Annotated in this window: 54 protein-coding genes and 2 riboswitches (2 of these 56 running past the window's edge); of the genes, 17 read left to right on the top strand and 37 right to left on the bottom strand. The window is 61.5% G+C overall.

Translation table 11 applies throughout. The annotated features are described in order from the left end of the window. Positions 1–1838 carry the 3' portion of a putative bifunctional diguanylate cyclase/phosphodiesterase gene (locus UB90_RS02060; RefSeq protein WP_065326532.1) on the top strand. It extends 517 nt beyond the left edge of the window, so 1838 of the gene's 2355 nt are visible here — the last part of the coding sequence; its start codon lies beyond the left edge, outside the window; the stop codon is at positions 1836–1838. Between the two features lie 42 nt (positions 1839–1880). Here the strand turns inward: UB90_RS02060 and UB90_RS02055 are convergent, their stop codons facing one another. Both UB90_RS02055 and UB90_RS02050 read right to left on the bottom strand, forming a co-directional pair. Then, the gene (locus UB90_RS02055; RefSeq protein WP_227512141.1) at positions 1881–2513 is read right to left on the bottom strand and encodes a hypothetical protein; all 633 of its coding nucleotides are present in this window, start codon (positions 2511–2513) and stop codon (positions 1881–1883) included. 437 nt (positions 2514–2950) lie between these two features. Further along, on the bottom strand, positions 2951–5425 hold the full coding sequence (locus UB90_RS02050) for a CheR family methyltransferase (RefSeq protein ID WP_065326410.1): 2475 nt from the start codon (positions 5423–5425) through the stop codon (positions 2951–2953). 285 nt (positions 5426–5710) lie between these two features. Here UB90_RS02050 and UB90_RS02045 point away from each other — a divergent pair, with 285 nt between their 5' ends. Together UB90_RS02045 and kynU are read left to right on the top strand one after the other, a co-directional pair. Next, positions 5711–6550, top strand: coding sequence for a tryptophan 2,3-dioxygenase (locus tag UB90_RS02045; RefSeq protein ID WP_065326411.1), 840 nt, complete (start codon positions 5711–5713; stop codon positions 6548–6550). 1 nt (position 6551) lies between these two features. Next, positions 6552–7742 carry a kynureninase gene (gene kynU / locus UB90_RS02040; protein WP_065326412.1) on the top strand — a complete coding sequence of 397 codons (1191 nt, stop codon included), beginning with the start codon at positions 6552–6554 and terminating at the stop codon, positions 7740–7742. Between the two features lie 48 nt (positions 7743–7790). On the opposite strand, the gene UB90_RS02035 is transcribed toward kynU, so the two are convergent. After that, entirely contained in the window at positions 7791–8663 is an 873-nt protein-coding gene (locus tag UB90_RS02035; RefSeq protein ID WP_065326413.1) for a DMT family transporter, read from the bottom strand. A 149-nt stretch (positions 8664–8812) separates the two neighbouring features. On the opposite strand from UB90_RS02035, the gene UB90_RS02030 reads away from it, so the two are divergent. Further along, complete coding sequence (locus UB90_RS02030; protein WP_211267728.1) at positions 8813–9100, top strand: winged helix-turn-helix transcriptional regulator; 288 nt, start codon at positions 8813–8815, stop codon at positions 9098–9100. Positions 9101–9273: 173 nt separating this feature from the next. On the opposite strand, the gene cobF is transcribed toward UB90_RS02030, so the two are convergent. The 10 genes from cobF to UB90_RS01985 all read right to left on the bottom strand — a co-directional run bounded on the left by cobF (position 9274) and on the right by UB90_RS01985 (position 16752). Beyond that, positions 9274–10038, bottom strand: coding sequence for a precorrin-6A synthase (deacetylating) (gene cobF, locus UB90_RS02025; RefSeq protein ID WP_065326414.1), 765 nt, complete (start codon positions 10036–10038; stop codon positions 9274–9276). 71 nt (positions 10039–10109) lie between these two features. After that, positions 10110–10601 carry a hypothetical protein gene (locus UB90_RS02020; RefSeq protein ID WP_065326415.1) on the bottom strand — a complete coding sequence of 164 codons (492 nt, stop codon included), beginning with the start codon at positions 10599–10601 and terminating at the stop codon, positions 10110–10112. Between the two features lie 110 nt (positions 10602–10711). Next, a complete protein-coding gene (locus UB90_RS02015) occupies positions 10712–11410 on the bottom strand; it encodes a CbtA family protein (RefSeq protein ID WP_065326416.1) in 699 nt (232 codons plus the stop codon). A 4-nt stretch (positions 11411–11414) separates the two neighbouring features. After that, positions 11415–11585: a CbtB domain-containing protein gene (locus tag UB90_RS22405; RefSeq protein WP_005625666.1), complete on the bottom strand. Its 171-nt coding sequence runs from the start codon at positions 11583–11585 to the stop codon at positions 11415–11417. A gap of 39 nt (positions 11586–11624) precedes the next feature. Further along, a riboswitch (cobalamin riboswitch) is annotated at positions 11625–11835 on the bottom strand. Between the two features lie 61 nt (positions 11836–11896). Further along, positions 11897–12265 (bottom strand): DUF1636 family protein, encoded by a 369-nt coding sequence (locus tag UB90_RS02010; protein ID WP_065326417.1) that lies wholly within the window; start codon positions 12263–12265, stop codon positions 11897–11899. Beyond that, positions 12262–12999 (bottom strand): uroporphyrinogen-III C-methyltransferase, encoded by a 738-nt coding sequence (cobA, locus tag UB90_RS02005; protein ID WP_065326418.1) that lies wholly within the window; start codon positions 12997–12999, stop codon positions 12262–12264. Before cobA ends, UB90_RS02010 begins: the two co-directional genes overlap by 4 nt. Then, positions 12996–14312, bottom strand: a complete 1317-nt coding sequence (locus UB90_RS02000; RefSeq protein WP_110613660.1) for a cobyrinate a,c-diamide synthase — start codon at positions 14310–14312, stop codon at positions 12996–12998. Before UB90_RS02000 ends, cobA begins: the two co-directional genes overlap by 4 nt. 81 nt (positions 14313–14393) lie before the next feature. After that, positions 14394–15188, bottom strand: coding sequence for a precorrin-4 C(11)-methyltransferase (gene cobM / locus UB90_RS01995; protein ID WP_065326420.1), 795 nt, complete (start codon positions 15186–15188; stop codon positions 14394–14396). Then, complete coding sequence (locus UB90_RS01990) at positions 15185–15547, bottom strand: cobalamin biosynthesis protein (RefSeq protein WP_065326421.1); 363 nt, start codon at positions 15545–15547, stop codon at positions 15185–15187. Before UB90_RS01990 ends, cobM begins: the two co-directional genes overlap by 4 nt. Further along, entirely contained in the window at positions 15544–16752 is a 1209-nt protein-coding gene (locus tag UB90_RS01985; RefSeq protein ID WP_065326422.1) for a bifunctional cobalt-precorrin-7 (C(5))-methyltransferase/cobalt-precorrin-6B (C(15))-methyltransferase, read from the bottom strand. Before UB90_RS01985 ends, UB90_RS01990 begins: the two co-directional genes overlap by 4 nt. Between UB90_RS01985 and UB90_RS01980 the strand changes: the two genes are divergently transcribed. Next, positions 16751–17512: a cobalt-precorrin-6A reductase gene (locus UB90_RS01980; protein WP_065326423.1), complete on the top strand. Its 762-nt coding sequence runs from the start codon at positions 16751–16753 to the stop codon at positions 17510–17512. The two genes, UB90_RS01985 and UB90_RS01980, sit on opposite strands and share 2 nt — an antisense overlap. Here the strand turns inward: UB90_RS01980 and cobJ are convergent. The 7 genes from cobJ to UB90_RS01945 all read right to left on the bottom strand — a co-directional run bounded on the left by cobJ (position 17509) and on the right by UB90_RS01945 (position 25739). Next, positions 17509–18318, bottom strand: coding sequence for a precorrin-3B C(17)-methyltransferase (cobJ, locus tag UB90_RS01975; RefSeq protein ID WP_065326424.1), 810 nt, complete (start codon positions 18316–18318; stop codon positions 17509–17511). The genes UB90_RS01980 and cobJ overlap by 4 nt on opposite strands. Next, a complete protein-coding gene (locus UB90_RS01970) occupies positions 18315–19046 on the bottom strand; it encodes a precorrin-2 C(20)-methyltransferase (protein WP_406707416.1) in 732 nt (243 codons plus the stop codon). The genes cobJ and UB90_RS01970 overlap by 4 nt, the downstream gene beginning before the upstream one ends. Before the next feature lie 2 nt (positions 19047–19048). Continuing rightward, positions 19049–19678 carry a precorrin-8X methylmutase gene (locus UB90_RS01965; RefSeq protein ID WP_065326426.1) on the bottom strand — a complete coding sequence of 210 codons (630 nt, stop codon included), beginning with the start codon at positions 19676–19678 and terminating at the stop codon, positions 19049–19051. 1 nt (position 19679) lies between these two features. Continuing rightward, a complete protein-coding gene (gene cobG / locus UB90_RS01960) occupies positions 19680–20837 on the bottom strand; it encodes a precorrin-3B synthase (RefSeq protein WP_065326427.1) in 1158 nt (385 codons plus the stop codon). Further along, positions 20834–24079, bottom strand: a complete 3246-nt coding sequence (gene cobN, locus UB90_RS01955; RefSeq protein ID WP_065326428.1) for a cobaltochelatase subunit CobN — start codon at positions 24077–24079, stop codon at positions 20834–20836. The genes cobG and cobN overlap by 4 nt, the downstream gene beginning before the upstream one ends. Positions 24080–24205: 126 nt before the next feature. Continuing rightward, entirely contained in the window at positions 24206–25240 is a 1035-nt protein-coding gene (gene cobW / locus UB90_RS01950) for a cobalamin biosynthesis protein CobW (protein ID WP_065326429.1), read from the bottom strand. 19 nt (positions 25241–25259) lie between these two features. Next, positions 25260–25739, bottom strand: a complete 480-nt coding sequence (locus tag UB90_RS01945; protein WP_065326430.1) for a DUF1636 family protein — start codon at positions 25737–25739, stop codon at positions 25260–25262. Positions 25740–25838: 99 nt separating this feature from the next. Then, positions 25839–26075: riboswitch (cobalamin riboswitch) on the bottom strand. Positions 26076–26099: 24 nt separating this feature from the next. Here UB90_RS01945 and cobO point away from each other — a divergent pair. Continuing rightward, the gene (gene cobO / locus UB90_RS01940; RefSeq protein WP_065326533.1) at positions 26100–26774 is read left to right on the top strand and encodes a cob(I)yrinic acid a,c-diamide adenosyltransferase; all 675 of its coding nucleotides are present in this window, start codon (positions 26100–26102) and stop codon (positions 26772–26774) included. A gap of 112 nt (positions 26775–26886) precedes the next feature. Here cobO and glpD read toward each other — a convergent pair whose 3' ends face one another. From glpD to UB90_RS01895, 10 genes are all read right to left on the bottom strand, one after another. Further along, on the bottom strand, positions 26887–28467 hold the full coding sequence (gene glpD, locus UB90_RS01935) for a glycerol-3-phosphate dehydrogenase (RefSeq protein WP_065326431.1): 1581 nt from the start codon (positions 28465–28467) through the stop codon (positions 26887–26889). Beyond that, positions 28460–29254: a DeoR/GlpR family DNA-binding transcription regulator gene (locus UB90_RS01930; protein ID WP_065326432.1), complete on the bottom strand. Its 795-nt coding sequence runs from the start codon at positions 29252–29254 to the stop codon at positions 28460–28462. Before UB90_RS01930 ends, glpD begins: the two co-directional genes overlap by 8 nt. A gap of 165 nt (positions 29255–29419) precedes the next feature. Then, positions 29420–30493, bottom strand: coding sequence for a DUF1513 domain-containing protein (locus UB90_RS01925; protein WP_065326433.1), 1074 nt, complete (start codon positions 30491–30493; stop codon positions 29420–29422). Positions 30494–30538: 45 nt separating this feature from the next. Continuing rightward, positions 30539–31555, bottom strand: coding sequence for an imelysin family protein (locus UB90_RS01920; RefSeq protein WP_065331870.1), 1017 nt, complete (start codon positions 31553–31555; stop codon positions 30539–30541). After that, entirely contained in the window at positions 31555–33063 is a 1509-nt protein-coding gene (locus UB90_RS01915; RefSeq protein WP_065326435.1) for a di-heme oxidoreductase family protein, read from the bottom strand. The genes UB90_RS01920 and UB90_RS01915 overlap by 1 nt, the downstream gene beginning before the upstream one ends. Positions 33064–33097: 34 nt before the next feature. Then, positions 33098–33583: a bacterioferritin gene (gene bfr / locus UB90_RS01910; RefSeq protein ID WP_005628455.1), complete on the bottom strand. Its 486-nt coding sequence runs from the start codon at positions 33581–33583 to the stop codon at positions 33098–33100. Beyond that, on the bottom strand, positions 33537–33824 hold the full coding sequence (locus UB90_RS22400) for a (2Fe-2S)-binding protein (RefSeq protein ID WP_074712556.1): 288 nt from the start codon (positions 33822–33824) through the stop codon (positions 33537–33539). Before UB90_RS22400 ends, bfr begins: the two co-directional genes overlap by 47 nt. A gap of 199 nt (positions 33825–34023) precedes the next feature. Continuing rightward, a complete protein-coding gene (locus tag UB90_RS01905) occupies positions 34024–35292 on the bottom strand; it encodes an imelysin family protein (RefSeq protein WP_065326436.1) in 1269 nt (422 codons plus the stop codon). Between the two features lie 56 nt (positions 35293–35348). Next, positions 35349–35528 (bottom strand): hemin uptake protein HemP, encoded by a 180-nt coding sequence (gene hemP / locus UB90_RS01900; RefSeq protein ID WP_065326437.1) that lies wholly within the window; start codon positions 35526–35528, stop codon positions 35349–35351. 366 nt (positions 35529–35894) lie between these two features. Then, positions 35895–36737: a LysR family transcriptional regulator gene (locus UB90_RS01895; RefSeq protein WP_065326438.1), complete on the bottom strand. Its 843-nt coding sequence runs from the start codon at positions 36735–36737 to the stop codon at positions 35895–35897. A gap of 94 nt (positions 36738–36831) precedes the next feature. Here UB90_RS01895 and UB90_RS01890 point away from each other — a divergent pair, with 94 nt between their 5' ends. Beyond that, on the top strand, positions 36832–37728 hold the full coding sequence (locus tag UB90_RS01890; RefSeq protein ID WP_065326439.1) for an MBL fold metallo-hydrolase: 897 nt from the start codon (positions 36832–36834) through the stop codon (positions 37726–37728). Between the two features lie 73 nt (positions 37729–37801). Here the strand turns inward: UB90_RS01890 and UB90_RS01885 are convergent, their stop codons facing one another. Further along, entirely contained in the window at positions 37802–39091 is a 1290-nt protein-coding gene (locus UB90_RS01885; RefSeq protein ID WP_065326440.1) for an MFS transporter, read from the bottom strand. A 150-nt stretch (positions 39092–39241) separates the two neighbouring features. Here UB90_RS01885 and UB90_RS01880 point away from each other — a divergent pair, with 150 nt between their 5' ends. Continuing rightward, complete coding sequence (locus tag UB90_RS01880) at positions 39242–39820, top strand: nucleotidyltransferase family protein (RefSeq protein ID WP_065326534.1); 579 nt, start codon at positions 39242–39244, stop codon at positions 39818–39820. 114 nt (positions 39821–39934) lie between these two features. On the opposite strand, the gene metG is transcribed toward UB90_RS01880, so the two are convergent. Then, positions 39935–41656 carry a methionine--tRNA ligase gene (gene metG / locus UB90_RS01875; protein WP_065326535.1) on the bottom strand — a complete coding sequence of 574 codons (1722 nt, stop codon included), beginning with the start codon at positions 41654–41656 and terminating at the stop codon, positions 39935–39937. A 246-nt stretch (positions 41657–41902) separates the two neighbouring features. Between metG and UB90_RS01870 the strand changes: the two genes are divergently transcribed. Beyond that, entirely contained in the window at positions 41903–42655 is a 753-nt protein-coding gene (locus UB90_RS01870; RefSeq protein WP_065331869.1) for an OB-fold-containig protein, read from the top strand. A 61-nt stretch (positions 42656–42716) separates the two neighbouring features. Next, on the top strand, positions 42717–44405 hold the full coding sequence (locus UB90_RS01865; RefSeq protein ID WP_065326442.1) for a flotillin family protein: 1689 nt from the start codon (positions 42717–42719) through the stop codon (positions 44403–44405). Positions 44406–44609: 204 nt separating this feature from the next. Here the strand turns inward: UB90_RS01865 and UB90_RS01860 are convergent, their stop codons facing one another. From UB90_RS01860 to UB90_RS01850, 3 genes are all read right to left on the bottom strand, one after another. After that, positions 44610–45371, bottom strand: a complete 762-nt coding sequence (locus tag UB90_RS01860; protein WP_065326443.1) for a hypothetical protein — start codon at positions 45369–45371, stop codon at positions 44610–44612. A 155-nt stretch (positions 45372–45526) separates the two neighbouring features. Then, on the bottom strand, positions 45527–46753 hold the full coding sequence (locus UB90_RS01855; RefSeq protein WP_065326536.1) for an MFS transporter: 1227 nt from the start codon (positions 46751–46753) through the stop codon (positions 45527–45529). 192 nt (positions 46754–46945) lie between these two features. Beyond that, positions 46946–47347 carry a rhodanese-like domain-containing protein gene (locus tag UB90_RS01850; protein WP_065326444.1) on the bottom strand — a complete coding sequence of 134 codons (402 nt, stop codon included), beginning with the start codon at positions 47345–47347 and terminating at the stop codon, positions 46946–46948. A gap of 175 nt (positions 47348–47522) precedes the next feature. Here UB90_RS01850 and UB90_RS01845 point away from each other — a divergent pair, with 175 nt between their 5' ends. Next, entirely contained in the window at positions 47523–48569 is a 1047-nt protein-coding gene (locus UB90_RS01845) for an aldo/keto reductase (protein WP_065326537.1), read from the top strand. Between the two features lie 77 nt (positions 48570–48646). On the opposite strand, the gene UB90_RS01840 is transcribed toward UB90_RS01845, so the two are convergent. Next, complete coding sequence (locus UB90_RS01840) at positions 48647–49678, bottom strand: GlxA family transcriptional regulator (protein ID WP_065326445.1); 1032 nt, start codon at positions 49676–49678, stop codon at positions 48647–48649. A gap of 134 nt (positions 49679–49812) precedes the next feature. Between UB90_RS01840 and UB90_RS01835 the strand changes: the two genes are divergently transcribed. The 3 genes from UB90_RS01835 to UB90_RS01825 all read left to right on the top strand — a co-directional run bounded on the left by UB90_RS01835 (position 49813) and on the right by UB90_RS01825 (position 52850). Beyond that, positions 49813–50730, top strand: a complete 918-nt coding sequence (locus UB90_RS01835) for a beta-keto acid cleavage family enzyme (protein WP_065326446.1) — start codon at positions 49813–49815, stop codon at positions 50728–50730. Positions 50731–50801: 71 nt separating this feature from the next. Beyond that, positions 50802–51362, top strand: coding sequence for a lipocalin family protein (locus tag UB90_RS01830; protein WP_065326538.1), 561 nt, complete (start codon positions 50802–50804; stop codon positions 51360–51362). A 12-nt stretch (positions 51363–51374) separates the two neighbouring features. Then, complete coding sequence (locus UB90_RS01825; protein ID WP_065326447.1) at positions 51375–52850, top strand: carnitine 3-dehydrogenase; 1476 nt, start codon at positions 51375–51377, stop codon at positions 52848–52850. Positions 52851–52966: 116 nt separating this feature from the next. On the opposite strand, the gene UB90_RS01820 is transcribed toward UB90_RS01825, so the two are convergent. After that, entirely contained in the window at positions 52967–53830 is an 864-nt protein-coding gene (locus tag UB90_RS01820) for a helix-turn-helix domain-containing protein (RefSeq protein ID WP_065326448.1), read from the bottom strand. Positions 53831–53934: 104 nt separating this feature from the next. Here UB90_RS01820 and UB90_RS01815 point away from each other — a divergent pair, with 104 nt between their 5' ends. The 3 genes in view from UB90_RS01815 to UB90_RS01805 are tightly spaced (at most 46 nt apart) and all read left to right on the top strand, a layout consistent with a single transcriptional unit that may run on beyond the window. Next, positions 53935–54141, top strand: coding sequence for a DUF2061 domain-containing protein (locus UB90_RS01815; RefSeq protein ID WP_005658022.1), 207 nt, complete (start codon positions 53935–53937; stop codon positions 54139–54141). Further along, positions 54134–55135: a fatty acid desaturase gene (locus UB90_RS01810; protein WP_065326449.1), complete on the top strand. Its 1002-nt coding sequence runs from the start codon at positions 54134–54136 to the stop codon at positions 55133–55135. Before UB90_RS01815 ends, UB90_RS01810 begins: the two co-directional genes overlap by 8 nt. 46 nt (positions 55136–55181) lie before the next feature. Continuing rightward, positions 55182–55644, top strand: partial view of a DMT family transporter gene (locus tag UB90_RS01805; RefSeq protein ID WP_065326450.1) — the 5' portion only. 440 nt of this gene lie beyond the right edge of the window; the window shows 463 of its 903 coding nt (coding positions 1–463); its start codon is at positions 55182–55184; its stop codon lies beyond the right edge, outside the window.

Here is a 55644-nt window from a genome sequence, read left to right as displayed (position 1 = left end):
GCGGCACCGCGCTGATCAGCCTCTGTCTGGTGATGTTCTTTGTGTTTCTCGCGCGTCAGATGGCGCGGGCGTGGCATCTGCACAGCGATCAGGCGCGCCAGTTGAACCGGATGTCACAGCGCGTGACGGCTGCGATGGGGGCGTCAAAGGATGGCTTTGCCATCTTTGACGAGGAAAACCGCCTGTTGACCTGTAACGATACGTACCGCGAACTTAGCCACAGCTGTCCTGAAAAGGTGATCCCCGGTATGACCTTGCCGGAAATCCTCGCAGATGCGGTGGCGGCTGGGCATTATGCGCTCAACGGGATGTCGCCGCAGGACTACGTCAATAATTATAATCAGCGCGTCCTGAGCCATGATTATCGCACGGAAACCCAGCTGGAGCTTTCTGGCGACCGTCACATTATTTCTCGTGTCAACGAGACCGATTTTGGCGACAAGGTTGTGACACGCACCTGCATCACGGAATTGGTGCGCAACGAGCGCGAGCAACGCTGTGCGGCCGAGGCCCTGCAAGAAGCAAAGGACCGGCTGGAGCAGCAATCCCTCAGCGACCCGCTCACGCAGTTGCCAAACCGTCGTCATCTGGACCGTGAGCTGGCACGCAGACTGGAAACCGAGTCCGTGGCGCTGGTGCGTATCGATCTGGATCGGTTCAAGAAAATCAATGATATCCTTGGGCATGAAGCCGGGGATTATGTGCTCTGCCATGTGGCTGATGTGCTCCGCGCGCATACCAAAGCGGGTGATGTTCCTGCGCGGGTGGGCGGCGATGAATTTGTCGTTCTATGCCGGTCTGGCACCACGCTGCGGCAGGCTGAAACCCTGGCGCAGCGGGTGCTGGAGGCCGTGCTGCAGCCGGTGGCATGGGGCAATAAACGCTGCAACTTCGGTGCCAGTTTTGGTGTAGCCCATGGGGAGCCGGGCACGATCAGCGCCAGTGAACTCCTGAGCAATGCCGATGCCGCGCTCTACCGCGCCAAAGCGTCGGGGCGTGCCGCGGTGGAGGTGTTCACCCCGGAAATGCGGGCGCAAGCGCTGGAAGAGCGCGCCCTGTCGGACCGTTTGCCCTATGCGATCGAGCAGGGTGAAATTACGCCATATTATCACACGCAACATGACGCCCGCAGTTGGCAATTGGCAGGGGTTGAGGTGCTGGCACGTTGGGAACATCCTGACCTTGGGGTGCTGACACCGGACAAATTCCTCGGCATCGCAAAGCAGCTGGGGCTTGAGGCGGAATTGGACGGCTGCATTTTCGACACCGCCGTGGCGCAGATGAACAGCCTGCGGGCAGAGGGCATCCTTGTGCCGCGCGTGGCCTTTAATGTCAGTGCGCCACGCATCATGCAGCCCAGTTTTATCGAGAGCGTTCGCGCCCGCATCCCCGATCATCGCGAGAATTTTGCATTTGAAATTCTGGAATCTATTTCCTGCGAAGATGAGGGCGAAGCGCTTATTTTCTGTATTGATGCGCTAAAAGATATGGGTTTTCAGATCGACGTGGATGATTTTGGCTCGGGACATGCCTCTATCAATGGTGTTTTGAATATCGAACCTGATGCCTTGAAAATAGACAGAAATATTATTTTCCCACTTGGTAAAAGTGAACGGGCGGAGCGTATGGTAGCCTCGGTTGTGGATCTGGCGCATACATTGGATGTGAAGATCATCGCCGAAGGGGTCGATACTATCGAAAAAGCAAAAACTCTTGGCGAAATTGGCTGCGATATTCTGCAAGGGTTTTATTTCTCAAAGCCGCGTAGTTTTGAAGCGCTAAAGCAAAACCTGATGCGTCTGGATAGAGATTGGGCACGCGTCGAGAGTGAAGGGTAGGGCTGTTCCACAGACCTCTGGCCACCAGATCTCGCCCTGTGACTAGGGTTCTATCGCTGCGGTTGGTCGCGCGGTGGAGGACGGGTTTTTGTCGTGCATCATGCGCTCCACCTCCTCGATCGCGGTGCTGAGCCGACCTTCTTCTGCGGTGAGCAGATGCTCGTCCTCATCACTGGCGCGGTCGCGGGCGCAATCATCCACGTAGCGGCGCAGCAACTCGGTGTAGAACTTCAATTCGACGGTTTCATCCTCGATCTTGCGCAGACGCGAGCGCACGGATTCAGTTGCACTGCGGTTTTCCAAGATGCGATCGAGATGCGTCGCGATATTTGCGAGTGGAGTGCAAATGCTGTCGAGCGCTTGCACAGCAGCGCGTTCGCGGTGTGGCAGCGGCATATGGTGACCAAACTCGTCCCGTTGAAACAGCCGTGACATCGCCCCGATGAAATAGGTGAAACGGACGGTGATGTGGCGTCCTCCATCCATCGCTTTGTTGACCAGCATGCGCATCCGCGCCACCACTGCGCCGCCAAAGGACTGGATGACATCGGGATCTGTCAGCACCATCGGTGCATCAATCGCGCGGGCGATAAGGTTTTGAAGGTAGTCAGCAAAATCCGGGTGAAAAACATCTGCAATACTGCGCCGTCCTGAAAAATGCAGTGTGTTTTTCAATTGGTCTGAATGTAGGGAAACCGCTGCAACGGTTTGATCTCTACCCCCTGCCGATTCACGAATTTCTACTGTCAGCATATTGCCGGCGTATTCACTTACCTCATACACGGGGATCACCATCAGATTTAAAAAGCGCGATATTAATACCCTAAAGGTTGCGTTTGTTAATACAAGACTAGACAGAATGGAATAATCGTGCCGCTATTCCCTGCCAGTGCTGGGTGTAATTAAATTAATGATGCTTTATTGACAGCTTGGCTTGAGCCAATTGCTTTTTGTGAAACGCCCCCTCGCCATTATGCGCGAGGGCACGAATTTTCAGCACAACGCGTGTTTTCTGCCGCGCATGGCTGAGTCGCAGCGCGTGCCATGCTGCGCAACGCTTGGAAGGGAGAGGTTGGCGATTCGACGAAAGAGCTAACGCCTCAACCCTGCGCCTAGAGAACGGTCACGATGACGCCGATGATGTCCTGCGTGATCCCTTTGAAAATCGGCGTAAACGTAAGGGTTTTGGTCCCATTGCCATCATCGAACTCCAGCGTTTCGCTTTCACGATGGCGGAAACACTCGGCCACTTTGGGCACCAGATGGGGCATCCCATTCGCGTCCACGCAGGCGCTGACATGGGTGCCACTCTGTGGCAATTCCGAAAGGCCAAAATAGCGGATCGCTGCGTCCGAGCCGTGCCGGATTTGCAAAGCGGGGTCGACCACCAATGTCGGGTAGGGGGTCGCCTCCAGGATGGCGGCCAACTCAATAGAGAGCTGCTGCAACTCGGTGGAGTTGATCTGCATCTCTTCATTGACGGTGATCAGTTCTTCGTTGGTGGCCTGCAACTCTTCGTTGGAGGTCTCCAATTCCTCATTGGTGGCCTGCAGTTCCTCGTTGGTGGCCTGCATTTCCTCGTTGACCGATTGCAGCTCCTCGTTCGAGGTCTGCAGCTCTTCGATCGTTTGTTGCAATGCTTCGCGGGTCGAGGCGATTTCATCCTCGATTTGGCGCACATAGACCATCCGGTCGCGGTTGGTCATGTCCTCAGAGGTTAGATTTCGCGGCTGTGCTTCGCGCTTTTCGACCGAGAACAGGACGTGGTCCTCTCCGTCACCATCCATCAACAGGGGGTAGCAGGTCAGCCGCAGTTGATCGAAATCGGGTCCCTTGATGTTGTACCAACGACCAGAACGCGCGGTTTGGCTGCGCAGGCACAGGGTGATGAGGCTGCCGGCTTCCGGGCGCAGATCGGATTTGAGGATCTTGGTCGAAAGCCTCAGTAAGGCGCTGTTTTCATTCAGTTCGGTGACGTCGGAAATATCACCGATGATGCGAATGATGACATTATCGCGGGTGGCGATAAATCCGTTTGGAGCCAAAATCCGGATCAGGGTTTCGAACATATCGAACGTCTGGGTATTCGATGAGTTGCGGGTTTGTGTCTGCGTGCCGCGATGCAGGGTCGTCAGCGGCAGGAAATTCGCCGTCGCCTGAACGCTTTGGCGCAGCCCGCGTTTGGAATAGATCTTGTCGGGTAGGGACTGGGTTTCAAAATGCCCATGCATGGCCCCCACGGTCTCGGACGACCCAAGAAACAGCTTGCCATTGGGCACCAAGGCATAGGCCATCCGCGACAGGACTTTTTCCTGCAGCGAGGAGCCAAAATAGATCAGCAGATTGCGCAGGCTGATCATATCCATGTTGATGAAGGGCGGGTCCTGAATGATGTTGTGCCGGGAAAACAGCACCACCGCGCGCAGGTGTTTGTCGACTTCCAGCGTGTCGCCACTGATGTGCAGATAGTCATCCACATAGTGGCGTGGCACGTCATTGGCAGCAGAGAGCGGGTAAACCCCGCGGCGTGCCACCTCCAGTGCTTGGGTGTCGATGTCGGTTGCAAATATCTGGATGCGCTCTTTGCGGATCGCTTCCAACCCGCCCATAGCCTCTGCAAAGAGAATGGCGAGGGAATAGGCTTCTTCGCCGGTGGCACTGCCTGCGACCCACACCCGGAGCTGACGATCCTGATTTTCGTTAACCATGGTCTGGATGACCTTGGTGAGCTGGTTGAACTGGGATTGATCGCGGAAAAAGCGCGTGACCGAGATCATCATGTCTTTATAGAGCGCATCCACCTCTGATGGTGTCTCACGACAGAATTCTACGTAATCGTCATAGACGTCGATATCCTGCGCAACCATTCTGCGGGCAATGCGCCGGTTGATGGTGGTTTCCTTATATTCACGAAAGTCCACCCCGGTCCGCGCCAGAAGAATATGATAGAGATCGAGCAGCTTGCTGGGATTGCCGGTAAAGCTCTTGAGTTCTGCAAAATCACGCGGGCTCGCCAAAATCCCGGTGAGCTGCTGCCCGATCATATCCGGTGACATGGTCAGATCGATGCAACCGGTGTGAATGGCCGAAGACGGCATGCCCTCGTATTTCGCGGTGCCGGCCTCTTGGGCAATGGTCACGCCGCCCGCTTCGCGAATGGCGCGGATGCCGTAGCTGCCATCGCTGCCAGTGCCAGACAGGACAATCCCCACGCAACGCTCGCCGCATTCATCCGCGAGGCTTTTGAACAGACGATCGGCCAGTGGTTTGGGCGTGCCGGGGTGGCCGCTGGGTTCTCGCAGGCCAATTTTTCCGTTGTCCATGATGACATCGAAATTGGGCGGCGCGATGTAGATGGTGTCGGGCTGTGGGGTGAGGTCTTCGTTCTTCAGTTCGATGACCGGCAGTTCGGTCTCGCGCCCGATCAGCGACCACAACAGGCTCTTGTGAGTGGGCGACATATGCTGCGCCACCACATAGCTGGCATTGGCCTTCGCGGGGAGATTCTTCACCAGCGACGTGGTTGCTTCCAAGCCACCTGCGGATGCCGCTATTCCAATGATCACTGGCAGCTCTGCCTTGGCCATACGCCTCTCTCCTGAACTTGGCATTGCGAAGTAACGATGCCACGGGCTGACAGTATGACGCTGTCATGGGAATTGCTATCCGCTTTGGGGTCTTCTCAGGGTTGTTTCAGATTATTTAACGATATTCCAGAGTTGAGGCGTCATCGCCTGCGGTCAGATGCAGGCGATGACGCGGCATCTTTTAAGCTTAAAGCTTTTCCCTTGCGTCACTGGCGATGGCGCAATACCGTCTGGCCCATGCAGCCCTCCGAGAGGGCCGCCCGCATATTGCACGAGAGGTCCATCATGAGCGATTCAGCCTATAATCCCGGACAAGAGGGGGCAAAGATGGGCTTTGCCGATGCGATGTCTTATGGCGATTACCTGCATCTGGATGCGCTTCTGGATCAGCAGCATTGCAAGAGCGATGCCCATGACGAGATGCTCTTTATCATCCAGCACCAGACCAGCGAATTGTGGATGAAGCTTGCGCTGCATGAATTGCAAGCCGCCCGCACCGCCCTGCAACAGGGCCAGACCGCCGAAATGTTCAAGATGCTCGCCCGTGTGAGCCGGATCTTTGAACAGTTGAACAGCGCCTGGGACGTTCTGCGCACCATGACCCCGGCGGATTACACCCGCTTTCGCGAGGCTTTGGGGCCATCCTCGGGCTTCCAGTCCCATCAATACCGGCTGATTGAATATGTGTTGGGCAATCGCAACCCGAACATGCTGCGCCCGCATGAACATGTGCCAGAGGTCCACGCGATGTTGAGCGCAGAACTGGCCCGCCCCAGTTTCTATGATGAGGTAAATCGCTACCTGTTCCAGACCGTGGATGGCCACACCAATCATCTGCCCGCGCCGGTGCTGGATGCGCCGCATGCCCTTGATGACGATATTCAGGCGCGCTGGCTCAAAGTGTATAATGACATCGACACCTATTGGACGCTCTACGAGCTGGCCGAAAAGCTAGTGGATCTTGAGGACTATTTCCGCCGCTGGCGTTTCAACCATGTGACCACGGTGGAACGTGTGATCGGTTTTAAACGCGGCACCGGCGGCACGTCCGGTGTGCAATATCTGCGCCGCATGCTGAGCGTTGAGCTCTTCCCCGAACTTTGGACCCTGAGAGGCGATCTCTGACATGACCAACCTGCCCAAAAAACACCTCTTCGACATCCCAGAGGGCATGATCTACCTCGACGGAAACTCACTCGGCCCCCTGCCCAAGGGCGCAGCGGAGCGGGCTGTCAAAACCCTCACGCAGGAATGGGGCACCCAGCTCATTAAGGCGTGGAATACAGCTGACTGGATGGCCCTGCCGCAAAAAGTGGGCGACCGGATTGCAGGCTTTATCGGGGCCGCACCGGGCAGCGTGGCCACAGGCGATACGCTCTCGATCAAAGTCTATCAGGCTCTTGCGGCGGCGCTGAAAATGCGTCCCGAACGCCCGGTGATCCTGTCGGACACTGGCAACTTTCCGACCGACCTCTATATGGCGCAGGGGCTGATTTCGACCATCGGCAAGGATTATGAGCTGCGCACCGTCGCCCCCGAAGAGGTCGCCGATGCGATCACTGACGATGTGGCTGTGGTGATGCTGACGGAGGTGGATTATCGTTCCGGCCGCCGCCACGACATGGTGGATATCACGGCGCGCGCGCATCAAAACGGTGCGGTGATGATCTGGGATCTGGCCCATAGCGCGGGCGCTTTGCCGGTGGATCTGACGGCCTGTAATGCAGAGTTCGCGGTGGGCTGTACCTACAAGTATTTCAACGGCGGTCCCGGCGCGCCTGCCTTTATCTATGCCCGCCCCGACATCGTTCTGGAGGTGGAGCCTGCGCTCTCGGGCTGGCTTGGTCATGACGCACCCTTTGCGATGGAACCCGACTACCGTCCCGCCATGACAACCGAGCGCCTGCGCGTTGGCACGCCTCCCATTGTGCAACTGTCGATTCTCGACACCGCATTGGATGTCTGGGAGGGGGTCTCCATGGAGGAAATCCGCGGCGCGTCTGTGGCGCTTTGCGAGACCTTCATCTCAGAAGTCGAGGCCCGTTGCCCGGATCTGACCCTTGCCTCCCCGCGCGATGCAGATGTGCGCGGCTCGCAAGTGTCCTTTGCTTTTGCGGACGGCTACGCGGTGGTGCAGGCGCTGATTGATCGTGGCGTGATCGGTGATTTCCGCGCGCCCAACATTATGCGCTTTGGTTTCACGCCGCTCTATCTGGATCAGGCGGATGTCGTGCGCGCCGCAGAGATCCTTGAGGACGTGATGAAGAGCGAGAGCTGGAAAGACCCCAAATACCAAGTGCGCTCGCGGGTGACGTAAATCCGGCGCGCGCCCGGCTGCGGTCTCGACGAGGGGCAGCCGGGCACCTCAGCACAGAACGATTATGGCGGTCCCCGCGACCGCAAGCCCTGCACCGATGATGGCGGTCGGGTGTGGTCTTGTTCCGTCCTTGAGCCAGAGAATAGGCAGTACCAGCACGGGCGATAGTGACCCCAGCACCGCAGCAACGCCTGCGTCGAAATTGGCAAACGCATAAAGCAGCAGGGTTGATGATACGCCATACCCGATAAAGCCCGGCAAGATCGTGCGCCCCAGCAGGGCCGGCGTCATGTCTGGATGTGCCGCGTGCCTGCGTCTTGGCCAGAGTGCGACAATTGAGATCACGAACGCAGCCCCCAGCAGCCGGATCGCAGAGGCCGCAAGCATCGCCGGTTTCATTACCAGAAAGCCGAACCCCTGACAGGCTGTCGCTGCGAGACCCAGCACTACGACCGTCCAGAGGGTTCCGTCTATTGCCTCTGTGGCGGCCCTCTCCTTGCCGCCGAACCCCACCGCAAGTCCCACACCGCAGAGTGTGAATCCCGCTCCGAGCAGATCTGCAGCGCTCGGGGTTTCACCGAGCCAGATAAGGGCCATCCCCGCAACAAGGGGCGCTTTGAGGGACAGCAACAGCTTGGTGCGTCTTGGTCCCCCTCTGCGCAGACATTCGATCATTGCCAGATTGCCTAGGACGATGCCGATACAGATGCTCATGCCAAAGACGGGCCAATACGCCCATGCAACAGTGCTCCAATACCCCAGTCCGCTGCACAGACCAGCGAGAATGGCGGAGCAGGCGATCAGCTGAATGCGGGTGAACTCAAACGCGCCCAGTTGGTGGGCTGGACCATGCGCCAATACGACGCCGGTCGCCCAGCCAGCCGATGCGCCCAAGGCTGCGAGAATGGGAAGGAGGATCATGACAGGACTCCAGTTGGGCGCTACTATTTTAGTAGCATTGGTTCACTACATAAATTGTAGCAATGATTCGAAGGAAGGGACGTGTCATGTCAGCAGGGGTACCCAAACCCGGCAGCCCCGTTCGGGGGTCAAAAACCGGCAAGCCCATCATGGCTCTTTTTGACCTGATGGGACGCAGCTGGGCGCTGGGGATTATTTGGCAATTGTCGTCCGGACCAATGACATTTCGTCAGCTTCAGGATCGCTGCGAACAGGTTTCGCCAACGGTGTTGAACAAGAGAATCAAGGAGTTGTCTCAGAGCGGTTTGGTCACGCGCGATGATGCAGGCTATGGCCTGACGGCTATGGGAAAGGACTTGTATCAGCTGCTGCACCCATTTGGCGCATGGTCTGAGGCTTGGGCAAGGGCGTTGTCAGCGCAACAGCAAGAGAGGTGATTGCGGACCATAGAGATGTGGAAATGCTGAGGGCATGCTGCAGGCAGGGTGGCCCTCCCGCCCCCGCGCAGACCCTTGCTGACGCAAGTCTCCCCTTGGGGTCCGGCGCCACGCCCAACGGGAGCCCACCCGAGCCGATGTTATGCATTGCCGGTGATAAGGGCAGCCAGTGGTCAGCCTAAGCGTTCCAGTAGGTAGATATCCATGATCCAGCCATGTTCCGCGCGGGCACGGGCGCGGGTGGCGAGGATCTCTTCCTGCACCTCAGACAACCGCCCCGCGATATTGATCTCATTGGCCATACCCGCATAGGCGGACCAGTGGATCATCACGCGTTCGGGAGCCGCAATGCTCTGAAAGGAACATTCGCCATCCAGCATAATCACCAGCGTGTCGCAGCCCATAGGCCAGCCCGTATCACGCAGGCGGCGACCTGTGGTGATCTGCACCGGGGCGCCGATGTGATTGAGCGGTACGCCATGCGCGGCTGTCAGCGCTTGAATTGAGGTGATGCCGGGGATCACTCGCATCTGCATTTCCATCCGCGTCTTCAGGCGCTCGGCGATACGCATGGTGCTGTCATAGAGCGATGGATCGCCCCAGACCAGAAACCCTGCCTGCCCGCCCTCGGGCAGATGTGCCGCCAGCGTAGCCTGCCAGACCTCCGCGATAGCATCGTGCCAGTTGTCCACGCGCTGGCGATAGTCTGCTGTGGCCGGATCGCGCACGGGCAGGTCAAACTCAACAATCTTAGGCGGATGCGCCACCCCGGTCAGCACCTCTGCACAGATTGCTTGCCTCAGGCCTGCAAGATCGTCTTTGCCAGCGCCCTTATGGGGGATCAGAATCAGATCCTGCGCGCGGATCGCCTCGACTGCCTCCTGCGTCAGATGCTTGGGGTTGCCGGTGCCGATCCCGATCAGGCAAAGCTGGAGCATGGGCGCTCTCCGTTCGTTCTAGTGGTCTGACCGCAATGGGGGCCTCTGGGAGAGAGGTCAAGAGGGCAGGGTTACCGACCGCCGACCCAGAGTGTCGCCTCGACCGGGACGCCATCGACCGCGACAATGCCGTGGCTGTTGGAGTTGAGCGAGACTTTGACCTCTGCGCCGCCTTCGGGAAGGGCAGGGATATGCATCCATGCGCCATAGAGCCGCGCAATTTTCTCATCGTTTACATAGACATGGGCGTGGCCCTCGCCGAGCTGATCCGCGCCTGAGGCATGTTCTGGGGCAAAGCGGAAATTTTGCGTTTCCACCTGCAAATTCCAACCTGACATTGCATCGGGCGTAACGCTGATTTCGACCCTTGGGGCGTCGTCACCCGCGGGAGTGTTCACCATGGCAGAGTGATCGTGCGCCATCATCCCGGTGGCGTCGCCATGATGCGCGGGATTACTATGGTCGTGACCTTCAAAGGCCACACCATTTCCGGCAGCGGTAACAAAACCGATACCACCCCCAAAAACAAGGCCAATGGCAAAAAGCGCAAGCGAACGGGACATGTGATCTCAATATGTTAGAGGGACTCTCGTGAGAACGGCGAAGGGGCCGCCCTGTGTTAAAACCCCCGCCGCGACATCTGTTGCAGCGGCGGGGGCATAAAGGCGTCAGCTTATGCGGTGGCCTCTGCGTGTGCGGTCTCCGACTGCCAGAAATAGGCACAGAACGCCCCAAGCAAGACCCATGCCGCCATGCCAATCCCAAAGGCGCGTGCTGCAAAAAGCGCCCCAATTTCAGTGGGCACCGGACCGGTAAAGCTATCAGGCTCTGGCGCGCCAATCACATGCGGAGCCATCAGCAACAATGCGGCGATCACATAAGCCACCAGATTGCCGCCGAAGGCGATCAGCCACATGGCAACCCCTGCACTGGCGACGGTGGCGACCCACCAGACCTGCCGCGCGCCCACATCTGCGGCAGCGACGCCGGGTACTTCTGGCGCCAGTGTCAGACCGGGAGCGAAGTGAAACGTGACAAAGCCCGCAAGCCCCCAGATGATTCCATGCCGGGCGGTGATCTCATGGCCCTGCCGCTCGGCCTGAGACATCAAGGCCACCATCACCAGCGCATAGCCAGTGTAGGTCAGCATGGTGAACAGAATGCTGAGCAGATTGCGCATCGGTTCATCAAACAGGCCGGGCAAATCGGGGCGGGCGGAAACGGCCTCACCGCCAAAATGCACCAGCTCGCCGGATTCATATAGCTCCGCATGCAACAGCACAGGTTGCACGAAGAAAAGCTGCAGAAGGGCGGCAATCAGCCCCGCTGCAGCACCAGCGAACAGCGCGCTGGTCAGGATGCGTCCAAACATCTGCTTAGTGGCAGGGGAAGCCGGTGGCGTGGCGCACGTCATGCGCCGCATCATGCAGGGTCGAGGCCTGCACATGGCCCGTCACGGTGATGATCCCCAGCCCCAGAACCACGGCAAAGAGCACCGGGATGATGCTGCCGGCAGAGGCGGTCGATTTGATCGTCTTGGTCGTCATTATTCGTCCTCCGTACCGTCACACCCGACGGCACATTAACTGTCCTCGTTTGATACGGCCGGTCTCCTGACTTGCGGGTCGCGGCGATCATTCTCCTTCCCGGCGCGGGGCCAGTGGATGCTGAATGTCGCTCTCCGCTCACAGTCGCGGGGGCGGTTGAGGCTCGGGCGCCGCGATTGGGTCCGCCGTTCCTCATTCCCGTTTCAGTCCCGGCGCTGAGCGCTCTGGGACACCGTATAGCGGTGATATTGCGGTGTCGGGGTCTGATCGGTCAAGCATGAAACCGCCTTTGCGGCGCGCGTTCCCGTCATCTAGCCCTGCGATTGAGCGGGTGGCGTTGCGGTCTGGCTTACGGCCGCAGGGATGCGTGCGATCGCCTTGAAACGCAGATCGCCCAATGGGCGCGCATCGCTCAGCGTGCCGTCGGCGCTGGCGTCATAGAGCCGCAAAAAGGTGATGATATCTGGTAGGTCCGCCGTGGTGATCTCGCCAAAGAGATAAGCGGTCTTGCCGCTTTGGCGCACGGCGAGGGTCTGCGGACGGGCACAGCCTGACATGCAATCAACCTCCTGCACCTCTGCCACAAGCCCCGCCGTGCGCAGCGCCGCCGCCAGTTGGTCGGGCAGCGTAGGGTCTGCGTCGCGGCAGGTACGGCAGAGCGAGATCATGGGCTGTGTCATGCCGGGGCGGGGGCGTCTTCTTCTGCCAGTGGCCCATATAGGATCAGCACCGGCGCAGGCGATGTGATCGCCTCCAACAGCTCGGGCAGGGTGGCCACCGTCACCCGGTGCAGCTCTTGCGCGGGCGTCGAGACCCCAAGCGCCACCAGCGCAGGCGTGTCCTGCGGCAGGCCGGCCCCCAACAAAAGGGACAGCAGCGCCGCAAAGGTGCGCTTGCCCATATAGACCACGGTGGTTGCCTCGGGGTCGGCAAGGGCCGCAAGGTTCATGTGATCGGGCAGGCCGCCTGTCACGTCATGGCCGGTGATGAACTGCAGCCGGCGCGCGGTCAGCCGCCGGGTCAGCGGAATTCCCGCAGCGGCGGCGGCGGCAGAGGCTGCGGTGACGCCGGGGATGATCTCATATTTGATGCCAGCAGTGCGCAGTGCGATCATCTCTTCCTCAAGGCGGCCAAATACGCCGGAATCCCCGGATTTCAGCCGCACCACATGGGCCCCGGATTGGGCATAATCCACCAGAAGCTGGCTCACGTGGTCCTGCTTGGGCGAGGGGCGACCTGCGCGTTTGCCCACGCCCACCAGATCCGCATCCTCGCGCGCATGCGACAAGATCGGGCCTGAGGACAGGTCGTCAAACAACACCGCATCCGCCGCCTCCAGACGTTTCACGGCCTTTACCGTCAGCAGGTCCGGATCACCCGGCCCGGAGGAGACAAAGCTGACAAATCCGCTCATGCGTGCTCTCCGGTGATCAGGTGGAAAAAGGTTCCGGTGACATGGCCCTTGATCGATCCGGTTTCGGGGACCGGATTGCCGTCAGCGTCCATGACACGCGCCAGCGGTGCGTCGGGCTCATCCAGAATGGTCGAGTAATGGAACTCATGCCCGCGCAAATAGGCACCGCTGCCAAAGCCCGGCATCGGCGCTTGCAACTCCGCACGGCGATAGCCGAGGTGGAATTTGCGCTTCTCGTATGATGTGACCAGCCCCAAGAGCCCCGCCATCTGGTGCCGGGTGCCGTCTTTGTCGATTAGGGCCTCCCCCAGCGCCATATAGCCGCCGCACTCGCCATGCACGGGTTTGGTCTCAGCATGTCTTGTCATGCCTTTGCGCCAGTTTTCGGCAGCGGCAAGCGTGGCACCATGCAGCTCCGGGTAGCCGCCGGGTAGCCAGACCAGATCGGCGTCAGTGGCGGGGGCTTCATCCTTCAGGGGCGAAAACGGCAGGATCTCGGCCCCGGCGGCACGCCAGCCTTCCAAGAGATGCGGGTAGGTAAAGGAAAACGCCGCATCGCGCGCCAATGCGATGCGCTGCGCAGGCGGGCGAGGCAGGGCGCGCGGCGTAGGTGCAGCAGCGGTGCTGGCCACCGTACGGATCGCGTCGAGATCGACGTTTTCGCGCAAAAAGGCGGCATAGCCCGCAATCGCGGCCTCAAGGTCCGGGTGCTCCACCGCCTGAATAAGGCCAAGGTGGCGTTCGGGCAGGGTCAGATCCCCGCGCCGGGGCAGGGAGCCAAGCACCTTGACGCCTGCGCGCTCCATCCCGAGCCGGGTGAGCCGCTCGTGCCGGGGGCTGGCCACCCGGTTCAGGATCACGCCCGCAAAGGGCAGATCGGGGTTGTACATCTTGAACCCCAGCGCGGTGGCGGCGGCGGATTGTGCCTGTCCGCCCACGTCGATCACCAGCACCACCGGCCAGCCCATTCTGAGCGCGGTCTCTGCCGAGGAGCCAAATCCCGACTGGCCGCGCGTGGCGACCCCGTCAAAGAGGCCCATCGACCCCTCGCCGACGCAGATATCAGCGCCTTGGGCTTGGGTGGTGACAGCATCGAGCAGCGTGTCGTCCATCGCCCATGTGTCAAGGTTGAAGGACGCCCGCCCGGCGGCGGCAAAGTGAAACGCAGGGTCGATATAATCCGGTCCGCTCTTGAAGGGCTGCACGGTCAGCCCATCGTCCTTGAGCGCGCGCAGCAGCCCCAGCATGACGGTGGTCTTGCCGGTGCCGGAGGAGGGCGCGGAGATCATCAGGCCTTTGGGGAAATGGGTCATATGTGCCAGTCCTCATTCGCTCGTGTCGCTTGCGCCTCCACCGAGGCTCGGGCGCTGACCTTGGTGTGCCACATCACGCGATCAGTCATCCCCTTCGCTCCATTCCGACCAAGGGCTGTCGGCACTTTGCGGACGATAGCGGCGGTCATAGTCCGCGCCATAAAGGCAGCTCTCGGCGAAATCCTCTGCGCCTAAGGCATGGCCCACGAGGATCAGCGCAGTGCGCCCGCGCGCGCCCTCGGTTGCCTCGATTATGGACCCAAGCGTTGCCTTGACGATCTTCTGATCCGGCCAACTGGCGCGCCACACGATCGCCACTGGGCACTCCGCGCCATAGGCGGGCGTGAGCCGTGCCACCACATCGTCCAACACATGCACCGACAGGTGGATCGCAAGCGTTGCGCCGGTTGCGGCGAAATTCTCCAGCGTCTCGCCTTCGGGCATCGCCGAGGCGCGCCCCGAGGTGCGCGTGAGCACCAGCGATTGTGCCACGCCGGGCAGGGTGAGTTCGGTCCCCAGCGCCGCCGCACCAGCCGCAAAGGCAGGCACACCGGGGGTGATGTCATAAGCAATATTCAGATCGCGCAGGCGGCGCAGCTGTTCGCCCATGGCAGACCAGACCGACAGATCCCCGGAATGAAGCCGCGCGATATCGTGTCCGGCGGCGTGGGCATCGGCGATCTCTGCCATGATCTCATCCAGCGACAGGGGCGCGGTATTGATGATCCTGGCCCCCTCAGGGCAATGGCTGAGCAGTGCTTCGGGCACCAGAGAGCCAGCATAAAGGCACACCGGACAGGCCGCGATCAGGTCACGCCCGCGCAGGGTAATCAGGTCGGCGGCACCCGGTCCGGCACCAATGAAATGAACGGTCATCTCTCTATCATCTCCGCAAGCGCCACGGTGGCAAGCCCGTCCGTGGTCACACATCGTCTCTGGATCAGCCGCGCGCCTGCGCCCGCTGCCACAAGGGCGCAGGCTTCGGCCACCGATCCGGTGTTGAACCGCGCATGGATACGCGGCGAAAGGGTGGGGGTCGCGACTCCGGCGATCCGGCCCTCGTCAAGGGTCTCGACCGTGAGGTTTTGTGCCAGCGCAAAGGCGCGAAACACGGGGCTGTCGGCCTTGGAGCGCAGGGTTGCCACCCGGTCAGGGCGCGTGTGCAGCGCAGTGTAAGCCTCCGCGAGGCTTGCCTCGGTGGCGCGGTTGGAAAAGCCAAAACCTGCGACCATCATCGGGTGACGCTCCATTGGATCACGGGACGGGCACGTTCCCAGCTGCGCATGGAACCCAAAGACCCAGCTTCGGCGATCTCCGCTTTGAGCAGATGACCGCCATGGGTGGCATGAGCCTGCATTAGCAGGGTCTCGGTTTCCAGCGTCACACCATTGGCAACAAGGCGCGTGCCTGCGGGCAGGATCTGCCAGAGGTGGTCAATGAGGGCCTGCGACCCTCCGCCGCCGATAAACACGCAATTGGGCGGGGGATGACCCTCCAGCACCTCCGGCGCGCGGCCCTCAAGGGCTGTCAGGCGATGCGAAAGGCCAAAAGCATCGGCATTGCGGCGAATATTTTCCAGCCGATCGGCGCGGGCCTCAAATGTGGTTGCCGTGGCCCCTCGGGCCGCAAGGCACCATTCCACCGAGACAGACCCCGATCCGCCGCCAATATCCCACAGATGTTCGCCCACGCGCGGTGCGAGGGCCGAGAGTGTCAGCGCACGGATGGGGCGTTTGGTGATCTGCCCGTCACTGGCAAAGAGTGCATCCTCAAGGCCGGATGCCTGCGGCAGGCCCGTGCCTGATGCCGTGAGTGCCGCCACCACGGGGGCGTCTATGTCGGTGAGGTCAAACCCTTGGGCGGTGGTCGTGCGGACGCGTTCCTTTGGTCCGCCAAGGCGCTCCAGCACGGTGATCTCGCTGGTGCCAAAGCCGATTTCGCATAGATAGGCGGCCAGTTCCGTCGCCGCCGCGCCATCGCGCAGGGTGCAGATCGCTTGGGTGCCACGGCCCAAAACCGGGCGCAGGCGCGCATAGGGCGCGGCATGCAGACCCAGACAGAGCGTGTCCTCCAGCTTCCACCCCAGCGCATTGGCGGCCAGCGCAAAGCAGGAGGGTGCCGGGTGGGACGTCCATTCGCAGCGGTCCAGATCGCGCAGCAGGCTGCCGCCTGCGCCGTGCCAGAAGGGATCGCCCGACGCCAAAACCACCGTCGCGCGACCGCGTGCGGCCAGCACCGGCGTGGTGGAAAAGGGCACCGGCCAGACCTGCCCACGTGCGCCTGCATCGACCAGTTCCAGATGACGCGGCCCGCCGATGATGATTTCTGCGGCCCGAAGTGCTGCACGGCTTGCATCCGACAGCCCTTCGGGGCCATTTTCCCCGAGCCCGATCAGGGTCAGCCACGGGCGCGCTCCGCCCTTTGTCAGAGGATCAGACATGACCAAGCTCCTGCTTCTGGGCGGCACCACCGAAGCCTCGCATCTGGCGGCGCATTTGGCGCAAGCCTGGGTTTCGGACGATCCGGTGGCCGGGCGTCAGGCGGTGTTTTCCTACGCAGGCCGCACCGCGCGCCCGGCAGAGCAGCCGTTGCCCTGCCGTGTCGGCGGGTTTGGGGGCGTGTCTGGATTGGTCGACTATCTGCGCCGCGAGGGGATCACCCATGTGGTCGATGCCACCCATCCCTTTGCCGCGCAGATGAGCGCCAATGCAGTACGGGCCTGCGCTGAGGCGGGGGTGGGTCTGGTGGCCTTTGAAAGGCCTGCGTGGCAGCCGCAGTCGGGCGATCACTGGATCCATGTGGTGGATATGGCAAGTGCCGTTGCCGCCCTGCCGGAGACGGGCGCGCGGGTGTTTCTGGCCATCGGCAAGCAACATGTGGCGGAATTCGCGGCAAAGCCCAAAAACCACTATCTGCTGCGGCTGGTGGATGCGCCGGAGGCACCGCTGTCTTTGCCCGATGCCAGCGCGGTTGTGGCGCGGGGACCGTTTGAGGCAGCTGGCGATGAGGCCCTGATGCGCCAGCACAAGATCACGCATATCGTGGCCAAAAATGCCGGTGGCGCAGGTGCCGAAGCCAAGCTGAGTGCCGCGCGCACGCTCTCCTTGCCGGTCGTGATGATCGACCGGCCCAAGGTGCCCGCACGCCCGGTGCGAGGCACTGTCGCGGAGGTGATGCGCTGGCTGGAGCACGGCGCTTAGGTGTCCTTGTCGGTCGGGGTCTGCCCGGTTTGATGACCAGGTTGATGACCGGGTGCAAAGCGCGGCGTATAGACATAAGGCCCCACGCGCCGCGTGTCGCGATTGCCGACGATCACCACGGTACGCATGTCGGCCATGTCTGGCCGGGCATCCTTCAGTGGTACGGTGAGGATCTCCTGCCCCGGTTTGGTAACATCACGAGCGAACGTAATAAGGGTTTCGGCGCCACAAGCCGCGCGCAGTACGTCCAGAGCGCGGGCAAACTGATGCGGGCGGGATTTGGAGCGCGGGTTGTAAAAGGCCATCGCCAAACCTGCCTCACCCACGAGCTGCAACCGGCGTTCGACCAGCTCCCATGGTTTCAGATTGTCGCTGAGGTTGATCGCCGCAAAATCATGGCCCAGAGGCGCGCCGATCGCCGCTGCGGCAGCCAGCATGGCGGTGATGCCGGGCAGCACCCGGATGTCCAGGTCGAGCCACGCGGGCTGCGCCTTGGACCCGTCTTCCAGTGCTTCAAACACCGCCGATGCCATGGCAAAAACCCCCGGATCGCCGGAGGAGACCACGACCACGCGTTTGCCCTCTGCCGCCATCTGCAGGGCCTGCGTGGCGCGGTCCACCTCAACCCGGTTGTCGCTGGCATGGAGCGTCAGGCCCGCGCGCGGCGCGATGCGCGCCACATAGGGGATATAGCCAACCACGTCTGTGGCCTCGGCCAGAACCTCCTGCACCTCGGGGATCACCATGCGTTCGTCACCGGGGCCAAGCCCCGCGATCACCACCCAGCCTTTTTGCGCATCGTTCATGGGCGACGTCCTTGCCCGTGCAGCAGCACGATGGAGAAATAGGGTACATCGCCGGTGATCTCGGTGAGCTTTTGCACTGTCTGGCTCGGCATGGTGCCGCGCTCCACCAGCCATGCGTCCTGAAGTCGGCCTGCAGCCTCAAGCGCGCGGCGCAGCTTGGGCAGGTTGCGGCCGATTTTCATGACCACCAGCGCGTCCGTCTCAGAGATGCGTTTGGTCAGCTCTTCTTCGGAGAGGGTTGCCATCGCCACGGTCAGAACATCATCGCCCCAGGTGATCGGCTGGCCAGTCGCGGTCCAACAGCCGGACATGCCGGTGATGCCGGGGATGATTTCCACCTCCGCGCGGCCTTCAAGGCGGGTGTGCAGATGCATGAACGACCCATAAAGGAAGGGATCGCCCTCGCAGAGCACCACCACCGTGTCCGTCGCCGCAATCTCGGCCAATGTGTCGGCCCATTGGTCATAAAACGCGGCCAATTGGCGGTTATACTCGGGGTCAGAGAAATGGATCTCGGTGGTGACCGGATATTCCATCGGGTATTCGGTGACGCCCTCGGGCAGGATGCCTTCGACGATGGCGCGGGCCTGCCCTGCGCGGCCTGCCTTGCGGAAATAGGCCACATGGGTCGCGCCTTGCAGCGCGCGCCAGCTTTTGACGCTCATCAGGTCCGGATCGCCGGGGCCGAGGCCTGCGCAGATGACTTTGCCGGTTTTGGGCGCGTTCATGGTCATTCTTTCCATGATGCCAGCGCATTCACTGCGGCAACCGTGATGGCAGAGCCCCCAAGGCGGCCTTTGACGATCATCGCGGGCACCGGCAGATCCTCCATCAGTGCCTCCTTGGATTCGCGTGCGCCGACAAAGCCCACGGGGCAGCCGATGATTGCGGCAGGGCGCGGGCAGGCGGGATCTTTGAGCATGTTCAGAAGATGAAACAACGCGGTGGGGGCATTGCCGATCGCGACCACGGCCCCGTCGAGTTTCGGACGCCACAGTTCCAGCGCGGCCGCCGAGCGGGTGTTGCCCATCTCGCGGGCCAGTTCCGGCACTTTGGGGTCACGCAGGGTGCAGATCACCTCATTGTCGGCAGGCAGGCGCGGTCGGGTGATCCCCTCGGAGACCATATAGGCATCGCACAGGATCGGCGCGCCATTCGCCAGCGCCGCGCGGGCGGTTTCGGCCATCCCGTCTGAGAATTGCACATGTTCCTCCAGCCCCACCATGCCCGCGGCGTGGATCATGCGCACGGCCACCACCTCCTCGTCTTTGGTGAAGCGCGCGAGGTTGGCCTCGTTGCGGATGGTGGCAAAGCTCTCGGCATAGATCTTGGCGCCATCGGTCTCATAGGTGTGCAGCATGTCAGGTGTCTTTCGTCAGAAGGTGCGGCGCAGCGCGCAGGGTGCGCGCAGAGAGATCAGAACGCAAGGGGCGGTCGTTTGCGCGGCCATTGCGAATGAGGTCAAAGCGGTCTGTGCCGGTGGCGGTCAAGGTTACATCGGCAGCTTTGGGATGGGCGCAGCCCTTGGCGCAGCCCGAGACGTGCAGGCTGGTGCCCTCCGGCAGATGCGAGGCGAGGTCGCGGGCCAGCGCGCGGGTTTCAGAGAGCGCCTGCAGGCACCCGGGTGCGCCGGTGCACGCGCTCACCCGCAGGCGCGGATCCGTTGTGCCAAGGATCAGGCCGGGTAGGGGCGCGAGGTCGTGGGCGTTCTCGATCAGCAGCATCCGCCAGGGGGTCAGGCGCAGGGGGCCGAGATCGGCAAGCGCGGCGAAGGTCTCGGCGTTGATCTGGCCAAACTCCAGCGCAACCAGTGCGCCGCTGCGGGTCTGGCCGGGGGCGGGCTGAGCAGCACCCCTTGCGACATCTGCGGTATGCGATGCGGGGGCTGCGCGGCGCGCGAGCAGGGCGTGCATCCTGCCCCGGCCCTCCGACGCGCCGCCTTGGTCAAGGAACCAGCGCGCGAGGGTCAGCGCCTCGGCTGCGGCATCGTCTTTGCACACCTCCAGCGCCACATCGGCACCGTCTGCGCGCAAGGTCAGCCTGTCGCCTGCACCCTCGATGCGGATATCGGCAGCGGCGCCTTGCAACACGGGGGCCGGACCTGCGTCCACGGCAAAGCCGAACTTGCCGGGCAGGCGCAAGTCCTCTGCCCTAGCGAGGCCCTCTGACAACGCCAAGGCGATATGGTGGCTGCGGTCTCCTTCAGCCCAGAAGGGCGTCATGAGGATATTGCGGCGTGCCTCGGCGTGTGCGTTCTGTTCCACAAGCCCGAGATCCTGAAGCGCTGCGATCAGGGCGGGATGGCTGGCCTCGTGGACGCCGCGCAGCTGCAGGTTCGCCCGCGCCGAAAGATCAAGCACGCCATTGCCGTAGCGCGTGGAAAGATCCGCCACTTCCTTGGCCCGCTCAGACGTGAGCCGCCCCAGTGGCGCGCGGATGCGCACCACCAGCCCGTCGCCGGACATCATCGGCCTCAGCGCGCCGGGGCACCAGCCATAGACCTTGGGGGCGGAGCTCATGCTGCGCCCTCAAGTGTGGCAAGGATCGAATTGCGCCGCGTCACCCAAAGCCCTGCGTCGCGCAGAGCGTTGAACCGATCCCGCATGGCCTGAAGGGCGGCGGGGTTTTCGCGCTCCAGAAACGCCACCAGATCGTCGCGCCCGAGAGTGGCCTCGAAATAGAGGTCAAACAAATGCGCGGGCACCACCTGGGCCAGATGCGCAAAGGCCGCCATGTGATCCAGCGTTGCCGCAATCTCTGCCGCGCCGCGAAAGCCGTGGTTCATCATTGAGGTCGCCCAATGCGGGTCAGAGGCACGAGCGCGGGTGACGCGGGCGATTTCCTCCTGCAAGCTGCGCGCCTGCGGGCGGTCCAGACGGGTGGCGTCCATGTGATAAAGCGCTGGGGCCTCAGCGCCCAGACGCTTCATCGCGGCGGCAAAACCGGCCTCATGGGCGGCATAGTCCGAGGCGACCAGAACATCCGTTTCCGCCAGATCTTGCAGGTGTACAAAGCTGTCGGCGCTGTGCAGTCGATCCTCAAGCGCAGCGCGCGCCTCGTGAATGTCCCCTTTTGCGTCAATCGCATGCGATGAGGCCGCAAGCCAGGCCTCGCCCGCTGCCGCGCGGGCCTCTTCGGAGTAGTCATCGAGATGCTGGGTCATGCCAAGGCCATATAGCCCGGGCTTGGGGCCAAAGACGCGCGGTGTGGTCTTGAGGTAGGGGTTGTCGCTTGGATCTTCTTCGCGGGCACTCAGTGCGGCAGCGGCGGCCTCGAACATCTGGGCAAGGCCGGGAAACACGTCGCGAAACAGGCCGGATACCCGCAGCGTCACGTCGATGCGCGGACGGCCCAGAAGCGCCAGCGGGATGATCTCAAAGCCCGAAACACGCTCTGATCCTGCGTCCCATTGTGGGGCAAGACCCGCAAGATGCAGCGCCATGGCAAATTCCTCGCCCGCCGTGCGCATGGTGGCAGAGCCCCACAGGTCCACCACCAACCCGCGCGGCCAGTCGCCATGGTCCTGCAGGTGGCGGCGCAGCAGCTCTTCTGCCAGCTTGACCCCTTGCGCTTGCGCCGCCCGCGACGGCACCGCGCGAGGATCGGTGGTAAAGAGGTTGCGCCCCGTGGGCATCACATCCGAGCGCCCCCGGTAGGGCGAGCCAGACGGGCCGGGGGAGACCAGCTTGCCCGCCAGCGCATCCAGCACCCCGCGCAACTCTGCCGCGCCGTGATCGCCTTGGCCAAAGATATGCAGACCTTCGCCGTATTGGCTTTCCTTGATGTCGCAGACAAAACGGTCGATGCGGGTAATGGCCTCTGCGGCCGAGGCGTCGGTGGGGATGCCCAGATCTTCTTCGACGCCAGTGCCCTGCGCCTCGGCGCGGATGTCGGCGATCAGCCGGTCGCGGCGCGCAGGATCCAGACCGTCGGCGGTGGAATATTCATCCAAGAGGCTTTCAAGCCGCGTCATACCGTCGAGTAGCGTGGTCTGAGCCAGCGGCGGCGGCATGTGGCCCAACGTGATGGCACCGATGCGGCGTTTGGCCTGCGCGGCCTCGCCCGGATCATTGACAATGAACGGATAGATCACCGGCAGATCCCCCGCCAGCACCTCGGGCCAGCATTGCCCCGAGAGTGCCACCGCCTTGCCCGGCAGCCACTCCAGCGTGCCATGGGCCCCCACATGCACCAGCGCATCTGCTTGCCTCTGGAGCCAGAGATAGAAGGCGACATAGCCATGGCGCGGCGTGCGGTCGAGGTCGTGATAGTCGTCATCGCGGGATTGCACGTCCCCCCGTTCGGGTTGCAGCGCGATCAGCGCCTTGCCCGCGCGCAGCGCGCGAAAGTGCACGAGACCGCCCCTGATCGCGGGGTCCTGCTCGGGCGCGCCCCAAGCCGCGGTGAGATCCGCGCGCAAGCAGGCGGGCAGGCGGTCGAGCGCGGCGAGATAGTCCGAGAGCGGCCATGTCAGCGTCTCATCCGAGAGGCGCGCGCCAAGGTCTGCCTCGGCGGTGACGTCATAGCCTTCGGTCGCAAGGGCGCGCAAAATCTCGGACGTTGAGGCCAGCGCGTCCAGCCCCACCGCGTGAGCGAGGTTGTAATCGCGCCCCGGATAGGTCGAGAGCACCAGCGCGAGGCGTTTGTCGGCGGGCGTTTGTCGGGCGAGCCGCAGATGCGCCTCGATGCGATCCAGCGCCGCCTCTACTCGCTCCGGATCGGCGCGGTGGGTGAAACGGGAATATTCCAGATCGGGATCGCGTTTGGTGGGGGATTTGAAGCTGACAACACCCGCAAACAGCCGACCGTCCACCTCTGGCAGGACCACATGCATGGCCAGATCCGCAGGCGACAGGCCGCGATCCGCCAGATCCCAATCCTTGCGCCGGGCCGTAGACAGCGCCACCTGAAACACCGGACAGCCCGTGAGGCTCAGCGGGGAGGCGCTGCCATCGCGCCCCTGCGCGGAAAAGGCGGTCGCGTTGATGAGTGCGGCGGGGTTCAGGGCGGGCAGTTCCGCGCGTAGCCAGTCGACCGCTTCGGGGACCTTGAGGCTCGGTGCGAAAACGCCATAGGCGGCATACCCGCGCGTGCGCAGGCTACGGATCATCGCATCCACAGGGGCGGTGTCGGCAGACGTCAGATAAGAGCGATAGAAACTGACCAGGATCAGGGGTTTGTCGATCTCGGGCAGGGCATCCAGCGCGCCTCGGTCGGGGTCGTAGAACCCGAAATCCGGCACGGTTTTCTTGCCGATCACCGGGCTGGCATAAAGGCCAGAGGCCAGCGCCAGCTGCGCCAGTGCCGCCTGCGCGGCGACAGCACCGCCCGCATCGCACAGCGCCTGAAGGCGGCGCAGGGTGGAAGCCGGCAGGGTGGACAGCTCATCAAGGCGCGGATCTTCCTGACCGTCGGCGGGCAGGATCGCCAGCGCGATGCCCTTGCGCCGGGCCAGATCCTGAAGCGTGGCCAGACCGTAGGACCAGTAGCTCTCGCCACCGATCAGCCGGACCAAGACACCCTTTGCGCCCTCCAGCGTTTGTTCGGCGTAGACATCGACCGAGAGCGGGTGTTTGAGCGCCACCAGATTGGCAAGCCGAGTGGAGGGAAGTTTGCCGTCCGCGCGATGCCAGCCCGCTGCAAATGCGCCAAGGTCACTGTCGGAAAAGGACAGCACCACCAGATCGCCGGGGGTCTGCCCGACGTCATAGGGGGTGTCTGTTTCTCCGAGCCCGTGGCTTTCGCGGAAGACGACGTGCATGAGGTTGGTCCGCTTCGTTCAAATCGGAGAGGGCAACGTCTGACCCTGGGTGGGTGCGACGCGCCCTCCCGGGGGAGGGTCGGGCGGGACCTCACGGCGAGAGGTCAGCGCCCTTGGTGTTGAAACTCAGGCCCCGAGATCGGCGTGGATGCCTGCCGTGTCGATGTTATCATGCTCGGCGATCACCACCAGCTGGGTCTTGCGCTCCTGTGCGCCCCAGGGTTGGTCGTATTGCGCGCGCAGGCGCTCGCCCACCGCTTGTACCAGCATTCGCATCGGTTTTCCTTCCACGGCCACATAGCCCTTCACCCGCAGGATGTTGCGGGCGCGAGCCATCTCGATGATCCGTTTTTGCAGGTCTTCGGGATCGGAGACTTCGCCCATTTCGACCACGATGGACTCAAAATCGTCATGTTCGTGATCGTGATGGCCATCGTGATGGCTGGGGCGGGCTTCAAGGTCGTCCTCGGCGGCGGCCCCCAGACCAAGGATCACGCGTGGGTCGATCACGCCCTCGGTCATCGGCAGGATCGGCAGCTTGCGCGGGGCCTCGGCCTCGATGATGGCGCGGGCTTTCTCGACGCCGGCCTCACCGGCCAGATCGGCCTTGGACAAAAGCACGATGTCCGCGCAGGAAATCTGATCCTCAAAGACCTCGGACAGAGGTGTTTCATGGTCAAGGCTCTCGTCCGCCTCGCGCTGGGCCTGCACGGCGTCCAAATCGGGGGCGAACTGGCCCTTGGCGACGGCCTCGGCATCGGCCAGAGCGATCACCCCGTCGACGGTGATGCGCGAGCGGATCGCGGGCCAGTCGAAGGCTTTGAGCAGCGGTTTCGGCAGCGCCAGACCAGAGGTCTCGATGACGATATGCTCGGGTGGCTCGGGCAGCGCCATCAGGCTCTCGATGGTAGGGATGAAATCATCGGCCACGGTGCAGCAGATGCAGCCATTGGCGAGTTCCATGATGTTTTCCGCCGGGCAATTGTCATCGGCGCAGGATTTCAGGATGTCGCCATCGACACCAGCGGTGCCAAACTCATTCACCACCACGGCGAGGCGCTTGCCCTGCGGGTTTTGCATCAGATGACGGATCAGAGTGGTTTTTCCTGCCCCCAGAAAGCCGGTGATGACGGTGACGGGGATTTTGTTCAAAGTGGTCATGTGAAATGGGCCTTTCGGGTCAATCCTGCGTAAGCTCGGTGGCAGGCGTGTCTGGGGTGTCATTGGCGGTGTCGCGACGCTCCGGTGCGGGTGTCGGGGTCAGCGCGACGCTCGGCATGGAGACGGGCGGAATACGGGCGATGGATTGTTTGCGAAACACCACCGGGCGTTCGCGCCATGGCACAAACCCATCCTCGGTCGCGGCATAGGCGGCCGCACCGGCGAGGATGTCCTCAAGATGGGCATCCGGGTCGAGATCGCCGTAGATATAGCTCCAGCGCGCAGGGCCACCGGAGAGATGTAGCGTGCAGGACCGCGAGCAGGCTGAGAGGCACTCGACCCCGCGCACGGTGACGCCCTCGGGCAGCGCGCTGCCAGCAAGACGGTCGGCAAGGATGCGGCCGGGGCGCATGGCTTCGGGATCGCTGCCGGTCTGGCGACAGGTGGTGCAGACGGTCAGGACAACCGGCTCCGGGCTCTGGCTGGGGGTATCTCCCATGCGGCCTTTTCTCCTCCTCAGCGGCGAGGCGGGGCAGGCCAGATGGGGGCGCATGCCACATGTGGCAGGCCCTCAACCGGTCGCGGCACACCCCGTCCGCCGGTTTCACACGCGCTGGCAGGTCTCCCGGCTTGCGGATGCCAGACCCGGGTGGGGCGCTGACGGTCGTCCCGCCTTCCCGGTGCCGCCCCTAGGGGTGCGCCAGTGGCGTCGGGAGACCTCTCCGGTCACGGTCGCGGGGGCGGCTGTGCTTGGGGCGCGCTGCGGCGCGCCTTGTCACATTCCCTCTTCGCCCGAAGGGTGTCACCTTCGGGAACCAACGAAAATCCCTTGCGCCATGGGGGCACTCTTTGTCAAGACATGGGGCCAAACAGCAGGAGCGACCCCGTGAGCGACCAGACCACCTCAAGTAGTGAAACCGACATCTCGGACGAAGAAGCGGCACGCCATGCCTCAAAGATGGCAAAGAAAAAAGCCGCCCGTGATCGGATGATGAAAACCAAGGATGGTGAAAAGGGTCTGATCATCGTTCACACCGGCCCCGGCAAGGGCAAGTCGTCCTCAGGATTCGGCATGATCATGCGCTGCATCGCCCATGGCATGCCCTCGGCGGTGGTGCAGTTCATCAAGGGCGCGTGGCAGACCGGCGAGCGGACGTTGATTGAGGAGAATTTCTCGGATCTGTGCCAGTTCTACGCGATGGGCGAGGGGTTTACGTGGGAAACGCAGGACAAGGCCCGCGATATTGCGGCGGCCCGCGCGGGCTGGGAAAAGGCCAAGGAAATGATCCTTGATGAGAAGAACACCATGGTGCTGCTTGATGAGATCAACATCGCGCTGCGCTATGAGTATCTGGATTTGCAGGAGGTTCTGGAGTTCCTCGTCGAGCATAAGCCGCCGATGACCCATGTGGTGCTGACCGGGCGCAACGCCAAAGAAGAACTGATCGAGATCGCCGATCTGGTGACCGAGATGGCGCAGGTGAAGCACCCGTTCCGGGCTGGTATCAAGGCTCAGAAGGGCGTGGAGTTCTGAAACCTCAGCGTGTGTCGTGCGCGGGGATGCGAGGCGCTGCCTCGCGCTCCGGGATATTTTGAGTTAGAAGAGGGAGGGGCGCTGTGCCCCTCTCTCTTGTCAGTCTGTTTTGTTAGTCGGTGACGCGGGATTGGATGTATGTGTCGACCGCAGTGCGCGCATCAGGGTCCAGACGCAGGCCGAGTTTTGTGCGCCGCCACAGAAAATCCTCGCCCGTGCGCACCCATTCGCGGGCAATCGCCCAGTCAAGTTCGCGGGCCGTGATGGTCGCGCCGAAGCTCTCGCCCAGATCGCTCTGCGCCTTGGCGTCGCCCAGCATGGCCCAGGCCTCGGTGCCATAGGCGCGGATCAGGCGGCGGGTGGCGTAGGCCGACAGGAAGGGATACTCGCGCGCCAGTTTTTCGCGCAAGCGGGTGACATCGTCGACCGGGAAATCGCCGCCGGGCAGGGGCACACCTGCGGTCCACTCTGAAGGCAGGCTTGGGAAGACCTCGTTGATTTTATCCAGCGCCGCCTCGGCCAGTTTGCGGTAGGTGGTGATCTTGCCGCCAAACACATTGAGGAGCGGGGCCTGTGTCTTGTCGAGCGTCAGCACGTATTCGCGGGTCGCGGCGGAAGCGGAACTGGCGCCGTCATCATAAAGGGGCCGCACGCCAGAATAGGTCCAGACGATCTGGTCGCGGGTCACGGGTGTGTCAAAATAGTTCGACGCGAATTTGACCAAATAGTCCTGCTCTTCCTCGGTGCAGATGGGTTTGGTCTCGGGATCGGGGTGATCAGCGTCGGTGGTGCCGATGAGGGTGAAATCCTCCTCGTAAGGAATGGCAAAGATGATGCGCCCGTCCTGCCCTTGGAAGAAATAGCAGCGCCCGTGGTCGTAGAGTTTTGGCACCACGATATGGCTGCCGCGCACGAGGCGCACGTTTTCGCGGCTGTTTTGTCCGAGCTTCTGGCGCAGCACATCGGCCACCCAGGGACCACCTGCGTTCACCAGCATTTTTGCGCGGCGGGTGGTTTCTGTGCCGGTGGCCAAATCCTTTAGGTGGATTTCCCAGTGATCCGCGTGGCGGGTGGCATTTACAACCTCGGTGCGGGTCATGATCTCTGCGCCGCGGGCCTCGGCGTCGCGGGCGTTGAGCACCACGAGGCGGGCGTCCTCGACCCAGCAGTCGGAATACTCAAACGCCTTTTTGAATTTGGAGTTCAAGGGCTTGCCTGCCTCATCCGTGGTCAGGTCCACGGTTGCGGTGCCGGGCAGGATGCCGCGTTTGCCGAGCGTGTCGTACATAAAAAGACCCAGCCGGATCAGCCACGCAGGGCGGCGGCCTTTCATCCATGGCATGAAGGTGGTCAGCAGTTTGGAGGTCGGCGTGGTGTTGTCGAACCGCATGTCCTTGTGGAAGGGCAGCACGAAGCGCATCGGCCATGAGATATGCGGCATGGCCCGCAGCAGCACCTCGCGTTCGATCAGGGCCTCGCGCACCAGACGGAATTCGAAATATTCCAGATAGCGCAGGCCGCCGTGGAACAGTTTGGTCGAGGCCGAGGAAGTGGCGGAGGCGAGGTCGTTCATTTCGGCCAATGTCACGGAGAGGCCGCGACCAGCGGCGTCGCGGGCGATGCCACAGCCATTGATGCCGCCGCCGATGATGAACAGGTCGGTGATGTCGGAGGTCTTGGGCGTATCAGTCATTTTCGCTGCTTTCGGTTTCGGGGCCGCCGTCTGCGATCAGGATTCGGGTGCCGGAAGCGGCTGCGGCTTCGGCAAACTCTGCCGGAACAGGGCGGTCTGTGATGACAAAATCCAGCTCCGCGAGGGCGCAGATGCGCACGGGGGCGGAGCGGTCGAATTTGCTGCCGTCGCACATCAGGATGCGCGTGCGGGCATTTCTCAGGATCGCGCGGGCGACGGAGACTTCGCGGGCGTCGTGGTCGAGGATCGCACCGTCTGCGTCCATGGCGGAGGCGCCGATGACGGCGTAGTCGACCTTGTAGCGGTTGATGAAGTCCACCGCCTCTTCGCCGACAATGGCACCGTCGCTTTGGCGGATGGTGCCACCCACAAGGATCAGGTCGCGTGCCTCCATACCCATCATCATATTGATAATGTTGATATTGTTGGAGAGGACCGTCAGGCCCTTGTGACCGGAAAGAGCACGTGCCACCTGTTCGGTTGAGGTGCCGATATTGAGCGCGATGGAACAGTTTTCAGGGATCACATCGGAAGCCAATGCGGCCATCGCGCGTTTGCCGCTGGCATTGAGGCTGCGGCGCTCGGCATAGCCGCGATTGGCGGCGGAGCTGATGCGCACGGCACCGCCATGGACGCGGCTCAGCTGGCCACGGGCAGACAGATCGCGCAGGTCGGTGCGCACGGTCTGCAACGAGACACCAAAGCGGCGCGCGAGGTCTTCTACCTCGACACGATCCTGCTGCGTGAGCAGGGAGAGGATTTCGTTTTGGCGGTCGTTTGCGTCCATGAGCTTTCCTTTTCACGGATGCATATAGGTCACATCGCTTGTTTTGTCATGTGAAATTTTCGTTTTGATGCGATTGTGCGTGAAAAAGAAAACCCCTCGCGCGGGCGCGGAGGGGATTGGGCCGAAACTGGCGGCGCTTTTGGCCTTGTGGCCGGACAGAGAGGCTCAGAGCAGTGAAATGAGGTGATTGTCCCAGGCCAGCGGCGCGGTGGCGAGGTGCTCCACCTCTGTTCCGATCCGCGCCACGGCACCTGTTCCGGTGCTGGCGAGGAAACCTTCGCGCAGGGTCGCAAGGCCGCAGACATCCAAGAGAGCATGTTCGGCCAGCAAAGCACCGCTGGCGCAGTCCATTACCTGCACCACGCCACCGCGGGGCGAGGTCACGGCGATCTGCGTCTCATCGCCAGAAAACGCAATGGAGCCGCCATAGCCATTGAGGTTGCGCAGGCGCGGGTCGTCCGCTGCCATCAGGCGCGGCGCATCGCCGGGGTGATGCAGGCCCACGATGGGCACGACTGCGCCCAGATCGCCCTGCCACTGCATGGCAAACCCCACGGTGCCATCGCTGCGCACGGCGATATGGCGGATAGAGTTCTTGTGCAGATCCGAAGGCAGTTCCATCTGCTCCTGTATCTCGCCCGACAGGCTCAGATAGCTGAGGTTGGGGCGCATAAAGGGGATGTTGAGCTTGGCGCGACCAGTATCCGGGTGAGTCTCGATGCCGCCATTGGCGACCACCAGACCGGGGGCGTCGCGGCGCAAGAGCATTTCATGCGGGCCGATGCCGCCGGAGGGAAACTGGCCGATGCGGCGATAGTCGCGGGCGTTCCAGACGCCAATCATGCCTTCGCCGCTCTCGAAGGCATTCTCGGTCGTATACATCACCTCGCCCTCGGGGGAGAACACGCCGTGACCGTAGAAGTGATGCCCCTCCGGTGGCTCCAGTCGCGCCAGTTGCGCGCCGCTGCGGCAGTCGATCACATCGGCAAACCGACCGGGACGGCGGGCAAAGGCCACCGCTTCGGGCCGTGTGGGGTGGGCACTGGCGGCATGGCCCCGATCCGGCAGGGAATGGCGAAACAGCACCTCGCCCGCCTCAGAGAGCCCCGCGACCACAAACAGCCCCAGTTCGTCCTTGCCCGCAGAGAGATAGGCGGGCGCGCCCGCGTCCGCCCAAGTGGCGGAAGGGGCCATGCTGCTGGCCATCAGGCCTGCAATGAAGCCGCGTCGAGAGGGCATTTGTGAACTCCTGTCTTTGATCGGAATGGGTTGTGAAGTGTCGGGTCAGTCGCCATCCAGCGCGTTGAACCCGGCCTCCACCCCCAGCTTGGGGCCAAGGTCCAATGCGGCGATTTCTTTGATCTCGCGCACATCCTGTTGCAGCGTCTCCAACAAAAAGCGTTTTTGCGGATCACTCACCCCGGCAAAACTGGGGTCATCGACAAGGTTCGCGGCATGGCGGTCGGCCTTGTCGAACAGCTGTGTCAGATGTTGCGAGAGTTCCTGATCGCATTCGGACAGGAGTTGTGCCAGCTGACGCAGGCTATCCAGCTGGATCTGCACATGGCGCAAAGAGCGGCCAGAGCGGCGGGCCTCGGCGCGATTGGGGCGCGGATTGTCAAATGTGCCGAGCGGGCGGCCAAGGCGCATATCGGCGAGGATCTCCAGCCCGGTGGTGAGCGCTTTGAACAGTTCCTGATGCGCTTCCTCATCGCTGCGGTAACGGTCATCGGGGTGACGCAGCTTGTCGGCGTAGTCCTCTTGCCATTCGGTCAAAATCGCGGCGCTGTTTCGCGACACACCTTGCGCGACCGCTTTGACAAACGCGCAGGCATAGTCCGGGGACGTCAGATCCGCATAGGCGGGGTCATAAAAGAGGTACTCCAGCGCATAAAACCCGCGCACCGCGACTGAGGCGGTGGCGAAGTCTTCGGGCGTGTTGACCACCGGGTCGCTGTCCAACAGCAGGCTGCGCAGGGCCTTTGGGGTCTTGGAGCGGCTGTCGGGCCAGAACGCGATGGCAAAGGCGCGATTGTCAGATTCGGAAGGGCCAAAACGCAGGTGGCTGGCCGCAACCCATGCGTCAAAGGCCTCACCCCAAGCGGCGCGCACGGCCTCTGATGTGGGGGCGCAGTCGTTCTCTGTAAGGGTCGCAAATTCGGCAGTCTCGGTGGCCAGACGCGCGTAGGTGGGCAGGATATGCTGGTCGATGACCGCATCCGTGAGCGCATCCGCGCGCGCCATTCCGGTGAGAGCAACAAGGGCGCAGGCAGTGGACGCCAGTCGAGACAAGACAGACATTAAAGAGACTCCAGAAAGGTGATAAGGGCGGCGCGATCATCAGGGGGCAAGGCGACGATGGTGTCGCGGGCGGCTTGAGCCTCGCCACCATGCCAGAGGATGGCTTCCAGCAAAGTGCGGGCGCGGCCATCATGCAAGAAGGTGGCGCGGTCTGAGACCTGCTGCGTCAAGCCAATCCCCCAGAGCGGTGCGGTGCGCCATTCGCGCTCGGTGGCACGCGCTTCGGGTCGGTTGTCGGCAAGGCCTTCGCCCATGTCGTGCAATAGCAGATCGGAATAGGGCCAGATGAGCTGAAAGCTCTGCTCGGGGCGATCAAGCAGGCGGTGGGTGACAAATTTGGGCCGGTGGCAACTGGCGCAGCCGCTGTCATAGAACACGGATTTGCCGCGCAGCACTTCGGGCGCGTCCAGATCGCGGCGGGCAGGTACCGAGACATTGCGGCTGTAGAAGGTGACCAGATCCATATTGGGCTGGTCAATTTCGGTCACGCGCACATCTTTGTCGCCGTGCGGCGCGCTGCGGCAGGCGTCCTGCAAGGCAGTGCAATCGCCATAGGGCTGCGGAAACAGCGGTGTCGAGATGCCGATATCGCCGGAAAACGCCGCTGCGGATTGTTCGTGGATGGTGGCGGTGCCCGCCTTGAGGCCAAAGCGCCCCAGCATCACCTGACCAAATTCCTTGGACCAGACGAGGTTTGGTCGCCCAGAAATGCCATCGCCGTTCTGATCGTCGGGGTCGGCAAGGGCGAGGATATCAGCCGCCGGGATCGCCTCTAACAGGCCAAGGCCGATCATCGGTGGAGCCACGCGCGGCGAGAGCATCGCCTTGGCATGCAGCGGGCCGTATTTCAGCGCGGTGGCTTCAAACGAGGGTTTGCGCAGGCGGACCACCTCGCCGCCATTCAGGGTGATTTCTTCCTCGGTGTAGGTCACCGACAGGCGGTATTCGGGATTGACGCCGGGGCTGGAGAAATCCTGCAATTGCCAGCCATAGGTCGGCTCTGGCGACATGCCGATATAGTCGGGAATGGCGCGCAACATAGGGGGCACCGGGCCGGGAATGGAGACGCGTAGAAAGGTCGAGGCGGAGCGATAATCGGGCCCCTCGGGCAGATGCCCCCGCCCGTCGCGGATGTGGCAGCGTTGGCAGGCACGTGCGTTGTAGACCGGACCCAGCCCATCAGACGCGCGGGTCGAGGATGGCGAGAACACCCAGAGTTTGTCAAACAAGGCCTCGCCCAGCCGAAACTCCAGACCCTGTTCAAACGTCAGGTTCACGGGCGGCGTGCTAAAAACCTCGCGGTCGTTGCGAACGGGCAGGGTGGCGGCCCCGGCGGGGTTTTCCTCGAATGGCTCGGGCGCGGTGAAATCGCGCGCAGGGGCGGTGACGCGCGCAATGCGGCTGGTTTCGTCTTTGGTTCGGGGCAGAAAGGAGAGATGCGGCTCCGATAGGCCATCCGGTGCGGGAGGGGCGGCGCGGTCGGTTGCATGAAGCGGTGCGGCCAGCACCAGAGTGAGGGCCGCACTCAGAAGAAAGACCGTGTTACTCGGCTTCGTCCATCTTGGAGGCGTTGAGTTGCGCGTATTTTTCTTCGCCAACGCGGTCGTGCAGTTCAAGCTGGGTCTCCAGGAAATCGATATGGCCTTCTTCGTCGGCCAGCAGCTCTTTGAACAGCTCCTCAGAGACGAAGTCACCATTGGTCCTACAGTACTCTGCCGCTTCCTTGTAGAGGGCGCGGGCCTCTTGTTCTGCGGCCAAATCGCATTCCAAGGTTTCCTTGGGCGTCTGGCCGATGCGCAGCGGGTCGAGCGTTTGCAGGTTGGGATGCCCCTCGAGGAAGATGATCCGGTCGATCAGCTTGTCCGCGTGGTTCATCTCTTCGATGCTTTCCTCGCGGCTCTTCTTGGCCATGTGGCCGAGGCCCCAATCCTGTTGCAGGCGATAATGCAGCCAGTACTGGCTGACCGCTGTCAACTCGCTCCTAAGCGCCTTGTTGAGATATTCGATGACTTTGGGGTCGCCCTTCATAATTGCTCTCCGGAGAAATGGCTATACGCAGGTTCTGCAGATGTGCAGGTACACTAACCTTAGCGTTGGCGCGCATGGTGTCCAGAAAGAGCGACATGCAACCGCCACAATCCGCCTTCTTACCGAGGGCGCGATAAATTTTCCCAGGAGTTATAATAGTTTGCGGGTCAGAGCTGCGCATCCAGTCGATGGCCGAATGGATGTCGTGATCCGAGATCGCAGTGCAGTGGCAGATGATCATGGCGGGGCTGTTATCCCAAGAGATTCTATAGGCTACTTGCTCGCCTCAATATCTGAGCAAAAGAATAAGTTTTCAAGGATAAATAAGACAGATTTGCTCAGGAAATCGTGAGCGCCGCATATTGTGAAGATTGGCGCACACAAAAAAAGGAACCGCACACGGGGGCGCGGCTCCTGTCAGATCGGGGACCTGATCTATATTATTCAAAAACCGCCGTAGGGTTGTCGAGCGAGTCAGAGCCTTCAATGGCGACGCCGTCCAGCTCCAGTGCGGCGACCGCGCGCTCAATGGAGCGGGTCTGATCCACCAGTGCATCCACGCCGCCCATGACCAGTGCTTCGCCGGCATCGCTGCCCTGCGCAAGCATCTGGTCATAGGAGAAGCCTGCCTCAGCAGCCGTCTTGATGCGGCCTAGCTTCATCATGGTGGTGGAGAGTTTGCCGGTCAGTTCCGCGTTCAGTTCAGAATCCGCAGCCTCGACCAGATCGGCCAGTGCCGGGCCGGACACCAGATCGCCGTTCACCCGCACATATTCGCCCAAGTAGACGTTCTGGATGCCCAGACCATCGTAGTAGTGGCTGTTGTGGGTGTTGTCGGAGAAGCAATCGTGCTCTTCTTCGGGGTCGTTCAGCATCAGGCCAAGACGCATCCGCTCGCCCGCTTGTTCGCCATAAGACAGCGAACCCATGCCGGTGAGGATCGTGGTGATGCCTGCGTCCTCGTCCGAAAGCACGGTTTCGCGCGCTTCGCCGCCTTCGGCCCATTGCGCGGTGATCCACTCAAGATCGGACACCAGCAGATCGGTCGCCGCCTGCAGGTAGGCGCCACGGCGGTCACAATTGCCGTTGGTGCAGCCCTCGCCCGCCGCATAGTCAGTCCATGCGCGCTCGCCTGCGCCATGCTCGGTGCCGTTCAGATCCTGACCCCAGAGCAGGAATTCGATGGCGTGGTAGCCGGTTGCCACATTGGCTTCGACACCGTCGGCCTCGTGCAGGGTCTCGGCCAGCAGCTCGGGCGTGATGTCAGAGGCGTCGATGGTCTCGCCAGAGAGGGTGAACTCCGGGTTGGCAACCACGTTCAGCGCTGCGGCGGCGTTCTCATCCGTCGGGCCACCATAAGAGGCGTCCACATAGTCGATCAGGCCTTCATCCAGCGGCCATGCGTTCACTTTGCCTTCCCAGTCGTCGACGATGGCATTGCCGAAACGGTAGACCTCGGTCTGCTGATACGGGACGCGCGCCGCCAGCCATGCGTGTTTCGCGGCCTCAAGGTTTTCAGCCGAAGGGTCCGCAATCAGCGCATCAACAGCGGCCTGAAGCGCCTTTGCGGTGATCAGGCTGTCTTCGTATTTTGCCTCGGCGATGTTTGCGTAATTGGTCAGAACATCGGCCTTGGAAGCTGCGAAAGCGGCCGATGTGCCTACGGTCAAAGCCGCAATGGCGGCACCGGTGAGAAGCGGCGTTTTCATGAAGTATATCCTCGCTGGAACTTTGATATTTGTGGCGCTGTTGCGCGTGGGGTGAATTACTTGGTCAGGATCAGCTTGCCTGCGCGGGTGATGCGCAGCGAATAGATCTGACCATTGAGAATAATGCGCGCCTGCACACCGCCGCGGGTCAGATCCTCGGCGTGGTAGGTCGGGTAGGTTTCAGGCTGGGCGGCTGCGGCAATGTCTTCTTGGGAAATCGGTTTCAGGTTGCTCATCGGGGAGACCTCTGTTTCTGCTCCACCTTGTCGAACAGCCACTCAAAGCAAAAGCTCTGCTGCGGCAACTCTCCCGACAGGACATTGTGCCACAAATCCGACAACGGCAGCGGATCTGTGTCGCGGTCACTATGTGTTGGTGTTTGGCCAGAGAGTTTCAACATGTGCGGGGCGCAAGGTTCAGGTTGTCGGCTGGCCCGTGTGACACACAGGTTGGCTGGATTGCCTTATACCTGATTTATTTGGTCGGATATGTCAATTGATTAAATAACCCTCCTGTTTCCTTTGGCTTATCCGATGCCGAAGTGGGGATTTACAGCGCTGAAAACAGGGCAGATGTGGATTTATCGCAGGATTTTGCCGTGGTCAGCGACTTTGCTCCGGCTCGGAGGGGGAGGAAAACTCAGCCACCAGCGCGTCTATGAACAGGCGTACGCGCTGCGGCTGGTGGCGGCGGTCCTGATAGACGAGGTAAAGCCCCAGTTGCGATTCTACCCCCGGTGGTGGTGGCGCAATCTCGACAGAGTCCGTTTTGGCATCCTGCTCACATAGCGACAGCGGCAGACAGGCGCGGGCGGCACCGGCCAGCGTCAGTTCCCGTGCCAGTGCAAAGGATTCGCAATGGGCCTGCCCGGGCAGCGGGCTGCTGTTCAGGTGCCGGGTGAGGGGGCCGAGGATCGGCAGGCTCTCATCCCGCAGCCGCCCCGGTGGGGCCACCAGCTGCACCGGCATTTGCGACAGGAGCCGCGCAATCAGATCCGCGCCGCCGGGTCGGTGGCCACGCAGAGCGACATCGATCCCGTCGCGGACAAAATCGGTGGCGCGATCCTCCACGGTGATGTCGACATGGATTTTTGGGTGGCGCGCAAGAAAGTCCCGGGTGAGACGGGCCAACCGGTCCATCGGCAGGGCGGTCGGTACCGACAGCCGCACTGGCCCGCTGGCGCTGACATCGGCCGAGACAAGGCTGCGTGCCGCCTCAATCTCGGCCAAGGCCCGTTGGCAGCGCTCCAGAAACACCGCGCCCTCGTTGGTGAGGGCGGTGCTGCGGGTGGTGCGATCCAGGAGGCGTACGCCCAGGCTCTGTTCCAGCGCCCGTACCCGGCTGGTGACGGTCGAGGGCGGCAGACCCAGACGCCGCGCCGCGCCCGCAAAGCTCAACTGGCCCGCCACTTCGGCGAAGGTTTCGATGTTTTGCAGATCGTTCATTGCGCGATTATCTCGTTTAGTGTCTGCAGTATTATGGCGATTATTTCGCCTGATGCGAGGGGTTACATCCGTTTCATCAGAAGTGGAGAAGCAGATGAACAGACGTAGCTTTCTAAAATCCGGTGTTGCGGTTGCCGCAGCGAGCCTGGTGCCCGCCACCGTGCGCAGTGCGACGGCCCCCCTGTCGGTGCGTTGGCTGGGGGGCGCGATGATGGAGATCGAAGCCGCAGGCCTGCGCATTCTCACCGATCCCTGCCTTGGCGAGGGGGAAGAGGCCTTTGTGATGGGTGATCCCAATGAGATGTTTGACCTTGCCAAAGGCCCGAACATCAAGACCCACGCCCGGCTGGCGCCCTTTCCGGGGCTGAAGCACAGCAGCCCGGATCTGGTGCTCTTGAGCCATCTGCACGAGGATCATTTCGACCAGAAGGCCCAAGCCTGGCTGGACCGCAGCCTGCCCTTGCTGGCACCGGAGCATGACACGGAGCATCTGCGGCAGCAGGGCTACGGCGCACAGGCCTTGCGGCACGGGGCGACGCGTGTGTTCAACGGCCCTAGTGGTGAGGTCCGGATCACCGCCCTGCCTGCGGTGCATTCGCTCAACCCGCAAATCTCGGCGGTGCTGGGCCTTGGCAACGGCTATATGATCGAGGCCCGCCGTGGCGCGCAGGTGCAGCGTCTGTATTGGGCGGGCGATACGTTCCATGCCGAGCCGGTGGCGCAAGCGCTGACCCAGCAGGACACCCCGGATCTGTTCATTCCACATATCGGTGCGGTCGGCGGTGAGGGCGCGCTGGGGCAGATTTCCATGGATGGGGGGCAGGCGATGGATTTCGCCGCACAGGTGGGCGCGCACTCCGTTCTGCCGGTGCACCACACAACCTATTCCCTCTTTCGCGAAGGGCCAGAGGTGATGCAGCGCTTGTATGCTGCGTTGAGGCCCGACTGGAACCTGCTCTTGCCGGGGGAGGGGGGGGAAGTCTTGCTCTGACAGGCGGCGCTCCGGCGATCAAGCCCTGCCCCAAGGGGTGGGGTTTGATGGGGCAATGTGCGCTTGCGGGCGGTTATTCAACCTCTGCGGCGAGCCGCCTTGCGAGCACAGAGATCAGAAACACGGCGACAAAAAGAAACACTGCGCCAATGATCCATGCCGTGGGCGTGGAGTAAATCTCAGCGACAGCACCCGCAAAGACCATCCCCAACGCGCCGCCAAGTTGCTGCATCAGCGACCTCAGAGACAGCATGGTCGAGCGCTGGTGATCTTCGACGCATCTGTGCAAAATGCTGCTGGCGGGTGTCTCGGTAATCCCAAGGCAAACGGAATAGAGGATAAAAACCACAACAAAGCCGATGATGCCGCCTTGGAGGGCCAGTGCGATCTGAACCACGGCCAGCCCTGCAAACGCCGCCGCAAGCGTCGTGGCATGTCGCCGTTTGAAAATCCGACTGATGCGAGGGGAGAGCGACGCCCCAAAGGCGATAGAAAAGAAATACGCCGCAGTCAGCACACCAATGAGCGTATTTGCATAGCTTTCGTCCAGCATCGGCTTTGCATGCGTGGGCCAGATCACCTCGACCGGGTTGGTCGCCATCAGGAACAAGGCTAAAGCCGCCAAAAGCACCGACAGTGCCGGATGTCTCAGCGCAAGAAGGCCTGCGGCTTTGACTACCAGCGGGACGGAGACAAACCCTTGTTTCAGGGCGCGCAGGTGCAGCGGGCGCGGTTTTTCAACAATGACACGCAGGGTGTAGACGAACACGCCAAGCATCACAGCCATGCTCGCCGCGTAAGAAACATCATAGGGACTGAAACCCAGTCTCTCTGCCGCCGGGCCAAACAAATCGGGCAGAATGCCTCCCAATACGGCTCCCACAGCCAGGCCCATAGCATTGGCCCACTGCGCTTTGGCAAGTGCGGGCTGCACATCCACATTGGGCGCAACTGCTTTGAAGGTTTCAACAAACCACGCATCCAGCGTGCCCGACCGAAGCGCACGTCCAAAGCCGATGAAGGCAAAAGAGAGCGCGAGAACATAGAAATCGCGGGTTGAAAGAAATAGGGCGAGGGAGATCAAGCTGGCAACAACCGCGGCCAGAAAAACCGGCTTACGCCCAATGTTATCGGCCAAGCCCCCAAATGGGAGTTCCATCGCCATGGTGGTGATGGAGTAGATCCCAAAAAGCAGGGAAATCTGGAACAGGTCCATGCCACGGTCGGTCAACGCCAGCGCGACAACGGCAACCGTCAAACCCATCGCAAAACGATCAAGGAACTGATGTACCTGAAACACCCGGATGTGGCGTCTTGCCGGGGTGGTCAGTGCAGAAATGGAGAACTCTAATTCGGTTGCCATGGCGGCACCTTCGCCGTTGCCGGTGACTTCTGCAATAGGTCAGGAGGGCGGGCGTCACAATGGCGTCCTGATTTTCGGATATCTTTGACAGGCAAGGTGCGCGCGCGCAATTTCACATTCAAAGGTACGGGCATAAATGGTGGGTTGGCGGTGACGGAAGATGAGTTTCTAACGATTGTGCGCGGCAATCCGGTTGTGGATCAGGTTCTGGACCGCCTGAGTGCGGCCGACCTGAAGGATGCATGGCTGGTTGCTGGGTGTCTTTTTCAAACCGTGTGGAACCAACAAACCGGTCGACCTCCGGAGTTTGGCATCACTGATTACGATGTGTTCTATTTCGACACCTCCGATCTGTCGTGGGAGGCCGAAGATGCAGCCATTCGACGGGCACTACAGGAGTTAGGGGAAGTCGATGCGGATATTGAGATCCGCAATCAGGCGCGGGTGCACCTGTGGTATGAGGCGAAATTCGGCATTCCTTACAAACCCTTGTCTCGCGCCACAGAAGGCGTTGACCGGTTTCTGGCGAAGGCGTGTATGGTTGGCGTTCGAAAGACAGAGCGCGCAGGGTACGAGGTCTATGCGCCACAAGGGTTTAGGGATTTACAGGATTTGACGGTTCGCCCTGCTGAACATGAGACTTTCGATCCGGTCACATATCGCAAGAAGGCGAAGAAGTGGTTGGAGTTCTGGCCAGAATTGCATGTGATTGACGCTTCTGCCGCCTGATTGTCCTGATTGCTGACGGCTCGGTCTTTGCCTGTCGGGACGAGCGCAAAGCCAATGAGAAAAGCCGCCCCCTCAGGCGCGGCTTTTGATTTTTGCATTATCCGCAGCAGCAGATCAGGCGTCGCGTCCGCCTGCAAAGCGCGCCTGCCATTCCTCGCGCTGCTCGTCGGTGATCTTGGCAAAGAGCACCTCCGGCACGGTAAAGGCATGGCCTGCGGGCAGGGCGGCGAGCGCTGCAGCGACGTCTTCGGGCCAGTCGCGATCCTCGGTGCCCAATGCCTCAAACAGGCGATCAGAGGCATCGGGGATGAAGGGGGCTGACAACACCGCATAGAGGCGGATCAGGTTGAGACCCAGACGCACCTGACCAGCGGCGCGCTCGGGGTCTTCCTTGAACACCGACCACGGCGCGGCAGATTGCAGGTATTCATTACCCGCAACCCAGATCGCGCGCAGCTCTTGCGCTGATTTGCGCACCTCCATCGCCTCCATGTGGCGCTCATAGGCGCCGATGCGGGTGGAGAGCTCCTCAATGAGGGCCTGTTCCTGCTCGCCCCATGCGCCACCCTCGGGCACCTGCTCGCCAAATTTCGAGCGGCAAAATTTGGTGATGCGCGAGACAAAATTGCCAAGCACATCCGCCAGATCCTTGTTCACGGATTGCTGGAAGTTCTCCCATGTGAATTCCGAGTCAGAGCTTTCGGGCGCATGGGACAGCAGCCACCAGCGCCAGTAATCCGACGGCAGGATCTCCAGTGCCTGATCCATGAACACGCCGCGCCCCTGCGAGGTGGAGAACTGACCGCCGTCATAGTTCAGGTAGTTGAACGATTTGAGGTGATCCACCATCTTCCACGGCTCGCCCGACCCCAGCAGGGTCGCGGGGAAGGACAGGGTATGGAAGGGGACGTTATCCTTGCCCATGAACTGGACGTATTTCACATCATCTGCGCCCTTGTCGGTGCGCCACCAGCGTTCCCAGTCCGCATCCAATTTGCCGTGTGCCTCGGCCCATTCGCCAGCAGCAGCGATATATTCGATCGGCGCGTCGAACCAGACGTAGAAGACCTTGCCTTCCATGCCGGGCCAGTCCTCGGTGCCTTTCTTGACCGCGATGCCCCAGTCGAGGTCACGGGTGATGCCTCGGTCCTGCAAACCGTCGCCGTCATGCAGCCATTTCTTGGCAATCGAGGTGGTCAGCACCGGCCAGTCAGATTTGCTGTCGATCCATTGATCCAGCTGGTCGCGCATCGCGGATTGGCGCAGGAACAGGTGCTTGGTCTCACGCACCTCAAGGTCGGTGGACCCGGAAATCGCAGAGCGCGGGTTGATGAGGTCGGTCGGATCGAGCTGCTTGGTGCATTCCTCGCACTGATCGCCGCGCGCCTTCTCGAAGCCGCAGTTGGGGCAGGTGCCCTCGATATAGCGGTCAGGCAGGAAGCGGCCATCGGCGTTGGAATAGACCTGTTTTTCCGACACTTCGGTAATCAGCCCGGCCTCTTCCAGCTTGCCCGCGAAATGCTGGGTCAACGCGTGGTTCTGCGGGCTGGAGGAGCGGCCATAATGGTCAAACGACAGGCCAAACCGCTTGGCGATGTCGGCCTGAACCTCGTGCATCTCGGCGCAATAGTCGGCCACGGGTTTGCCCGCCTTGGCTGCGGCCAGTTCGGCGGGGGTGCCGTGTTCGTCGGTGGCGCAGAGGAACATCACCTCATTGCCGCGTCCCCGGTTGTAGCGGGCATAGAGATCGGCGGGCAGCTGGCTTCCCACGAGGTTGCCGAGGTGCTTGATCCCATTGATATAGGGCAGTGCCGAGGTGATGAGAATTCGGGCCATATCGTCCATCCACGTCGCTTGTCTGGCCGCTCATCTATCCCATGCGGGAAGGTACGAAAACCCCATGTTATCCGGCGATGCGAAGAAAGCGGCAAATATGGCGTGCAATCGGTGCTCTTCACCTTGACCCTCTGGCGGGGTTGCAAGAGGTTAAGGACGAATTTGAACCCCAAACCCTTGAAAGCTCACGGTTGCGTGACCACATAGGTTGCATACGATGGCATACAAAGTGGATATTATTTGCGAATGACAGATCTTCTTCTCGATGGGGCCTTTGCCCCTTTCACCATGGCACTGGCACTTTTGCTCGGACTGGTGGGGATGGAAGTTCTGGCATTGCTGCTCGGGGGCAGCCTTCTGGCCGGGGACAGCGACGCTGATCTGGATGGTCCCGGCGGTATGGAGCTGGACGCTGATCTCGATATTGGCGGCGTCGATCTGGACGTGCTGGATGGCGTTGATCTGGATGCGCTCGACATCGACGGGCTGGACGGTCTGGAGGCGGATGCGCCCGCAACCGCGCCAGAGATTTCCGGCGGGGGCGGCGTGCTCAGCTGGCTTGGCATCGGGCGGATGCCCTTTCTGATCTGGCTCGGCTCTGCGCTGATGGCCTTTGGCCTTTCGGGCATGGCCTTGCAACTCAGCCTCAGGGATCTGTTCCAGATCTTTGCCCCGGCTGGGCTGGTTTCCCTCCCGGCAAGTGTGTTCGCGCTATGGTTTGCACGCGGTTTTGGCGCAGCCTTTGCGCGGCTGTTGCCGCAAACCAAGACCGAAGCCCTGTCCGAAGGGTCCCTCGGCCGCCGCCGCGGCACCATCACCCAAGGCACCGCCTCGCGCGGGCGCCCTGCGGAGGTCCGTGTCATGGACCGTTTTGGCAACGCCCATTATCTGCGCGCTGAACCCCTGAGCGATCAGGACGAGATTGCCCAAGGCACCGAGGTGCTGGTGATCCGTGACCGACGCGCCGAACGATATGTTCTCGTGCCGCTCTCTGACTGAGTCGCACTGGGGCAGCCCAACCTTGAATTTAAACGTAACTTTGACCTGAAGGAGGATTGGGATGGACTTTTCATTCCTGCTGGTGAGCGTGATCACCATATTGATGTTTGTGGCCCTGATCGGGCTTGTTCTGGGGCGACTCTACCGCCGGGCCACCCGCGAGGTGAGCCTGGTGAAGACCGGTTCGGGCGGCAAAAAGGTCATCATGGACGGCGGGACCATTGTGATCCCGTTGCTGCATGAGATCAGCCCCGTCAACATGAAGACCCTGCGTCTGGAGGTGCAGCGTTCGGGCGAAGCTGCGCTGATCACTCAGGACCGTATGCGCGTCGATGTGGGCGTGGAATTCTACGTCTCGGTGATGGCCACCGAAGAAGGCATCTCGCGCGCGGCACAGACGCTGGGCGACCGGACCTTTGATGTGGAACAGCTGCGCGAGATGATCGAAGGCAAGCTCATCGACGGTCTGCGCGCCGTGGCCGCACAGATGACCATGGACGGGCTGCATGAAAACCGCGCCGACTTTGTGCAAGAGGTGCAGAATGCGGTCTCTGAAGATCTGCTGAAAAACGGTTTGTCGCTGGAATCTGTCTCGCTCACGGCACTCGATCAGACGCCGTTTGAGGCGCTGGATGAAAACAACGCCTTTAACGCGGTGGGCATGCGCAAATTGGCCGAGGTGATCGCCACTTCGAAAAAAGAACGCGCCCAGATTGACGCCGATGCAGAGGTTGCCGTGCGCCGCGCCGCGATGGAAGGGGAACGCCAGAAACTGCTGATCGATCAGGACGAACAGCAGGCCCGTATCGAACAGATGCAGCAGGTAGAGACCATGCGCGTGGCGCAGGAGGCGGAAATCGCCGCCCGGACCGAGGACTCGGTGCGTGAAACCGAACGCGCCCGCATCGCCCGAGAGGAAGCCATCCGCTCTGCCGAGATCGAGCGCGAGCGCAAGATCCGGGTGGCCGAGATCACTAAGGAGCGCGAGCTTGAGGTGGCCGAGCAGGAACGTCAGGTCATCATCGCGCAGAAATCCGAGGAAGAAAGCCGCGCCCGCGCCTCGGCGGATCTGGCCCGCGCCGAAGCGACCAAAGCAACCGAAGCCGTGGCAACAGCCCGTCAGGTGGCCGAGGCTGAGCGTCAAAAGCAGATCGTTCTGATCGAGGCTGCCCGCGAGGCGGAACGTCAGGCCACCGGCATTCGTCTCGCCGCTCAGGCCGAAAAAGAAGCCGCCGCCGACCGCGCCGAAGCGCGCCGCGAGGAAGCACAGGCCGAGGCCGATGCGCTTAATATTCGCGCGGAGGCCAAGAAAAACGACATGCTGGCAGAGGCCGAAGGTAAACGCGCGCTGGTCGAGGCCGACAATGCGCTCTCGCCGGAACTGGTGCGCATGAAGGTTGACCTCGCCCGCATCGAGGCGATGCCCTCGATCATTGCCGAGATGGTGAAACCGGCCGAGAAAATCGACTCGATCAAGATCCATCAGGTCGGAGGCGTGGGCGGCGGCGCGGCCTACAGCAGCGTGGGCGCCTCTGGCGACAAACCCGTGGTCAATCAGGCGCTCGATTCCATCATGGGCATGGCGGTGCAGATGCCCGCGCTCAAAACACTGGGGCGTGAATTGGGGATCTCGATGGAGGATGGTGTGTCCGGCGTGGTGAACGGCATGCTGGAGGGCAATGACATCGCCCCCGAAGTCGCCGCCGACCCGGAGGCAACGGATGAGGCCAAGACCTCAGAGGTGCACTGAGCGCTGATGCGCTGAGACATAGGAAAGGGCTGGCCGCGCGCTGGCCCTTTTTGTTTTGAGCGCAGTGGAACGGGAGTTCGGGTCTGGCAGCTTTGAGTCCTAACTTCTGCGCTTCTGCAACGCGGCGAATGTCTGCTAGATCGCGTTTAGCCAAATTTGTGACAAACCAAATGTGGCCTTGCCCACCAATGAAGCCAAGGATTCCTATGGGCTCTGGTTTGCCGTCCGCTTGCCCCATGGCCGAGTGATCACAAACGCCACCGTTCCGCCTAATGTAAAAACAAACAGGAAGAACAAGACTGAGTAGGGAACATAGAGTAGAGAAAAAACTGCGAGGAATGCCATTCCCAGAAAAGCAGTAACACTCAAGAAAACTTTAAGGACTCCAAAGAACCGTACTGGCTTGATTTTCCAATCATTGGCCCGCCAACGCCAGAACAGACGCGCCATTGGTGCCAACGCCAAACACCACCAAAAGATAGCAAAAAGAGTTGAGCCAGGAGCGTGCGCGATACCCGCAACCTCAAATGAGACCTTCTCCGCGAATGTGGCGGGTCGCTCAATAAAGCCATAAGATATGTCGATGTATTCGGGGTATGCGTCGCCTGACGGCCTGCCATCTTCCACAATAGTTCGTCCACGCTCCCACAGACCAAGTTCGGGCTGATAGACCAACCCGCGCACAGCGTCATAGGCGCTGCAAAATTGCCCATCATTTGAACGGTTACATCGAATGATAAACCCATCAGATAGGGGAGTGGCTGCCAGTAAGCGCCCCTCACTATCAAAGACGATGACTTGCGAAGGATCAGCAAAGATGATGCCATCACCGAACAAGATGGCAAATTCGACTTCTCCGAATTCTGGCAGCTCGACCTTTTCGCGTTGGCCAAAGTAAGGAGAGTGAGCAAATGCGGAAGTGGCAGAAACTAATACGGAAAAAATCAACAACGATATGAGTTTCATAGCACGTGACTGTTCCACAGAACGTTTGCGTTCTATTTAGTCATTTTCGATGATCGCTGCAAGCAAAGCGGCCATTGGCGCAACCGCAGCGAAAGTCAGTAACGTCCGCATCGCAAACCGACACGCGTGCCTCGCCTTTGACAGGTTGGGCAACCTCACTGCCGCCCTTCACGGGCGCGTTTCAGCATCTTGCCGATCGTGAACGACGTGCGCGGCGCATAGACGTAGCGGGTGCGTTCGGTTGGGGTGGCGCGGCTGCGCATCCTTGCAAGGCCAAAGATGATCAGCCCGGCATGCCCCACCGCGATAAAGGCGAACAATGCGCCGGGGCCGAAGGCCTCAATGAGGGCAGAGGCCAGCAAAGGGGCTGCAATCGCGCCGGTGGCATAGAAAAACATCAAGGCTGCCGACAGCTCCACCCGCTCTTCTGAGGTGGCAAAATCATTGGCGTGCGCGGCTGAGACCGAAAAAATCGGCACCGTGGTCAGGCCAAAGAATGCGGCTGAAACCATGATCGCCAAAGTGCCACCGCCACTTGCGGGCAGGGTCAAAGCGCAGGCGACCATCGACACGCCCGAGAGCCATATCAGCACCCAGCGGCGGTCGAATTTATCCGCAAGCCAGCCCACGGGATATTGCGCCAGCGCGCCGCCCAGAACAAAGGCTGCAAGGAAAAAGGCGATCTGGTCGATCATCAGGCCGACCTCCTGGCCATAGATCGGCCCCACCATCCTGAAGGATGCGCCGCTGAGGGCTGAGACGATGACACCCGCCACCCCAAGGGGCGAACACCGCCACGCCAGACCCGGGCGCAGGCGCGGTGCGGAGGGTATCTTGGGCTGGCTTGCGCGCGTCATCATCAGCGGCAGCAACGTGGCGCAACACAGGATCGCGAGCAGGTTATATGAGATGTAATTTGCGGGCGGCAGCACCGCGATCATCAACTGTGCCGCCAGAGAGGCGCCGGTGTCGGCGATCCGGTAAAGCCCCGAGGTGCGGCCGCGGTTCTCATTGGTGACCTTGGCGTTCAGCCATGCCTCAATCACCGTGTAACAGCCCGCCACACAAAGGCCCGATGCAATCCGCATCGCCGCCCATGCATAGGGGTTATCGGTGAGTGTATGTGCCAAAAGGCCCATCGCCCCAAGCGCGGTGCAGACTGCAAAGGCGCGGGAATGGCCGACGCGGCCCATCAACCGGGGTGCCCACCAGCAGCCGATAAAAAAGCCAAAGAAATGCGCCGAGCCGAGCAAGCCGATCTGGCGATTGTCAAATCCCATAGCCGCGCCGGAGATCGCATCCAGTGGCCCAACGCCCCCGGTCGAGAGCTGCAGCAGGATGACGGACAAAAAGAGGGCGGCAAATGAGAGGATCGTGCGCATAACAGGGCCGACCATAGGGATTCGTCCGGCCCGTGCAGTCGTATTTTCGACGAAGGGGGGTCGTTTTTTATGCGATGTGGCCAATCCGGCGCGCATTCACGGCGGATCTGTCCAGCGCGGTGGTATGTAGGGGCCGAAGGGCAGGCGCGCATTGGGTGTCGCCAGCCCTATCGTGGTTCAGGGGCGTTGCGATTACCAATGGTAGGGAGATACCCGGCCCTGAGCCGTCGTCCAGCGATCAAGCCCGCCTTTGAGGCAATGGGCGTTTTGCAGGCCCATGTCCTGAGCGAGCCGGGTGCTCAGTGTCGAACGCCAGCCGTTATCGCAGTAGAAGATGAACATCTTGTCGAGGGTAAAGATCTCTCTTGCGTAGGGGCTTTCCTGATCGAGCCAGAATTCCAGCAATCCGCGCGGGCAGGAATGGGCACCCGGTATTACACCGGTTTTCTCCAGCTCCCGATAGACCCGCACATCAATAAACTCTGCGTTGCCCGTCTCGAGGAATTTCTGCGCATCGTCGACAGAAATGTAGGAAATTACGCTCTCTGCCTCAGCGACGAGGTCGCTACAACTTTTGGTGGAAATGAACGTCATGAGTGCCTCCGGTATCTTGGAAGGGGATGAGGTCAGTATACCACGGCACACAACCTTTCCGCGCAACAAAGCTACCAATTGGTTAATGTCGGGGCGGGCTGAGGGTGACATCGGCTTGCATCATCCCGGCGGCGGGTTAGGGTCCGCGCAGAAGACGATGACAGGAGAGCGCGAGATGAAGAAGAACCGGCTTGGCCGCACAGATATGATGGTGACCGATCTGTGCCTTGGCACCATGACCTATGGCACCCAGACCGACGAGGCGGATGCCCACGCGCAGATCGACATGGCGCTGGATGCGGGGATCAACTTTGTTGACACCGCAGAGATGTATCCGGTGAACCCGATCCGGTTGGAGACCTTGGGGCGCAGCGAAGAGATCATCGGCAGCTGGAATGAAAAAACCGGACGGCGGGGAGAGTATATTCTTGCTACCAAACATTCCGGCGAGGGATCGGTCGCACGCGATGGCGCGCCGATCACGGCCCAGACCATCGGCGCAACGATAGAGGCCTCGCTGAGGCGGCTGAAGACCGACTACATCGATCTCTATCAGTTCCATTGGCCCAACCGTGGCAGCTATATGTTCCGCAAGAACTGGACCTATGATCCGACCGCATCGCGCTATGACCGCGCGCAGGTGATTGCGGATATGGAAGACTGTCTTGGCGCGCTGCAGGATCAGGTCGACAAGGGCAATCTCCGCGCCTTTGGCCTCTCGAATGAGAGCGCATGGGGCACGGCACAGTGGTTGCGTCTGGCCGACGAGGGCAAAGGCCCGCGTGTGGCTTCGATCCAGAATGAATACTCCTTGCTGTGCCGTCTCTATGATACCGATCTGGCGGAGCTGAGCCATTACGAGGATGTGGGGCTGTTGTCCTTCTCGCCCTTGGGTGCGGGGTATCTGACCGGCAAATATCAGGGCGGTGCGGTGCCGGAGAAATCGCGCAAATCGATCAACCCCGAGATGGGGGGACGTCAGTCGGATCGGGTCGAGAGTGCCGTGGCGGCCTATCTGGCGATTGCTGCCGATCACGGTCTTGATCCGGTGCATATGGCGCTGGCGTGGTGCCGGACGCGGCCCTTTATGGCCTCCGCAATCTTTGGTGCGACGGATGTGGACCAGCTGGCGCATATCCTTGAGGGCGCGGATCTGGAGCTGGCGCCGGAGGTTCTGGCTCAGATCGACCACGCCCATCGCGCCCATGCGATGCCCTATTAAACGACGAGAGGGGGCGCTGCCCCCTCTTGCCCCAAGGGGCAATTCACCCCCGAGATATTTATAAAAAGCTGAAGGGGCTAGTTGGTGCTGTGGCTGGCGTGGCTGTTGGCCTGCATCATCGGGTAGTTTGCAAAAGCGGTCTCTGTTCCGCTCTGCCGGAGTTCACGCGCTGACAGGCCATGGGCGGTGCGGAAGGCGCGGGCGAAGGTGGATTGCGAGGTGAAGCCGGTGGCCACTGCAATCTCCATCAGGGGCAGGTTGGTGTCGGTGACCAGACGGCGGGCCTCGGCCAAGCGCAATTGCAGGTAGTGGTCCTGCGGCGTTGTATTGAGGCGCAGGCGGAACTGTTGTTGCAGGCTGCGGGGGCTGGTGCCCAGAACCTCGGCAATTTCCGCCAGAGGCTTGGGCTCATCCAGCGCCGCTTCCATGATCGCATTGGCCTTGGCGGTGAGGGCATTGTGTTTGTGATGGCCAAGGCGGCTTTGGCTGCGCTGGGGCGAAGAACTGCCATCATAAAGGAACAGGCCTGCCACCCGAGAGGCAAAGCCATGACCGTGACGCGCGCCGATGATATGCAGCATCATCTCGATCGCGGGCGTCGCCCCGCCGGAGGTCATGCGACCCTCAGAGACGGTGAAGCGGTCGGTGCGGCAGTGAATGTCGGGGAAGCGGGCGGAGAAGTTCTCCAAATCTTCCCAATGGGTGGTGGCGGCATGGCCGTCCAGCAGCCCGGCTTCGGCCAAGAGCCAGGGTCCGCCGTCGATCCCGGCAATGGTGGCGCCGGTGCTTGCGATGCGGCGCAGACCGGCCAGCAGGCTTGGGGTGGCATGTCGGGCCAGTTGGAAGCCGGCCACCACGATCAGCAGATCACAGCCATCCAGCCGCGCCAGCGGTGTGGTAGGCACGGTAAGGCCGGAGGTGAGCATCGGCGGCTCGGCGGTGGCGCTGATATAGTCCCAGTCAAAGGCCGCACGCCCTGCCAGACGGTTGGCGGCACGCATCGGGTCCACCGCTGCGGCAAAAGAGAGCGTGTTACACTCGTCCATCACCAGAACGGCGGTCTTGAGGGGGCGGTTCTCCGGCTGGAGGATGTTTTTTGCGGATTTCATCAACTTCGATTCGCTTCGCGTAAACTCTTGCCGCCAAGGCTGAGCGAGAGTCAGGATCAGCGCAAATTGGAATCCGGGGAGAAGCCTGGGGATAACCCGTGGCACAACCCTGTACATCAGAGGGAAAATCAAAAATGCCGCTTTCCATGAACCGCGAGGTCTTTATCACCTGCGCCGTGACCGGCTCCGGAGGGACGCAGGATCGCAGCCCGCATGTGCCCCGCTCGCCGAAAGAAATTGCCGACAGTGCCATTGCCGCTGCCAAGGCAGGGGCGGCGATTGTGCACTGTCATGTGCGCGATCCCGAAACCGGTGCGCCCTCGCGCGACCTTGGGCTGTATCGCGAGGTCACCGACCGAATCCGCGACAGCGACACCGATGTGGTGCTGAACCTGACCGCCGGCATGGGCGGTGATATTATCTTTGGCGGGGTGGAGAACCCGCTGCCGGTGAATGCGGCGGGCACCGACATGATTGGCGCCAGCGAACGGGTGGCGCATGTGGCGGACTGCCTGCCGGAGATCTGCACGCTGGATTGCGGCACCATGAACTTTGCCGAGGCCGATTACGTCATGACCAACACGCCGGGCATGTTGCAGGCGATGGGTAAGATGATGACGGATCTGGGCGTGAAGCCGGAAATCGAGGCCTTTGACACCGGCCATCTGTGGTACGCTAAGCAACTGGTGAAGGATGGCATCCTTGAGTCGAACGCGCTGGTGCAGCTCTGTATGGGGGTGCCATGGGGTGCGCCCAATGATCTCAACACCTTTATGGCGATGGTGAACAATGTGCCTGATGATTGGAACTGGTCTGCGTTTTCGCTGGGCCGCGATCAGATGGCCTATGTGGCGGCCTCGGTGCTGGCGGGCGGCAATGTGCGTGTGGGGCTGGAGGACAACCTCTACCTCGACAAGGGCGTGCTGGCGGAGAACTGGCAGCTGGTCGAACGGGCTGGCACCATCATCTCCAACCTTGGTGCGCGGGTGATCACCCCGGCCGAGGTGCGCGAGAAACTGGGGCTGAAGAAACAGGCTCCTGTGGCACAGTAAATGGGAACTCCCACCGGGGGACAGGCGTTTCGGGTGAGAACCCGAAGCACATGCCCCCGGAGGCCCAGACCATGATCACATCCGCTGTCCGCACCACATTCGCTGTATCGCTTGCTGTTTTGACCGTCTCGACGTCGGCGCAGGCAGGGGGCTATCGCGACACGGATGTGCCGCTGACAGTGGAGGAGGATCTGGACCTCTCGCGCTACCTTGGCAAATGGTATGAAGTCGCACGCTTTCCCAACAATTTTGAGATGGGGTGCGAGGGTGTCACCGCAGAATATAGCGCACTCCCCGAGGATCGCATCAAGGTGGTGAACAGTTGCCACAAAGGGGGGCTGAACGGTCCGATTGATACCGCCGAAGGCGTGGCGCGCGTCACTGGGCCGGGCATGCTGGAGGTGAATTTCGTCCCATGGCTGCGGATCTTGCCGTTTACCTGGGGGGATTATTGGGTGCTCAACGTGGACGCAGAATATGAGGTCGCGGTGATCGGCACCCCAAAGGGCAAGCACGGCTGGATCTTGGCCCGCACGCCCGAAATCAGCGCAGAGCAACTGACCGAGGCGAAATCGGTCCTGCGCGACAATGGATATGACATCGGGGCCTTGGAAATGGTGCCCCAGAACTGAGGACAACGGGATATGACAAAAACGGCGGCGGTACTGGGCGGCGGAGTGATAGGCGGCGGCTGGGCCGCGCGGTTTCTGCTCAATGGTTGGGATGTACGGGTGTTTGACCCGGACCCAGAGGCGGAGCGCAAGATCAGCGACGTACTGGCCAACGCACGCCGTAGCCTGCCGGGGCTGGGGAATGTGGCCTTGCCGCCAGAAGGTGCGCTGACGTTTCACGCCACAATCGAGGCGGCCGTGCAAGGGGTCGACTGGGTGCAGGAAAGCGTGCCAGAGCGGCTCGACCTGAAGCAAAAGGTTTACGGCGAATTGCAGGCGCATGTGCCGCCGGGCGCGGTCATTGGCTCATCGACCTCGGGCTATAAACCCTCGCAACTGCAGGACGGGTTCACAAACGCCGCGCAGATCGTGGTCGCGCATCCGTTCAACCCGGTCTACCTGATGCCGCTGGTGGAGGTGGTCACCACCGATGTGAACACGCCTGAGGTGATCGCCAAGGCCAAGGAGATCATCAGCGCGATTGGCATGTATTCCCTGCATCTCAAAAAAGAGATCGATGCCCATGTGGCGGATCGCCTGCTGGAGGCCGTCTGGCGCGAGGCGCTGTGGCTTGTGAAGGATGGCATCGCCACCACCGAGGAACTCGACAATGCGATCCGCTATGGCTTTGGCATCCGCTGGGCGCAGATGGGTCTGTTTGAAACCTATCGTATCGCCGGTGGGGAAGCTGGGATGAAGCACTTCCTCGCGCAGTTTGGGCCGTGCCTCAGCTGGCCGTGGACCAAGCTGATGGATGTGCCGGAATATAATGACGCGCTGGTTGATCTGATTGCGGGGCAATCCGATGCGCAATCCGGGCAGCATTCCATTCGCGAGCTGGAGCGTATTCGCGACGACAACCTTGTTGGGATGATGCGGGCACTGGGCGCAAATGACTGGGGCGCAGGAGCGCTTCAGAACGCCCATGATGCGGCGCGCATGTCCGAGGCGGGTCTTGCACGCAGTCTCGATGAGGTTGCGGATATCAGCCAACCGATCCTCACCCAGAGCCGCGTGGTGCCGCTCGACTGGACCGATTACAACGGACATATGACCGAGAGCCGCTATCTGGATGCCTTTGCGCAATCCACCGACCGGCTGATGGAGATCATCGGCTGTGATGCCGAGTATATCGCCTCTGGCGGCAGCTATTTCACCGCCGAGACCCATATTCGCCACATCGACGAGGTTCACGCGGGCGACCCCATTCAGGTCAAGACGCGGGTCATTATGGGCGCTGGCAAAAAAATGCACCTCTGGCACGAGATGTATGAGGGGGAGCGACTGTTGGCGACGGCGGAGCATATGCTGTTGCATGTGGACCTTAAAACCCGCCGCTCCGCCCCGCCTGCCGCGCAGATCGAGGCCAATCTGACACGGATTGCTGAGGCGCATGCCGCTTTGCCTGCCCCCGAAGGTTTGGGCCGCGCCATTGGGGCACCGCGTTAGTTCAGGCGCTGTGCTGGGGCGATGCATGTGCACACTCACCTGCGACAACGAGATCAGGGTTCGGGCCAAAGGCCCGGACTGAGCCTCCCCCGGGTGGTCCTACCGGATTACATGGATCAATGCCCGATCTGCGCCCTCAAGGCGCCGACGCGTCGGGGCATTTGTCGGGCGGTGATATCGGCCTCGCGCACCAGCCGGTCAAAATGGCCAGTATAGGTCTCCACCCGTTCACGGTCGCGAAACGCCATGTAGTGACTGCCCGCGTAAAACACGCATAAGAGCGGGCCAAAAATCGTCAGCGGCGAGGAGTACAGCCGTTTGGCATCATAGAGATAGATCCGCAACCGTGGGTAAAGCTGCGTGGTCAGCCGTTCCAGATGCTCCAGCTGTTCGATTCTGATCTCGGCAGAAAGCTCCTCGTAATAGCCAACGCCTTTGGCAAAACTGTCGATCTCGTAGATCGGCATCGCGATCTCATAATCCGACCCTGATTGCCGCATCCATGCCAGCCGATCCTCGGATGCCCCGATGGCCTGATCGGCAGTGCGGCCCAAATGTGGCGCATATTCCCATTCCAGCACCGCGCGGGTTTTTAGCATATCCGGCAGGGTCGCAGGCACATGGCGGATTTTGTACCCCGCTGCCTCGCGGTGCCATTCATAGATGCGCTCATCCACCAGCGCGCGGGGCGCTTCGGTCATGGCAATCGAGGACGCCAGCAGTTCCGCCGCGCTTTCGGGCCGATCCGACAGGCTGAGCAGCCAGTCCGCCGACACGCCGAGCGCAGTTGCACAGGCCCCAACCACATGCGCATTGGGCAAACGCGCACCCTCATCGGTCAGGAGCTGCGAAATGGTAGAACGATCCACGCCAGTGGCCCGCGCCAGCGCGCTCTGGCTCAGGCTGCTGTCGCGCAGCGCGCGGTTCAGGCGGTCGCGGAACTGCGTCGCACGCAGACGCTTGTCGATATTTTCCCTCATATGGTGACAAATATCACATCTGATGAGTTTTGTTAATCACATACAGAATTTCGCACAGCCTGCGGATCGCCTAGCCTGAGTGCATATCAAACATCGGAGGACTTATGGAAACGCGCGGGCGCTCCCTCGTGAAGGCTGTTGTGTGGAATGTGATTGGGCTGATCTCAATGACCGTGGTGGGTTTTGTCGCCACCGGGTCATTCAGCGCAGGGGGCCTGATGGCCGGGATCAACACCGCGCTGGGGTTCACAACCTATCTAATTTACGAACGCGTTTGGGCTGGCATCCGTTGGGGGCGGCACCATGCATGACATGAGCGCCATAGAACTGGACGACCAGACGGTGGCCCTGCCACTGATTGCGCCGGACCTCGATCCGGCAACAGCGGAGGCCAAGGCCGCGCTGCCGCAGCACCCGGAATGGGGGACCTTCCTGCTGATCGTGGTTTGCTATCTACTCTGGGCCGGGGCGGTTTTTGGGCTGGCGCAGATCTCGCAAACCTTGGCGGTGATGGGGGCTGGGCTGATGGTGGCGCTGCATTCCTCGCTCTGTCATGAGGTGCTGCATGGCCACCCGTTCCGCAGTCGGTCCCTGAACGAGGCGCTTGTGTTCCTGCCGCTCAATCTCTGTGTGCCCTATGGCCGCTTTCGCGACACGCATCTGGAGCATCACCGGGACGAAAACCTTACCGATCCATATGATGATCCGGAGAGCAACTTTCAGGATCCCCGGATCTGGGCAAGCTTGCCGGCATGGCGGCAAAATCTTTTGCGAGTGAACAATACGCTCTTGGGGCGGATCCTGTTGGGGCCGCTGATCGGGCAGGTGTGTTTTATGAAGACCGACTGGCACCTTGCGCGGGACGGCGTGCCGGGCATCAAGCGGGACTGGGCCTTGCATGGGATTGGAACGGCGCTCGTGTTGTGGCTCGTCAGTCTTTCCGCGATGTCCTTGCTGGCCTATCTTGGGGCGGCCTATATGGGGCTCGCGCTGCTCAAGATCCGCACCTATCTGGAACATCGCGCCCACGCAGATATGCATGGCCGGACCGCGATCGTCGAAGGGCGGGGCGTATTGGGCGCAGTGCTGGGATTTCTGTTCCTGAACAACAATCTCCATATTGTGCATCATCTCTACCCCGGCGTACCCTGGCACCGGCTGCCACGCCTTTATCATGAGCATCGCAGCAGATTTCGGCAAAGAAACGACGGCTATGTGCTGCCAAGCTATGCCAGCGTGTTTCGCCAGTTTGCCTTCCGCGCCAAAGATCCGGTGCCACATCCGCTCTGGAAATCCTCTGAGTAAAGGCGCATAAGGGCGGTATGCGATAGTATACTGTAAAGGTTGCCCGATGCCTCTCTGGATTCCCGTCACCCTCGCTGCCGCCAGTTTTCAGACCGTGCGCTTTATGCTGCAAAAGGTGCTGAGCAGCGTAACCCTGAGCGCGGCAGGCGCCACGTTTTCGCGTTTCGTCTATTCCGCGCCGCTGATCCTGTTGCTGCTCTGGGCTTATGTGGCGGCCACCGGGGCTGAATTGCCAGCGCTGAGCGCGCGGTTCTGGGGCTTTGCTACCATCGGAGGCCTGTCGCAAATTCTCGCCACGGTCTGCGTCGTGGCGCTCTTTAAGGAGCGCAATTTTGCGGTGGGCATAACCTTTAAGAAAACCGAGGTGATCCAGACGGCCATCGTCGGGCTGGTGGTTCTGGGCGACGAGGTCTCTCCACTTGGTTGGCTGGCGATCCTGATCGGATTGGCGGCGGTGCTGGTGCTCTCAAAAACCAAGGACGGCCCCAAGGGGATCTGGCGGCAACTCA

Origin of the sequence: Tritonibacter mobilis, from assembly GCF_001681715.1 — a bacterium.
GTDB classification, from domain to species: domain Bacteria; phylum Pseudomonadota; class Alphaproteobacteria; order Rhodobacterales; family Rhodobacteraceae; genus Epibacterium; species Epibacterium mobile.
Note: the sequence above shows the minus strand (reverse complement) of the source record. Positions and strands in the feature narration are given on the sequence as shown.

Bases quoted from the DNA above. Each gene is read 5' to 3' on its own strand.
- UB90_RS01815 (WP_005658022.1), top strand. From the start codon at position 53,935: ATGGAAACGCGCGGGCGCTCCCTCGTGAAGGCTGTTGTGTGGAATGTG.
- hemP (WP_065326437.1), bottom strand. From the start codon at position 35,528: ATGAGCAACCTGAAACCGATTTCCCAAGAAGACATTGCCGCAGCCGCC.
- UB90_RS02045 (WP_065326411.1), top strand. From the start codon at position 5,711: ATGAGCGATTCAGCCTATAATCCCGGACAAGAGGGGGCAAAGATGGGC.
- UB90_RS22400 (WP_074712556.1), bottom strand. From the start codon at position 33,824: ATGATCATCTGCCACTGCACTGCGATCTCGGATCACGACATCCATTCG.
- UB90_RS01820 (WP_065326448.1), bottom strand. From the start codon at position 53,830: ATGAGGGAAAATATCGACAAGCGTCTGCGTGCGACGCAGTTCCGCGAC.
- UB90_RS01865 (WP_065326442.1), top strand. From the start codon at position 42,717: ATGGACTTTTCATTCCTGCTGGTGAGCGTGATCACCATATTGATGTTT.
- UB90_RS01860 (WP_065326443.1), bottom strand. From the start codon at position 45,371: ATGAAACTCATATCGTTGTTGATTTTTTCCGTATTAGTTTCTGCCACT.
- UB90_RS01990 (WP_065326421.1), bottom strand. From the start codon at position 15,547: ATGATGGTCGCAGGTTTTGGCTTTTCCAACCGCGCCACCGAGGCAAGC.
- UB90_RS01925 (WP_065326433.1), bottom strand. From the start codon at position 30,493: ATGCCCTCTCGACGCGGCTTCATTGCAGGCCTGATGGCCAGCAGCATG.
- UB90_RS01830 (WP_065326538.1), top strand. From the start codon at position 50,802: ATGATCACATCCGCTGTCCGCACCACATTCGCTGTATCGCTTGCTGTT.
- bfr (WP_005628455.1), bottom strand. From the start codon at position 33,583: ATGAAGGGCGACCCCAAAGTCATCGAATATCTCAACAAGGCGCTTAGG.
- UB90_RS01930 (WP_065326432.1), bottom strand. From the start codon at position 29,254: ATGGACGCAAACGACCGCCAAAACGAAATCCTCTCCCTGCTCACGCAG.
- cobG (WP_065326427.1), bottom strand. From the start codon at position 20,837: ATGAGCTCCGCCCCCAAGGTCTATGGCTGGTGCCCCGGCGCGCTGAGG.
- glpD (WP_065326431.1), bottom strand. From the start codon at position 28,467: ATGACTGATACGCCCAAGACCTCCGACATCACCGACCTGTTCATCATC.
- UB90_RS01855 (WP_065326536.1), bottom strand. From the start codon at position 46,753: ATGCGCACGATCCTCTCATTTGCCGCCCTCTTTTTGTCCGTCATCCTG.
- UB90_RS01840 (WP_065326445.1), bottom strand. From the start codon at position 49,678: ATGAAATCCGCAAAAAACATCCTCCAGCCGGAGAACCGCCCCCTCAAG.
- cobM (WP_065326420.1), bottom strand. From the start codon at position 15,188: ATGACCGTTCATTTCATTGGTGCCGGACCGGGTGCCGCCGACCTGATT.
- UB90_RS01850 (WP_065326444.1), bottom strand. From the start codon at position 47,347: ATGACGTTCATTTCCACCAAAAGTTGTAGCGACCTCGTCGCTGAGGCA.
- UB90_RS01810 (WP_065326449.1), top strand. From the start codon at position 54,134: ATGCATGACATGAGCGCCATAGAACTGGACGACCAGACGGTGGCCCTG.
- UB90_RS02020 (WP_065326415.1), bottom strand. From the start codon at position 10,601: ATGTCCCGTTCGCTTGCGCTTTTTGCCATTGGCCTTGTTTTTGGGGGT.
- UB90_RS02035 (WP_065326413.1), bottom strand. From the start codon at position 8,663: ATGATCCTCCTTCCCATTCTCGCAGCCTTGGGCGCATCGGCTGGCTGG.
- UB90_RS01945 (WP_065326430.1), bottom strand. From the start codon at position 25,739: ATGGGAGATACCCCCAGCCAGAGCCCGGAGCCGGTTGTCCTGACCGTC.
- UB90_RS02000 (WP_110613660.1), bottom strand. From the start codon at position 14,312: ATGACCCATTTCCCCAAAGGCCTGATGATCTCCGCGCCCTCCTCCGGC.
- cobJ (WP_065326424.1), bottom strand. From the start codon at position 18,318: ATGAACGATGCGCAAAAAGGCTGGGTGGTGATCGCGGGGCTTGGCCCC.
- UB90_RS02010 (WP_065326417.1), bottom strand. From the start codon at position 12,265: ATGACACAGCCCATGATCTCGCTCTGCCGTACCTGCCGCGACGCAGAC.
- cobW (WP_065326429.1), bottom strand. From the start codon at position 25,240: ATGACCACTTTGAACAAAATCCCCGTCACCGTCATCACCGGCTTTCTG.
- UB90_RS01835 (WP_065326446.1), top strand. From the start codon at position 49,813: ATGCCGCTTTCCATGAACCGCGAGGTCTTTATCACCTGCGCCGTGACC.
- UB90_RS01905 (WP_065326436.1), bottom strand. From the start codon at position 35,292: ATGAAAACGCCGCTTCTCACCGGTGCCGCCATTGCGGCTTTGACCGTA.
- kynU (WP_065326412.1), top strand. From the start codon at position 6,552: ATGACCAACCTGCCCAAAAAACACCTCTTCGACATCCCAGAGGGCATG.
- cobF (WP_065326414.1), bottom strand. From the start codon at position 10,038: ATGCTCCAGCTTTGCCTGATCGGGATCGGCACCGGCAACCCCAAGCAT.
- UB90_RS01825 (WP_065326447.1), top strand. From the start codon at position 51,375: ATGACAAAAACGGCGGCGGTACTGGGCGGCGGAGTGATAGGCGGCGGC.
- UB90_RS02050 (WP_065326410.1), bottom strand. From the start codon at position 5,425: ATGGCCAAGGCAGAGCTGCCAGTGATCATTGGAATAGCGGCATCCGCA.
- UB90_RS01890 (WP_065326439.1), top strand. From the start codon at position 36,832: ATGAACAGACGTAGCTTTCTAAAATCCGGTGTTGCGGTTGCCGCAGCG.
- UB90_RS01870 (WP_065331869.1), top strand. From the start codon at position 41,903: ATGACAGATCTTCTTCTCGATGGGGCCTTTGCCCCTTTCACCATGGCA.
- UB90_RS02015 (WP_065326416.1), bottom strand. From the start codon at position 11,410: ATGTTTGGACGCATCCTGACCAGCGCGCTGTTCGCTGGTGCTGCAGCG.
- UB90_RS22405 (WP_005625666.1), bottom strand. From the start codon at position 11,585: ATGACGACCAAGACGATCAAATCGACCGCCTCTGCCGGCAGCATCATC.
- UB90_RS01895 (WP_065326438.1), bottom strand. From the start codon at position 36,737: ATGAACGATCTGCAAAACATCGAAACCTTCGCCGAAGTGGCGGGCCAG.
- cobA (WP_065326418.1), bottom strand. From the start codon at position 12,999: ATGAGCGGATTTGTCAGCTTTGTCTCCTCCGGGCCGGGTGATCCGGAC.
- cobO (WP_065326533.1), top strand. From the start codon at position 26,100: ATGGGGCCAAACAGCAGGAGCGACCCCGTGAGCGACCAGACCACCTCA.
- UB90_RS02030 (WP_211267728.1), top strand. From the start codon at position 8,813: ATGGCTCTTTTTGACCTGATGGGACGCAGCTGGGCGCTGGGGATTATT.
- UB90_RS01970 (WP_406707416.1), bottom strand. From the start codon at position 19,046: ATGAACGCGCCCAAAACCGGCAAAGTCATCTGCGCAGGCCTCGGCCCC.
- UB90_RS01920 (WP_065331870.1), bottom strand. From the start codon at position 31,555: ATGTCTGTCTTGTCTCGACTGGCGTCCACTGCCTGCGCCCTTGTTGCT.
- UB90_RS01845 (WP_065326537.1), top strand. From the start codon at position 47,523: ATGAAGAAGAACCGGCTTGGCCGCACAGATATGATGGTGACCGATCTG.
- metG (WP_065326535.1), bottom strand. From the start codon at position 41,656: ATGGCCCGAATTCTCATCACCTCGGCACTGCCCTATATCAATGGGATC.
- UB90_RS01965 (WP_065326426.1), bottom strand. From the start codon at position 19,678: ATGCTGCACACCTATGAGACCGATGGCGCCAAGATCTATGCCGAGAGC.
- UB90_RS01980 (WP_065326423.1), top strand. From the start codon at position 16,751: ATGACCAAGCTCCTGCTTCTGGGCGGCACCACCGAAGCCTCGCATCTG.
- UB90_RS01985 (WP_065326422.1), bottom strand. From the start codon at position 16,752: ATGTCTGATCCTCTGACAAAGGGCGGAGCGCGCCCGTGGCTGACCCTG.
- cobN (WP_065326428.1), bottom strand. From the start codon at position 24,079: ATGCACGTCGTCTTCCGCGAAAGCCACGGGCTCGGAGAAACAGACACC.
- UB90_RS01885 (WP_065326440.1), bottom strand. From the start codon at position 39,091: ATGGCAACCGAATTAGAGTTCTCCATTTCTGCACTGACCACCCCGGCA.